At 60.2% G+C, this 53,081-nt stretch carries 61 protein-coding genes and 1 other RNA gene (1 of these 62 cut by a window edge); 22 read left to right on the plus strand and 40 right to left on the minus strand.

Features of this window, described 5'->3' with window-relative positions; genetic code table 11:
* Positions 1-82: 82 nt before the first annotated feature.
* Positions 83-3,976 (minus strand): phosphoribosylformylglycinamidine synthase, encoded by a 3,894-nt coding sequence (purL, locus tag ACJ8HN_RS19265; protein WP_170310567.1) that lies wholly within the window; start codon positions 3,974-3,976, stop codon positions 83-85.
* Between the two features lie 274 nt (positions 3,977-4,250).
* Here purL and mltF point away from each other — a divergent pair, with 274 nt between their 5' ends.
* Positions 4,251-5,711: a membrane-bound lytic murein transglycosylase MltF gene (mltF, locus tag ACJ8HN_RS19270; RefSeq protein WP_004941352.1), complete on the plus strand. Its 1,461-nt coding sequence runs from the start codon at positions 4,251-4,253 to the stop codon at positions 5,709-5,711.
* On the opposite strand, the gene tadA is transcribed toward mltF, so the two are convergent.
* Positions 5,712-6,218 (minus strand): tRNA adenosine(34) deaminase TadA, encoded by a 507-nt coding sequence (gene tadA, locus ACJ8HN_RS19275; RefSeq protein ID WP_039568559.1) that lies wholly within the window; start codon positions 6,216-6,218, stop codon positions 5,712-5,714.
* A 117-nt stretch (positions 6,219-6,335) separates the two neighbouring features.
* Between tadA and ACJ8HN_RS19280 the strand changes: the two genes are divergently transcribed.
* On the plus strand, positions 6,336-7,400 hold the full coding sequence (locus tag ACJ8HN_RS19280; protein WP_442523824.1) for a DUF2157 domain-containing protein: 1,065 nt from the start codon (positions 6,336-6,338) through the stop codon (positions 7,398-7,400).
* A gap of 35 nt (positions 7,401-7,435) precedes the next feature.
* Here ACJ8HN_RS19280 and yfhb read toward each other — a convergent pair whose 3' ends face one another.
* The 3 genes from yfhb to murQ are packed head-to-tail and all read right to left on the minus strand — an operon-like array spanning position 7,436 to position 10,375.
* Positions 7,436-8,092 (minus strand): phosphatidylglycerophosphatase C, encoded by a 657-nt coding sequence (gene yfhb, locus ACJ8HN_RS19285; protein ID WP_049234852.1) that lies wholly within the window; start codon positions 8,090-8,092, stop codon positions 7,436-7,438.
* A 3-nt stretch (positions 8,093-8,095) separates the two neighbouring features.
* The gene (locus ACJ8HN_RS19290) at positions 8,096-9,463 is read right to left on the minus strand and encodes a PTS transporter subunit EIIC (protein WP_442523825.1); all 1,368 of its coding nucleotides are present in this window, start codon (positions 9,461-9,463) and stop codon (positions 8,096-8,098) included.
* Positions 9,464-9,481: 18 nt separating this feature from the next.
* On the minus strand, positions 9,482-10,375 hold the full coding sequence (gene murQ, locus ACJ8HN_RS19295; protein ID WP_033648937.1) for an N-acetylmuramic acid 6-phosphate etherase: 894 nt from the start codon (positions 10,373-10,375) through the stop codon (positions 9,482-9,484).
* 167 nt (positions 10,376-10,542) lie between these two features.
* Between murQ and ACJ8HN_RS19300 the strand changes: the two genes are divergently transcribed.
* From ACJ8HN_RS19300 to ACJ8HN_RS19310, 3 genes are all read left to right on the plus strand, one after another.
* Entirely contained in the window at positions 10,543-11,391 is an 849-nt protein-coding gene (locus tag ACJ8HN_RS19300; RefSeq protein ID WP_033648938.1) for a MurR/RpiR family transcriptional regulator, read from the plus strand.
* A 155-nt stretch (positions 11,392-11,546) separates the two neighbouring features.
* Positions 11,547-11,753 (plus strand): hypothetical protein, encoded by a 207-nt coding sequence (locus ACJ8HN_RS19305; RefSeq protein ID WP_133160407.1) that lies wholly within the window; start codon positions 11,547-11,549, stop codon positions 11,751-11,753.
* Between the two features lie 422 nt (positions 11,754-12,175).
* Positions 12,176-12,970: a DUF3800 domain-containing protein gene (locus ACJ8HN_RS19310; RefSeq protein ID WP_049242203.1), complete on the plus strand. Its 795-nt coding sequence runs from the start codon at positions 12,176-12,178 to the stop codon at positions 12,968-12,970.
* Positions 12,971-13,304: 334 nt separating this feature from the next.
* On the opposite strand, the gene ACJ8HN_RS19315 is transcribed toward ACJ8HN_RS19310, so the two are convergent.
* The 3 genes from ACJ8HN_RS19315 to ACJ8HN_RS19325 all read right to left on the minus strand — a co-directional run bounded on the left by ACJ8HN_RS19315 (position 13,305) and on the right by ACJ8HN_RS19325 (position 14,205).
* Positions 13,305-13,634 (minus strand): type II toxin-antitoxin system RelE/ParE family toxin, encoded by a 330-nt coding sequence (locus ACJ8HN_RS19315; RefSeq protein ID WP_060439387.1) that lies wholly within the window; start codon positions 13,632-13,634, stop codon positions 13,305-13,307.
* Positions 13,603-13,839, minus strand: a complete 237-nt coding sequence (locus ACJ8HN_RS19320) for a ParD-like family protein (protein WP_072271223.1) — start codon at positions 13,837-13,839, stop codon at positions 13,603-13,605. Before ACJ8HN_RS19320 ends, ACJ8HN_RS19315 begins: the two co-directional genes overlap by 32 nt.
* A 222-nt stretch (positions 13,840-14,061) precedes the next feature.
* The gene (locus ACJ8HN_RS19325; protein ID WP_154640987.1) at positions 14,062-14,205 is read right to left on the minus strand and encodes a hypothetical protein; all 144 of its coding nucleotides are present in this window, start codon (positions 14,203-14,205) and stop codon (positions 14,062-14,064) included.
* Positions 14,206-14,419: 214 nt separating this feature from the next.
* On the opposite strand from ACJ8HN_RS19325, the gene ACJ8HN_RS19330 reads away from it, so the two are divergent.
* Positions 14,420-14,680, plus strand: a complete 261-nt coding sequence (locus ACJ8HN_RS19330) for a YfhL family 4Fe-4S dicluster ferredoxin (RefSeq protein ID WP_442523826.1) — start codon at positions 14,420-14,422, stop codon at positions 14,678-14,680.
* Positions 14,681-14,725: 45 nt separating this feature from the next.
* On the opposite strand, the gene acpS is transcribed toward ACJ8HN_RS19330, so the two are convergent.
* The 7 genes from acpS to lepA form a co-directional block, all read right to left on the minus strand.
* Entirely contained in the window at positions 14,726-15,106 is a 381-nt protein-coding gene (acpS, locus tag ACJ8HN_RS19335) for a holo-ACP synthase (protein WP_004929169.1), read from the minus strand.
* Positions 15,106-15,837: a pyridoxine 5'-phosphate synthase gene (pdxJ, locus tag ACJ8HN_RS19340; protein WP_025303943.1), complete on the minus strand. Its 732-nt coding sequence runs from the start codon at positions 15,835-15,837 to the stop codon at positions 15,106-15,108. The genes acpS and pdxJ overlap by 1 nt, the downstream gene beginning before the upstream one ends.
* Before the next feature lie 71 nt (positions 15,838-15,908).
* A complete protein-coding gene (recO, locus tag ACJ8HN_RS19345) occupies positions 15,909-16,640 on the minus strand; it encodes a DNA repair protein RecO (RefSeq protein ID WP_004929165.1) in 732 nt (243 codons plus the stop codon).
* Positions 16,641-16,646: 6 nt separating this feature from the next.
* A complete protein-coding gene (gene era, locus ACJ8HN_RS19350; RefSeq protein ID WP_004929162.1) occupies positions 16,647-17,555 on the minus strand; it encodes a GTPase Era in 909 nt (302 codons plus the stop codon).
* Positions 17,552-18,232: a ribonuclease III gene (gene rnc, locus ACJ8HN_RS19355; protein WP_004929158.1), complete on the minus strand. Its 681-nt coding sequence runs from the start codon at positions 18,230-18,232 to the stop codon at positions 17,552-17,554. The genes era and rnc overlap by 4 nt, the downstream gene beginning before the upstream one ends.
* 236 nt (positions 18,233-18,468) lie before the next feature.
* On the minus strand, positions 18,469-19,446 hold the full coding sequence (gene lepB / locus ACJ8HN_RS19360; RefSeq protein WP_033635624.1) for a signal peptidase I: 978 nt from the start codon (positions 19,444-19,446) through the stop codon (positions 18,469-18,471).
* 32 nt (positions 19,447-19,478) lie between these two features.
* On the minus strand, positions 19,479-21,278 hold the full coding sequence (gene lepA / locus ACJ8HN_RS19365) for a translation elongation factor 4 (protein WP_033635625.1): 1,800 nt from the start codon (positions 21,276-21,278) through the stop codon (positions 19,479-19,481).
* Positions 21,279-21,796: 518 nt separating this feature from the next.
* On the opposite strand from lepA, the gene ACJ8HN_RS19370 reads away from it, so the two are divergent.
* Positions 21,797-22,633 carry a hypothetical protein gene (locus tag ACJ8HN_RS19370; protein WP_442523827.1) on the plus strand — a complete coding sequence of 279 codons (837 nt, stop codon included), beginning with the start codon at positions 21,797-21,799 and terminating at the stop codon, positions 22,631-22,633.
* Here the strand turns inward: ACJ8HN_RS19370 and rseC are convergent.
* The 4 genes from rseC to rpoE are packed head-to-tail and all read right to left on the minus strand — an operon-like array spanning position 22,630 to position 25,321.
* Entirely contained in the window at positions 22,630-23,106 is a 477-nt protein-coding gene (rseC, locus tag ACJ8HN_RS19375; protein ID WP_033635627.1) for a SoxR-reducing system protein RseC, read from the minus strand. The two genes, ACJ8HN_RS19370 and rseC, sit on opposite strands and share 4 nt — an antisense overlap.
* On the minus strand, positions 23,103-24,062 hold the full coding sequence (rseB, locus tag ACJ8HN_RS19380) for a sigma-E factor regulatory protein RseB (protein WP_033635628.1): 960 nt from the start codon (positions 24,060-24,062) through the stop codon (positions 23,103-23,105). The genes rseC and rseB overlap by 4 nt, the downstream gene beginning before the upstream one ends.
* Positions 24,062-24,715, minus strand: a complete 654-nt coding sequence (gene rseA, locus ACJ8HN_RS19385; RefSeq protein ID WP_016929795.1) for an anti-sigma-E factor RseA — start codon at positions 24,713-24,715, stop codon at positions 24,062-24,064. Before rseA ends, rseB begins: the two co-directional genes overlap by 1 nt.
* 30 nt (positions 24,716-24,745) lie before the next feature.
* On the minus strand, positions 24,746-25,321 hold the full coding sequence (gene rpoE / locus ACJ8HN_RS19390; RefSeq protein WP_004929136.1) for an RNA polymerase sigma factor RpoE: 576 nt from the start codon (positions 25,319-25,321) through the stop codon (positions 24,746-24,748).
* A gap of 214 nt (positions 25,322-25,535) precedes the next feature.
* Between rpoE and nadB the strand changes: the two genes are divergently transcribed.
* Positions 25,536-27,137 (plus strand): L-aspartate oxidase, encoded by a 1,602-nt coding sequence (gene nadB / locus ACJ8HN_RS19395; RefSeq protein WP_170310565.1) that lies wholly within the window; start codon positions 25,536-25,538, stop codon positions 27,135-27,137.
* A gap of 38 nt (positions 27,138-27,175) precedes the next feature.
* Here nadB and trmN read toward each other — a convergent pair whose 3' ends face one another.
* Positions 27,176-27,955 carry a tRNA(1)(Val) (adenine(37)-N(6))-methyltransferase TrmN gene (gene trmN / locus ACJ8HN_RS19400; protein WP_033635632.1) on the minus strand — a complete coding sequence of 260 codons (780 nt, stop codon included), beginning with the start codon at positions 27,953-27,955 and terminating at the stop codon, positions 27,176-27,178.
* 99 nt (positions 27,956-28,054) lie between these two features.
* Between trmN and srmB the strand changes: the two genes are divergently transcribed.
* A complete protein-coding gene (gene srmB / locus ACJ8HN_RS19405) occupies positions 28,055-29,377 on the plus strand; it encodes an ATP-dependent RNA helicase SrmB (RefSeq protein ID WP_103773043.1) in 1,323 nt (440 codons plus the stop codon).
* A 52-nt stretch (positions 29,378-29,429) separates the two neighbouring features.
* On the opposite strand, the gene ACJ8HN_RS19410 is transcribed toward srmB, so the two are convergent.
* The 3 genes from ACJ8HN_RS19410 to grcA form a co-directional block, all read right to left on the minus strand.
* On the minus strand, positions 29,430-30,185 hold the full coding sequence (locus ACJ8HN_RS19410) for an ankyrin repeat domain-containing protein (protein ID WP_308332030.1): 756 nt from the start codon (positions 30,183-30,185) through the stop codon (positions 29,430-29,432).
* On the minus strand, positions 30,178-31,140 hold the full coding sequence (locus ACJ8HN_RS19415; protein WP_033648946.1) for a DUF2974 domain-containing protein: 963 nt from the start codon (positions 31,138-31,140) through the stop codon (positions 30,178-30,180). Before ACJ8HN_RS19415 ends, ACJ8HN_RS19410 begins: the two co-directional genes overlap by 8 nt.
* Positions 31,141-31,323: 183 nt before the next feature.
* The gene (grcA, locus tag ACJ8HN_RS19420) at positions 31,324-31,707 is read right to left on the minus strand and encodes an autonomous glycyl radical cofactor GrcA (RefSeq protein ID WP_004929114.1); all 384 of its coding nucleotides are present in this window, start codon (positions 31,705-31,707) and stop codon (positions 31,324-31,326) included.
* A 346-nt stretch (positions 31,708-32,053) separates the two neighbouring features.
* Between grcA and ung the strand changes: the two genes are divergently transcribed.
* Positions 32,054-32,737, plus strand: coding sequence for a uracil-DNA glycosylase (gene ung / locus ACJ8HN_RS19425; protein ID WP_033635636.1), 684 nt, complete (start codon positions 32,054-32,056; stop codon positions 32,735-32,737).
* A 56-nt stretch (positions 32,738-32,793) separates the two neighbouring features.
* On the opposite strand, the gene grpE is transcribed toward ung, so the two are convergent.
* A complete protein-coding gene (grpE, locus tag ACJ8HN_RS19430) occupies positions 32,794-33,378 on the minus strand; it encodes a nucleotide exchange factor GrpE (protein ID WP_025159545.1) in 585 nt (194 codons plus the stop codon).
* A gap of 125 nt (positions 33,379-33,503) precedes the next feature.
* Here grpE and nadK point away from each other — a divergent pair, with 125 nt between their 5' ends.
* The 3 genes from nadK to bamE all read left to right on the plus strand — a co-directional run bounded on the left by nadK (position 33,504) and on the right by bamE (position 36,709).
* Positions 33,504-34,382: an NAD(+) kinase gene (nadK, locus tag ACJ8HN_RS19435; RefSeq protein WP_019452304.1), complete on the plus strand. Its 879-nt coding sequence runs from the start codon at positions 33,504-33,506 to the stop codon at positions 34,380-34,382.
* A gap of 86 nt (positions 34,383-34,468) precedes the next feature.
* The gene (gene recN / locus ACJ8HN_RS19440; RefSeq protein WP_038870807.1) at positions 34,469-36,130 is read left to right on the plus strand and encodes a DNA repair protein RecN; all 1,662 of its coding nucleotides are present in this window, start codon (positions 34,469-34,471) and stop codon (positions 36,128-36,130) included.
* A 240-nt stretch (positions 36,131-36,370) separates the two neighbouring features.
* The gene (gene bamE / locus ACJ8HN_RS19445; protein WP_004929101.1) at positions 36,371-36,709 is read left to right on the plus strand and encodes an outer membrane protein assembly factor BamE; all 339 of its coding nucleotides are present in this window, start codon (positions 36,371-36,373) and stop codon (positions 36,707-36,709) included.
* Positions 36,710-36,823: 114 nt separating this feature from the next.
* Here bamE and ACJ8HN_RS19450 read toward each other — a convergent pair whose 3' ends face one another.
* A complete protein-coding gene (locus ACJ8HN_RS19450) occupies positions 36,824-37,108 on the minus strand; it encodes an RnfH family protein (protein ID WP_004929098.1) in 285 nt (94 codons plus the stop codon).
* Positions 37,101-37,535, minus strand: coding sequence for a type II toxin-antitoxin system RatA family toxin (locus ACJ8HN_RS19455; RefSeq protein WP_033648948.1), 435 nt, complete (start codon positions 37,533-37,535; stop codon positions 37,101-37,103). Before ACJ8HN_RS19455 ends, ACJ8HN_RS19450 begins: the two co-directional genes overlap by 8 nt.
* A 161-nt stretch (positions 37,536-37,696) precedes the next feature.
* Between ACJ8HN_RS19455 and smpB the strand changes: the two genes are divergently transcribed.
* Positions 37,697-38,179 carry an SsrA-binding protein SmpB gene (gene smpB, locus ACJ8HN_RS19460; RefSeq protein ID WP_033654311.1) on the plus strand — a complete coding sequence of 161 codons (483 nt, stop codon included), beginning with the start codon at positions 37,697-37,699 and terminating at the stop codon, positions 38,177-38,179.
* 49 nt (positions 38,180-38,228) lie between these two features.
* Positions 38,229-38,592: a transfer-messenger RNA gene (gene ssrA / locus ACJ8HN_RS19465) on the plus strand.
* A gap of 134 nt (positions 38,593-38,726) precedes the next feature.
* On the opposite strand, the gene ACJ8HN_RS19470 is transcribed toward ssrA, so the two are convergent.
* Genes ACJ8HN_RS19470 through ACJ8HN_RS19480 form a run of 3 tightly spaced genes read right to left on the minus strand, consistent with a single transcriptional unit; the run spans position 38,727 to position 40,909 of the window.
* Positions 38,727-39,863, minus strand: a complete 1,137-nt coding sequence (locus ACJ8HN_RS19470) for an HlyD family secretion protein (protein ID WP_041036389.1) — start codon at positions 39,861-39,863, stop codon at positions 38,727-38,729.
* A gap of 9 nt (positions 39,864-39,872) precedes the next feature.
* Positions 39,873-40,217, minus strand: coding sequence for a DUF3302 domain-containing protein (locus ACJ8HN_RS19475; protein ID WP_442523828.1), 345 nt, complete (start codon positions 40,215-40,217; stop codon positions 39,873-39,875).
* A gap of 38 nt (positions 40,218-40,255) precedes the next feature.
* Positions 40,256-40,909, minus strand: coding sequence for a DUF3313 domain-containing protein (locus ACJ8HN_RS19480; protein ID WP_442523829.1), 654 nt, complete (start codon positions 40,907-40,909; stop codon positions 40,256-40,258).
* Positions 40,910-41,044: 135 nt separating this feature from the next.
* On the opposite strand from ACJ8HN_RS19480, the gene ACJ8HN_RS19485 reads away from it, so the two are divergent.
* A complete protein-coding gene (locus tag ACJ8HN_RS19485; RefSeq protein WP_442523830.1) occupies positions 41,045-41,980 on the plus strand; it encodes a LysR family transcriptional regulator in 936 nt (311 codons plus the stop codon).
* Positions 41,981-42,035: 55 nt separating this feature from the next.
* Here the strand turns inward: ACJ8HN_RS19485 and ACJ8HN_RS19490 are convergent, their stop codons facing one another.
* From ACJ8HN_RS19490 to ACJ8HN_RS19500, 3 genes are all read right to left on the minus strand, one after another.
* On the minus strand, positions 42,036-43,697 hold the full coding sequence (locus tag ACJ8HN_RS19490) for a DUF2534 family protein (RefSeq protein ID WP_442523831.1): 1,662 nt from the start codon (positions 43,695-43,697) through the stop codon (positions 42,036-42,038).
* A 71-nt stretch (positions 43,698-43,768) separates the two neighbouring features.
* Complete coding sequence (locus ACJ8HN_RS19495) at positions 43,769-44,185, minus strand: DUF2946 domain-containing protein (RefSeq protein WP_442523832.1); 417 nt, start codon at positions 44,183-44,185, stop codon at positions 43,769-43,771.
* 112 nt (positions 44,186-44,297) lie between these two features.
* The gene (locus ACJ8HN_RS19500) at positions 44,298-44,750 is read right to left on the minus strand and encodes a GNAT family N-acetyltransferase (RefSeq protein WP_442523833.1); all 453 of its coding nucleotides are present in this window, start codon (positions 44,748-44,750) and stop codon (positions 44,298-44,300) included.
* A gap of 98 nt (positions 44,751-44,848) precedes the next feature.
* On the opposite strand from ACJ8HN_RS19500, the gene ACJ8HN_RS19505 reads away from it, so the two are divergent.
* Positions 44,849-45,583, plus strand: coding sequence for a class I SAM-dependent methyltransferase (locus ACJ8HN_RS19505; protein WP_442523834.1), 735 nt, complete (start codon positions 44,849-44,851; stop codon positions 45,581-45,583).
* Positions 45,584-45,645: 62 nt separating this feature from the next.
* Here ACJ8HN_RS19505 and ACJ8HN_RS19510 read toward each other — a convergent pair whose 3' ends face one another.
* Positions 45,646-46,143, minus strand: a complete 498-nt coding sequence (locus ACJ8HN_RS19510) for a GNAT family N-acetyltransferase (RefSeq protein WP_442523835.1) — start codon at positions 46,141-46,143, stop codon at positions 45,646-45,648.
* Between the two features lie 85 nt (positions 46,144-46,228).
* Here ACJ8HN_RS19510 and ACJ8HN_RS19515 point away from each other — a divergent pair, with 85 nt between their 5' ends.
* Positions 46,229-47,155: a LysR substrate-binding domain-containing protein gene (locus ACJ8HN_RS19515; RefSeq protein ID WP_442523836.1), complete on the plus strand. Its 927-nt coding sequence runs from the start codon at positions 46,229-46,231 to the stop codon at positions 47,153-47,155.
* Here the strand turns inward: ACJ8HN_RS19515 and ACJ8HN_RS19520 are convergent.
* Positions 47,150-47,665 (minus strand): DUF1543 domain-containing protein, encoded by a 516-nt coding sequence (locus tag ACJ8HN_RS19520; RefSeq protein ID WP_033649790.1) that lies wholly within the window; start codon positions 47,663-47,665, stop codon positions 47,150-47,152. The genes ACJ8HN_RS19515 and ACJ8HN_RS19520 overlap by 6 nt on opposite strands.
* A gap of 120 nt (positions 47,666-47,785) precedes the next feature.
* On the opposite strand from ACJ8HN_RS19520, the gene ACJ8HN_RS19525 reads away from it, so the two are divergent.
* Positions 47,786-47,968: a YodC family protein gene (locus ACJ8HN_RS19525; RefSeq protein ID WP_025303973.1), complete on the plus strand. Its 183-nt coding sequence runs from the start codon at positions 47,786-47,788 to the stop codon at positions 47,966-47,968.
* Between the two features lie 32 nt (positions 47,969-48,000).
* Here ACJ8HN_RS19525 and ACJ8HN_RS19530 read toward each other — a convergent pair whose 3' ends face one another.
* Complete coding sequence (locus ACJ8HN_RS19530) at positions 48,001-48,279, minus strand: GNAT family N-acetyltransferase (RefSeq protein WP_025303974.1); 279 nt, start codon at positions 48,277-48,279, stop codon at positions 48,001-48,003.
* Position 48,280: 1 nt separating this feature from the next.
* The gene (locus ACJ8HN_RS19535) at positions 48,281-48,511 is read right to left on the minus strand and encodes a (4Fe-4S)-binding protein (protein ID WP_025303975.1); all 231 of its coding nucleotides are present in this window, start codon (positions 48,509-48,511) and stop codon (positions 48,281-48,283) included.
* 192 nt (positions 48,512-48,703) lie between these two features.
* Between ACJ8HN_RS19535 and ACJ8HN_RS19540 the strand changes: the two genes are divergently transcribed.
* Entirely contained in the window at positions 48,704-49,117 is a 414-nt protein-coding gene (locus ACJ8HN_RS19540; RefSeq protein WP_016929826.1) for a DoxX family protein, read from the plus strand.
* Positions 49,118-49,167: 50 nt separating this feature from the next.
* Here ACJ8HN_RS19540 and smrA read toward each other — a convergent pair whose 3' ends face one another.
* Complete coding sequence (gene smrA, locus ACJ8HN_RS19545; RefSeq protein WP_038872783.1) at positions 49,168-49,740, minus strand: DNA endonuclease SmrA; 573 nt, start codon at positions 49,738-49,740, stop codon at positions 49,168-49,170.
* A 184-nt stretch (positions 49,741-49,924) separates the two neighbouring features.
* On the opposite strand from smrA, the gene ACJ8HN_RS19550 reads away from it, so the two are divergent.
* Together ACJ8HN_RS19550 and ACJ8HN_RS19555 are read left to right on the plus strand one after the other, a co-directional pair.
* The gene (locus ACJ8HN_RS19550) at positions 49,925-50,260 is read left to right on the plus strand and encodes an MbeD/MobD family mobilization/exclusion protein (protein WP_004928976.1); all 336 of its coding nucleotides are present in this window, start codon (positions 49,925-49,927) and stop codon (positions 50,258-50,260) included.
* Between the two features lie 67 nt (positions 50,261-50,327).
* Complete coding sequence (locus ACJ8HN_RS19555) at positions 50,328-50,774, plus strand: DUF1198 family protein (RefSeq protein WP_025303978.1); 447 nt, start codon at positions 50,328-50,330, stop codon at positions 50,772-50,774.
* 26 nt (positions 50,775-50,800) lie between these two features.
* Here the strand turns inward: ACJ8HN_RS19555 and ACJ8HN_RS19560 are convergent, their stop codons facing one another.
* From ACJ8HN_RS19560 to ACJ8HN_RS19570, 3 genes are all read right to left on the minus strand, one after another.
* Complete coding sequence (locus ACJ8HN_RS19560) at positions 50,801-51,139, minus strand: DUF2002 family protein (RefSeq protein ID WP_038872785.1); 339 nt, start codon at positions 51,137-51,139, stop codon at positions 50,801-50,803.
* 102 nt (positions 51,140-51,241) lie between these two features.
* Positions 51,242-52,414: an MFS transporter gene (locus ACJ8HN_RS19565; RefSeq protein WP_442523837.1), complete on the minus strand. Its 1,173-nt coding sequence runs from the start codon at positions 52,412-52,414 to the stop codon at positions 51,242-51,244.
* A 90-nt stretch (positions 52,415-52,504) separates the two neighbouring features.
* Positions 52,505-53,081, minus strand: partial view of a LysR family transcriptional regulator gene (locus ACJ8HN_RS19570; protein WP_049200821.1) — the 3' portion only. 329 nt of this gene lie beyond the right edge of the window; only the last 577 of its 906 coding nucleotides appear in the window; its start codon lies off the right edge, out of view; it ends in the stop codon at positions 52,505-52,507.

Below are 53,081 nucleotides of genomic sequence, written 5' to 3' on the forward strand. Positions count from 1 at the left end.
GCAGACACTGCCGCCAGACGGCGAACGCCGGCCATAAAAAAGGGCGCAATTGCTTGCACCCTCTGCACGGCGGTGGCCGTTTTTAGCCCAGCTGCTTACGGGCGTTGCGGAACATGCGCATCCACGGGCTGTCCTCGCCCCACTCTTCCGGGTGCCAGGAGTTGCTGACGGTGCGGAACACGCGTTCCGGGTGCGGCATCATCACCGTGGCGCGCCCGTTGGCGCTGGTCACGGCGGTAATGCCGTTCGGCGAACCGTTCGGGTTAGCCGGGTAAGTTTCCGTCACCTGACCGGCGTTGTTGACGAAACGCAGCGCCACCAGGCCGTGGCTTTCCAGCGCGGCCAGATGCGCCGCATCGCGCACTTCAACATGCCCCTCGCCGTGGGAAACGGCGATCGGCATACGCGAACCGGTCATGCCCTGCAGGAACAGCGACGGGCTGGCCGCCACTTCCACCAGGCTGAAACGCGCCTCGAAGCGATCCGACAGGTTGCGTACAAAGCGCGGCCAGTGTTCGGCGCCCGGGATCAGCTCGCGCAGGTTGGACATCATCTGGCAGCCGTTGCACACGCCCAGCGCCAGCGTCTGCGGACGGTGGAAGAACGCTTCGAACTCGTCGCGCACCCGCTCGTTGAACAGGATGGACTTCGCCCAGCCTTCGCCGGCGCCCAGTACGTCGCCGTAAGAGAAGCCACCGCAGGCCACCAGCGTGTGGAAGTCCTGCAGATCGCGGCGCCCCGCCAGCAGATCGCTCATGTGCACGTCCACCGCGTCAAAGCCGGCGCGGTGGAACGCCGCCGCCATTTCAACGTGGGAGTTCACCCCCTGCTCACGCAGCACCGCCACTTTCGGGCGAGCGCCCTTGGCGATATACGGCGCGGCGATGTCTTCCTGCGGTGCGAAGGTCAGCTTCACATTCAGGCCGGGATCTTGTTCATCCTGCTTGGCCTGATGTTCCTGATCGGCGCACGCCGGGTTGTCGCGCAGGCGCTGCATCTGCCAGGTGGTTTCCGCCCACCAGGTGCGCAGTGTATTGCGGCTTTCGCTGTACAGCGCCTTGCCGTGTTGGGTGATGACGAAACGATCGCCGGCCTGCACGCTGCCGATGTGATGCACATTGTCGGTCAGACCGTGCTGAGCGAACGCCTGCTTCACGTCATCGAGACGTTCGGCGCTCACCTGGATCACCGCGCCCAGCTCTTCGTTGAACAGCACCGCCAGCGCATCATCGCCGAGGCCGTCAAGGTTGACGTCCACGCCGCAGTGACCGGCGAAGGCCATCTCCGCCAGCGTCACCAGCAGGCCGCCGTCGGCGCGGTCGTGGTAAGCCAACAGCGCTTGATCGGCCACCAACTGCTGCATGGCGTTGAAGAAGCCCGCCAACTGTGCGACGTTGCGCACGTCGGCCGGCTTGTCGCCCAGTTGGCGATAAACCTGCGCCAGCGCGGTGGCACCCAGCGCGTTATGGCCGTTGCCCAGGTCGATCAACAGCAGCGCGCTGTCGCCCTTATCGGTGCGCAGCTGCGGCGTCACGGTGTGGCGCACGTCCTCCACGCGGGCGAAGGCGGTGATGACCAGCGACAGCGGCGAGGTCATTTCACGCTGTTCGTTGCCTTCCTGCCAGCGGGTCTTCATCGACATGGAGTCTTTACCCACCGGGATAGTGATGCCCAGCGCCGGGCACAGTTCTTCGCCCACCGCTTTCACCGCTTCGTACAGGCCGGCGTCTTCGCCCGGGTGGCCGGCGGCGGCCATCCAGTTGGCGGACAGCTTCACGCGCTTCAGGCTACCGATCTCTGTGGCGGCCAGGTTGGTCAGCGCTTCCCCGACCGCCAGGCGGCCGGAGGCGGCGAAGTCCAGCAGCGCCACCGGTGCGCGTTCACCGAGCGACATCGCTTCGCCGTAATAGCTGTCCAGGCTGGCGGTGGTGACCGCGCAGTCGGCCACCGGGATCTGCCACGGGCCGACCATTTGGTCGCGCGCCACCATGCCGGTAACGGTGCGGTCGCCGATGGTGATCAGGAAGGTTTTCTCCGCCACGGCCGGCAAATGCAGCACGCGTTTCACCGCGTCGGCCAGCGTGATGTTCTCGCGCTGCACCGCCTCGCCGCTCGCCTGCAGGCGGGTGACGTCGCGGGTCATTTTCGGCGTCTTGCCAAGCAGTACGTCCAGCGGCATGTCGATCGGCTGGTTGTCGAAGTGGCGGTCGTTGAGCGTCAGGTGCTGTTCTTCGGTCGCTTCGCCGATCACCGCGTAAGGCGCGCGCTCGCGGCGGCAGATCTCGTCGAACTGCGCCATCTGCGCCGGGGCGATCGCCATCACGTAACGTTCCTGCGATTCGTTGCACCACACTTCCAGCGGGCTCATGCCCGGCTCGTCGTTGAGGATATCGCGCAGCTCGAAGCGGCCGCCGCGGCCGCCGTCGCTCACCAGCTCCGGCATGGCGTTGGACAGGCCGCCGGCGCCGACGTCATGGATAAACAGGATCGGGTTCTGGTCGCCCAGCTGCCAGCAGCGGTCGATCACTTCCTGACAGCGGCGCTCCATTTCCGGGTTGTCGCGCTGCACCGAAGCGAAGTCCAGATCGGCGTCGGACTGGCCGGACGCCATCGACGAGGCCGCGCCGCCGCCCAGGCCGATATTCATCGCAGGGCCGCCCAACACCACCAGCTTGGCGCCGACGGTGATTTCCCCTTTCTGCACGTGATCGGCACGGATGTTGCCGATGCCGCCCGCCAGCATGATCGGTTTGTGGTAGCCGCGCAGCTCAACGCCGTTGTGGCTGTTGACGCGCTCTTCATAGGTACGGAAGTAGCCCAGCAGCGCCGGACGACCGAATTCGTTGTTGAACGCCGCGCCGCCCAGCGGGCCTTCGGTCATGATATCCAGCGCGGTGACGATGCGTTCCGGCTTGCCGAAATCCTGTTCCCACGGCTGTTCAAAGCCGGGAATACGCAGGTTGGACACCGAGAAGCCCACCAGGCCGGCCTTCGGCTTGGCGCCGCGGCCGGTAGCCCCCTCGTCGCGGATCTCGCCGCCGGAGCCGGTCGCGGCGCCCGGCCACGGCGAGATCGCCGTCGGGTGGTTGTGGGTTTCCACCTTCATCAGGATGTGCGCGTCTTCCTGATGGTAATCGTAGGTGCCGGTCTCCGGCGCGGCGAAGAAGCGGCCGACCTGCGAGCCTTCCATCACGGCGGCGTTGTCTTTATACGCCGACAGCACATAGTCCGGCGTCTGCTCATAGGTGTTCTTGATCATTTTGAACAGCGATTTAGGCTGCTGTTCGCCGTCGATGATCCAGTCGGCGTTGAAAATCTTGTGGCGGCAGTGCTCGGAGTTGGCCTGCGCGAACATATAAAGTTCGATATCCGTCGGGTTGCGCCCCAAACCGGTAAAGGCATTCAGCAGGTAGTCGATCTCGTCCTGCGCCAGCGCCAGGCCGAGCCGGACGTTGGCCTGCTCCAGCGCGGCGCGCCCTGCGCCCAGCACGTCGACCGACTGATACGGCGCCGGCTGATGGTGCGCGAACAGCTGTTCGGCCTGTTGCAGTTCGCTGAAGACGGTTTCCATCATGCGATCGTGCAGCAGCGCGGCGAGCTGCCGCCACTGGGTTTCCGTCAGCTCGGGCGCCTTGACGTAGAACGCCAGGCCGCGCTCCAGGCGCACGACCTGCTGCAGACCGCAGTTGTGGGCGATGTCGGTGGCTTTGGAAGACCAGGGAGAAATGGTGCCCGGACGCGGCGTAACCAGCAGCAACCGGCCTTCGGGGGCGTGTTCGGCGAGAGAAGGACCGTACTTGAGCAGCCGCTGAAGCTTGGCGTGTTCTTCGGCACTGAGCGGTGCGCTAACATCGGCAAAGTGGACGTACTCGGCGTAGATATCACTGACGGGCAGGTGAGCGTCCTGGCAGCGGGACAGCAGTTTGGTAATGCGAAAAGCCGATAAAGCGGGCGAACCACGCAGAATTTCCATAATCAAAGTTCTCTCGTCTTCGAAGCGACGGATAAGACGCTTCATTGGGCGCAACAGGGGAAAACGCGCGTCATTATAGAGAATCCTCGCCGCCGACGAAACCGTTTGCGTAGGGATAATTGATAAAAGCGTGCCGCACCGTCGAATTGTCATAACGTGTCAATAAAGTTGCACACTGGCGTTTTGTTGCGCAAAATGCCCCCGCACTGGTGATTTAACCATGAGAAAAGTCGCGGTTATCGTCGCCGGCGTACCTGTGCCACCACTGGATAACTATTTGAAACGTCTTAAAATAAACTACATCCTCATCGGCGTTGTCACCCTGCTTCTGGCTCTCGCGCTGTGGCCCAATATCACCTGGCGCAGCGGCCAGGGTGGGCAACTCCAGGAGATCATTTCCCGCGGCGAGTTGCGTATCAGCACGCTGAACTCCCCGCTGACCTATTTCAACACCAAGCAAGGGCCGGGTGGGCTCGACTACGAACTGGCGAAGCGCTTCGCCAACTACCTCGGGGTGAAGCTGGTGGTGATCCCCCATCAGAACATCAATGACCTGTTCGACGATCTGGACGACGACGACGCCGACCTGCTGGCGGCGGGTCTGATCTACAACCAGGAGCGCCTCAGCCGCGCGCGCACCGGCCCGGCCTACTACTCCGTTTCTCAACAGCTGGTGTACCGGCTGGGCACCCCGCGGCCGAAAAGTTTCGCCGACATTAAAGGCAAGCTGGCGGTCGCTTCCGGTTCCGCGCACGTCAGCACCCTCAAGCAGCTCAAACAGGATAAATACCCGGATCTCGCCTGGGAGTCCTCCAGCGATCTCACCTCCAAAGAGCTGCTGGAGCGAGTGGCCGACGGCAAGCTGGACTACACCCTCGGCGATTCGGTGACCATCGCGCTGCTGCAGCGCATCCATCCGCAGCTGGCGGTGGCGTTCGACGTCACCGACGAAGAGCCGGTCACCTGGTATCTGAAACGCGACGGCGACGACAGCCTGTACGCGGCGATGCTGGACTTCTACAGCCAGATGGTGGACGACGGCACCCTGGCGCGGCTCGAAGAGAAATACCTCGGCCACGTCGGCAGCTTCGACTATGTGGACACCAAAACCTTCCTGTCGGCCATCGACTCGGTGCTGCCCAACTTCCGCCCGCTGTTCGAGAAGCACGCCAACGAGATCGACTGGAAGCTGCTGGCGGCCATCGCCTATCAGGAATCGCACTGGAATCCGCAGGCCACCTCACCCACCGGCGTGCGCGGCCTGATGATGCTGACCCGCGCCACCGCCGACGGCCTCGGGGTCAACGACCGCCTCGATCCGGAAGAGAGCATTCAGGGCGGCGCCCTTTACCTGCAGCGGCTGATGGCCAAGGTGCCGGACAGCGTGCCGGAAGACGAGCGCATCTGGTTCTCGCTGGCGGCCTACAACATGGGCTGGGGCCACATGCTGGACGCTCGCAAGCTGACCAAGACGCAAAAAGGCAATCCGGACAGCTGGGTCGACGTCAAACAGCGCCTGCCGATGCTCAGCCAGAAGCGCTACTACCCGCAGCTGACCTACGGCTATGCGCGCGGGCGTGAAGCCTACAACTATGTAGAAAACATCCGCCGCTACCAGGTCAGCCTGGTGGGCTATCTGCAGGAAAAAGAGAGAAAGGCGGCGCAAGCGGCCGCCGAGCAGGAGGCGTTGGGGAAAGGCTACCCGACGGTGATGCCGGAACTGGCGCTCAACTACTGATTATTCCGGCTTATCCGCCGCCCGCTGCGCCAGCCTGAGCGCTTTTTTCTGTTCACGGCGCAGGCGGAAGAAATTGCTCAGGGTGGCGGCGCACTCCTCCGCCAGCACGCCCGAGACGATCTCCACCTGATGGTTCATGCCCGGATGGCGCAGAATGTCCACCAGTGAACCGGCCGCGCCGGTTTTCTCGTCGGCGGCACCATACACCAGCCGGCGGATACGGCTGTGCACCATCGCGCCGGCGCACATCACGCAGGGCTCCAGCGTGACGTACAGCGTGGCATTCAGCAAACGGTAGTTTTGCAGCACCACGCCGCCCTGGCGCAGCGCCATGATCTCGGCGTGTGCGGTAGGATCGTGTCGGCCGATCGGGCGGTTCCAGCCCTCGCCGATGACCTGATTGTCCAGCACCAGCAGCGCACCCACCGGCACCTCGCCCTCTTCCTGCGCGCGCAGGGCCAGCTGCAATGCCTGACGCATCCAGTACTCATCGTTATATTCAGTCATCGCATAATTCCTCGTGCGCTTTTGCGGCGGGCATTATACACACTAGCCCTCCTTTGTCGTAGCCGCCCGCCAATGGCTATACTGGCCGAATCAGCGTGTGATTCAGGGACAAGAAGCATGAAACTCAGTAAAAAGAACGCCGTCGTGGTGCGCAAGGCGCTGGACGGCTGGGTTGGGGAAGGCGCCTTGACGCCCGCACAACGGCAGCAGCTGCTGCAGCATGTGGCCGTGCAGCCTTTCGACTGGCGGCGGCTGGCGCGCTATGCGTTTCTCGCCGCGCTGGCCTCGCTGCTGATCGCCGTCACCAGCCTGTTCGCCGACAGCGAACTGCTTGCATGGCTCAGCGGACTGTTCCGCTTCGACGCGCCGGTACGCATGGCGATCGCCGGCGTACTGGCAGCTCTGGCCTACGTCTGGGCGCTGCGTCGCCGCCGGCGCCACCCGGAAAAACGCTACGGCAATGAGGCGGCTCTGTTTGTCGCCGTGTTGCTTACCGCCTGCGCCTTATGGCAGCTGGGGGTCTGGCTGGATAACGGCAGCGGCCGGGTTTCCGTGCTGCTGCTGTTCGCCGCGCTGCTGTACGGCGCGATCGGCTGGTTCAGCCGCTCCGGGTTGGTGTGGTGGTTCGCCCTGCTGTCGCTCGGCAACGCCTTCGGCGCCGAGACCGGCTACCTGTCCGGCTGGGGCGCCTACTGGCTCGGCATGAGCTACCCGATTCGTTTTATCGCCTTTGGCGCGGTGCTGATCGCCGCCGCGCTGCTGCTGCGGCCGCTGTTGGCGCAACGCGGCCTGCAGCGGGTGTCGCTGGCGATGGGCCTGCTGTATCTGTTTATCGCCCTGTGGCTGCTGTCTATCTTCGGCAACTACGGCGACCTCGACAGCTGGTACCGCGCGCGCCAGATCGAGCTGTTCCACTGGAGCCTGCTGTTCGGGCTGGCCGCCCTCGCCGCCATTTGGCTGGGATTGAAGCATGACGACGCCATGCTGCGCGGCTTCGGGCTAACCTTCCTCGGCATTAACCTGTATACCCGCCTGTTCGAGTTTTTCTGGGACAGCATGCCGAAGACGATTTTTTTCGCGCTGCTCGGCCTGAGCCTGTGGGCGTTGGGGCATTATGCGGAGAAAATTTGGCAGTTGGGGCGCAAGCCGCACGACGTGACCGACGACCGATCGCGGTACTGATAAAAACAGCAAGGGCGGAATCCTCCGCCCTTGGCTTATTCCAGCTGCTGCAGCTCGCCCTGCTTGCTTACCCGCCAGCGGTGCTCGCAAAAGAACAGCAGCGGATTATCCTGCTTGCTGTCGCTGTAACCGCTGTACAGCTTTAGCGGCGCGCCGAGCCGCTGCTCCAGCTGCACCACTTTTTGCGTCCCCAGGCAGCGCAGGGTCAAGACCCAGCCGCCGCAGCGGCGCGTGATGCGGCTGCCGATCAACCGCACGCGCGGCAGAAACGCCGAATCGCGATACACCTGCTCCACCAGCCGTTCCGGCGAGCCGGTGATCAGCCACACTTCGGCATCGTGCTCGTCCAGATACTGCCGCAGCCGCATTTGCACCACCGGAAACGCGGTCACCTTCTGGCGGAAGGCCTCGATAAACTGCCGCTCCAGCGCCTTGAGCTTCGCTTCGGAGCGCCCGAAAGTAATCGCCCACAGCAGCAGGCTCATCGGCCAACGCGCGGCGCGCCCCAGCAGCAGCAGCGCCAGGCCGATCGGCGGCAGCACCGGTATCACCAGCAGCAGGTTCAGCGGCAAACGGCGCAGCAGAAAGCGCAAGAAACTGCCGAACATATCCTCCTGATGCAGGGTGCCGTCCAGATCGAAAAAGACCACGCGGCGCCCCTCTGCGGCCGGTTGTTGCTGCTTGTCGCTCAAACGCTACTCCTCGGGATCGTTGAACCCCATCATCCAGGTGAAGAGAAAACCGGCGATAATCGTAATCAGCATCCCCGCCAGATACAACATCACCTTACCTGAGACGATGGTCAACGCCAAAGGCAGCCCCGAAATGCCGAAGGTGATGACCGTCGCCACCTTCCAGTAGCTGATCAGCGCGCCGCCGACCGCCCCGCCGAGGCAGGCGCCGATAAACGGCCGCCCCAGCGGCAACGTCACCCCGAAGATCAGCGGCTCGCCGATGCCGAGAATGCCGACAGGCAACGCCCCTTTGATCACCTTCTTCAGCCGCGCGTTGCGGGTCTTCAACAGCACCGCCAGCGCCGCCCCCACCTGCCCGACGCCAGCCATCGCCAGGATCGGCAGCAGCGGGTTGGAACCGTGCGCCTGCACCAGCTCGACGTGGATCGGCACCAGCCCCTGATGCAGGCCGGAGAGCACCAGCGGCAGGAACAGCCCCGAGAGCAGCGCCCCCACCAGCAGCCCGCCCTTGTCGATCGCCAGATTGGCGCCGTGGGCGATGGCGTCGGAGATAATGCCGCCGATCGGCTGCAGAATCAGGATCGCCAGCGAGGCGGTGACCAGCGTGGTCAGCAATGGGTTAAGGATCAGCTCGACCGATTCCGGCAGCAGCGTGCGCAGGCGTTTCTCCACCCAGCACATCAACGCCACCACCAGCAGCACGGCGATCACCCCGCCGCGCCCCGGCTGCAGCGCCTCGCCGAACAAGGTGATCTGCGCCAGCGCCGGGCTGGAGAGAATGCCGGCCATCACGCCGCCCATCGCCTGAGAGCCGCCGAACACCCGTGCGGCGTTAACCCCGACCAAAATGTTCATGATGGCGAACACCGCGCTACCGAAGATCGCCAACAGCCCCAGCATGTTCGGGTAGTCCACCGCCAGCTGGCCAGCGATGTCAGGCCGTTTCAGCAGGTTGATGATGCCGGTGATCAGGCCCGAGGCGATAAACGCCGGGATCAGCGGAATAAAGACATCGGCCAGTTTTTTCAGCGCGCCGCTCATCGGCGCAGCGTATTTTTGCTTGGCCTGCGCCTTGGTGCGGGCCGCGTCACCGACGGCGACGGCAGGCTGCGTGCTACCACTCAGCAATGCGCGCATGGCGTCCACCACCTTGGCGGCGGCGCCTGGGCCGACGATAAACTGATGCTGCTCACCCTGTTTGATATAGCCTTTCACGCCGGGCAGCTGCTTGAGGGCGGCCAAGTCCAGACGCTGCTCGTCGCTGACCTCGACGCGCACCCGCGTCATGCAGTTCTCCAGTTTGAGGATATTGCCCTCGCCCCCCACGCCCGCCAGGATCTGTGTCGCCAATGCCGTTGTCTTGTCCATCGCCGCCCCCACCGTGAATTAACGCGCCAGCGCCGCGCGCAGGTAACCGTCGTGCCGCTGCAGCCGCTGCTGCGCCTCTTCGGCGCTGACGCCGGCCAGAATCATCAGGATCGCCGGCTTGACCTCGAAGCCAGTCTGCGCCAGCGCCGCCTCCGCCTGAGCGCGTTCGGCGCCGGTGGCCTCCACCACGATGCGGCAGGCGCGATCCACCAGTTTGACGTTGGTGGCCTTCACGTCCACCATCAGGTTCTGATAGACCTTGCCCAACTTGACCATCGCGCCGGTCGACAGCATGTTGAGCACCAGCTTCTGCGCGGTGCCGGATTTCAGGCGCGTCGAACCGGTCAGCGCCTCCGGCCCCACCACCGGTGAAATCGCCACCTGCGCTTCGTGCGCGATCGGCGAATCCGGGTTGCAGGAGATGGCCGCCGTCGGGCAGCCCAGCCCGCGCGCATAGCGCAGTGCGCCGATCACATAAGGCGTGCGCCCCGAGGCCGCCAACCCCACCACCATATCGACGGCGGTCAGATTCAGCGCCCGGAGATCGGCTTCGCCCAGGGCTTCGTCGTCTTCCGCACCCTCCACCGCCTTGAGCAGCGCGCCCGGCCCGCCGGCGATCAAGCCCACCACCACGCCATGCGGCACGCCGAAGGTCGGCGGGCACTCGGAGGCATCCAGCACGCCCAGGCGGCCGCTGGTGCCGGCGCCCAAATAAATCAGCCGCCCACCGGCCTTCAACGCCGCCGCGGCCAAATCGACCGCCTGCGCGATCGCCGGCAGCACCTTTTCGATCGCCTCCGGCACCTTGCGGTCTTCCTGGTTAAAGCAGCGGACCATCTCCAGCGTCGACATCTCATCCAGCCCCATGGTGGCCGGGTTGCGGGTTTCCGATACCAGTGCGCCTAAGTTCATCTGTTCACCTTTGAATTTTTAATTCACAAATTTAAATCAATATTTGAATATTTTATTCAACAAAGCGAGCGCTATTTGCTATTTTAACGACGAGCTCACAAAAATTTTCACCGCGCGTTTTCGCCGCCTGCATGGCAAAATGGCCGCTGGTTTCCAGGGAAAGATCAATGAGTACCCTTCTGCGCATACGCCAAATGTATCCGACACTGGCGCAAAACGACCGCAAGCTGGCGGACTTTTTGCTGAACAACGCCGAGCAGGCGCGCCATCTCAGCTCGCAAAAGCTGGCCGAGCTGGCCGGCATCAGCCAGTCGAGCGTGGTGAAGTTCGCCCAAAAGCTGGGCTATAAGGGCTTTCCGGCGCTGAAACTGGCGCTGAGCGAGACGCTGGCCCAGCCGCAGGCCGAGCCGGTAGTGACCGTTCACAACCACATCCTCAGCAGCGACACGCTGAAAATCGTCGGTGAAAAACTGCTGGCGGAAAAGCAGGCGGCGCTGCGCGCGACGCTGGACATCAACAGCGAAGAGCGGCTGCATCAGGCGCTGGACATGCTGCGCCAGGCGCGCCGGGTGATGCTAATCGGCATCGGCGCCTCCGGGCTGGTGGCCAAGGATTTCTCCTTCAAACTGCTGAAAATCGGCGTGATGGCAGTGGCCGAACCGGACATGCACGTCCAGCTGGCGGCGGTTCAGGCGCTGGACAAACGCGATCTGCTGCTGGCTATCTCTTTCAGCGGCGAACGGCGTGAAATCAATCTGGCGGCGGAAGAGGCGCGCCAGGCCGGCGCCAGGGTATTGGCGCTGACCAGCTTTTCTCCCAACGGCCTGCAGCAGCGCGCGGATCACTGCCTCTATACCATCGCCGAAGAGCCCCACACCCGCAGCGCGGCCATCTCTTCCAGCACGGCCCAGTACGCCCTCACCGACCTGCTGTTTATGGCGCTGATCCAGCACGATCTCGATCATGCCCGCGATCGCATCAAACACAGCGAACAGTTAATGAAAAAGCTGGTTTAACCGGTATAATCGCCGCTGCGAAAAATACCCCTGTTAATAATGAGAGATACGCTATGGCCCTGCTAATCACATCCCATGAGTAACACAAGTAGCGTGTAATTTCTCTTCGTAATCTTTATTCTTGATAACATAACAAAAATATATCAGAGGTTGTAATGACCAAAAATGAAACAAAAGAGAGATGCAGAGAGCTCTATCTAGCTTGGGAAGGTCGTCAAGAAAAAGGGCCTGCAAAGGGATTACTGTTCCAAGCGCATATACGTAAACAGAATGATTTTTCCTCTTATACTTATGGTGTTGCCAGCATGCATCAGGTCGTGCAAGGTTGGGTAGATGAATGGGAACAATTATACGGTCAGTAGAATGCACTTGACTTAGGGTTGCCACCTTCTAAAAATGCTCCCCTACCGATGCTCAAGCAGGCTGAACAAAACGAGGTAGCAAATTTTAGATAGGGTAAGCGTTCACATTTTCAATAGCTGCGGTTTGCTCTTCAACGCCAGGCGCTGACATTTTCAAGAGAAGATCAATCCAGCGGCCCCTCCGGGATACCTATTAACCCCCCTAAGAACTGATATCTGCTCCAACCACCAGTCCAGCAATAGTGATACTGCCAATCATGTAAGTCTCTGCGGCGGTACTGGTTACCGGTTCGGACATGAGTTATCTCCTGTGTTAGCTCAGCCGATGCCGGGCGTTAGAACTGAACCACATTCCTTGAGCATTCTCAGAATATTAATAATGTGGTTAAATACCGTACTTTTACCTTTTAAAGAGTTGAGGCATGCCTGCTAACGATAACCCTGGGAAACTGATCTGGCACGTTGCATGTGACGAATCAGGCATTGATGGTCAGCGTTTTTATGGATTCGGTAGCCTTTGGATGAAATACCAAAGGAGGGGTGATTTTGCTCGTATAATCCGTGAACTCAGAGAGAAACATGGTTATTTCGAAGAAATTAAATGGACAAAAACCAACTCTAAAAAATTTGCAAATTTCCACATCGAGTTGATTGAAACCTTCTTTAAGCATAAATGGCTAGCTTTCCACTGCATCATTGTTGAAAAGTCCATCGTGGATAAAAGCTATCACGGCGGTGATTATGATCTTGCAATGAGAAAGCACTTTACAAAGCTCATGACTACCAAAATCGGGAATGTTATTCGTGCTCACCCTGAGCGTGATTGCGTTTTCCGAGTCGAGGTAGACCCCCTTCCGTCCAGATATAAGAAGGCGGACGAGGCATTTCATGTTATTGCTAATAATATGATATGCAAATCATTCGGAATTAAAGACATTATTTCATCTGTCGTAACGAAAGACTCGAAATCTTCTGAGCACATTCAGATATCAGACTTTTTCTTAGGGGCTGTAATGAGCGCTTTTCAGGGAAAAATCGAATCTGAAGTCAAAAAGAACTTGGCGAGTAACGTTGCAAAACACCTGGGATGGGACTCTCTTAAGCACGACACATGGCCTTCAGAGAGAAAATTCAATATCTGGTTCTTCTATGATAAGACGAAGGGGCCACGCGATATTGAAACAAAGCCAACAGAACTACTATATCCATTGTCTTGAAGCAAGGAGCCGACCTCTCAGCCGGCGCGGTTGGAGTCCCAGTCGATGCGACGAAGTTACCAACTTGGCGGTTTACTTTTGGGAGCCGCCTCTTCATTCCCAAAACCGAATGTGCTCACGATAGCTAAATAAACCTCGTATTGCAATCCATTGGTTTAAATGACCTCTGTATCATCCTTCAAACAACAGTTCTTAGCGCAACCAAAGGGATGCAATGACCTTTGACATGAGCACCTGGCGGACGAGGTGTTATCTCACCCTCTCCGCCGCCCACTTCACAAACATTAATCTGGAAATAAAAAAGCCCCGGAGGTTATCCGAGGCTTTGAAGTCATCACCCGATTAGCTTCAAATCAGCTTTTCGGTGGGTCTTTTGGTCTTGGTAGAAGTTTTCATGAGACCCCACACTAAGTAGGTAGAGCTCCAATTTATCTTCCACCCAACTGTAACCCAGAAGGGTTAAGCGATTGTTAAGCTGAAATTTGTGGACACGAAGGAATGATAAATCTCCCTTCTTTAATTCACCAATCTCAGGATTTGCAATTATCGCATCGACTTCATCTTCAACGATTTCTTGCAACGCTTCAGGCAGTTTATCAAGAGCTTTCTCAAAGCGGCGGCTCTGATAAACATCAACCTCGTTTTCTTGCTGTTCTTCTGACATAGCGAGTTACCTTGTTGTTCTTGATTTCACTTTGTGCAAGCAAGGCTTCGCTGATGAAACTGAATGGCAAATCAGGGTTATCTTCGGCTATACGGCCGATTCTAGCCCAGTGCTCAATCTGCTTCGGTATGCTCCTGCTGGAGGCGTCAGCGTAAACCTTAACATCGCTTACAAAGTCATCGTCTAAGCGGATGCTGGTTGCCATTTTATATCCTCGGGTTCGGGTTTTCGGATTTTCGGATTTCGGATTTCGGATTTCGGATTTCGGATTTCGGATTTCGGATTTCGGATTTCGGATTTCGGATTTCGATTTTTCGGGTTTTCGGGTTTTCGGGTTTTCGGGTTTTCGGGTTTTCGGGTTTTCGGGTTTTCGGGTTTTCGGGTTTTCGGGTTTTCGTCCTGAGGACCGCTGAAGATAATGCGACATTTAGTCGCAAAAAGCAACCTTATACAGCAAAAATAACCAGAATTCGCATTTCTCCTCGGCATCACCAGTAGTAATCAGCATCGCTCCAGCCAAGAACTCATCATTTTTGGGGATATACTGCATCTGTGTTACAGTGCGCGGCATTGATATTTCCTTGTATCAGAGGCCACCAACACTAAGCTCACACATGAGGTTAAATCTGGGGGCTAAAAAAGCATGTGTTGCCATTCTGTGTTGCTGAACATGGGTTTTCAATGCTTCAAATACTGTATAAATACACACATAGTGCGGAATCGTGCGCAATAACCAAAGCCTATAAATGCATGATTTAAATAGATTAAACTCGTAAGTGATTGATATGGCATTATTAATAACAAAGCGGTGCATCAACTGCGATATGTGCGAGCCGGAATGCCCGAACCAGGCGATTTCGATGGGCGATGAGATTTATCAGATCGATACCGATCGCTGCACCGAGTGCATCGGCCATTATGATACGCCGACCTGCCAGCAGGTTTGCCCGATCGACAACACCATCATCACCGATCCGCAGCATCGCGAGACCAACGAACAGCTGTGGGACAAGTTCGTGGTGCTGTACCACGCCGATCGCATTTAATTTGCCGCAGGACTGACAAGGGCGCCACAGGCGCCCTTGCTATTTTCAGCTTTCGACGATCACCGTCGCGCAGGCGTAGCGCCGTTCGTCGGCCAGCGAAACGTGGATCGCGGTGACCCCCATCTCCCCGGCCAGCTCGGCGGCGCGGCCGTGCAAACGAATATTCGGCTTGCCCAGCGCATCGTTGAACACTTCGAACTGATTGAACGCCAGGCCGTTGCGAATGCCGGTGCCGAACGCCTTGGCGGCGGCCTCTTTCACCGCGAAACGTTTGGCCAGAAAGCGAATCGGCTGCTGGTGCTGCTGATACAGCGCCCACTCGGCGTCACTCAGCACGCGGCGCGCCAGGCGATCGCCGCTGCGCTCCACCACCGCTTCGATACGCGCCATCTCAACGATGTCGGTTCCCAGCCCGAGCACCGCCATTACCGGCGCGCTTCCCGCATCAGCACTTTCATGTCGGCAACCGCGGCCGGCAGCCCGCTCATCACCGCCTGGCCGATAATCGCATGGCCGATGTTCAGCTCGTGCATCTCCGGCAGCGCGGCGATCGGCTGCACGTTGTGGTAGGTCAGGCCGTGGCCGGCGTTGACCTTCAGCCCTTTCTCGGCCGCGTAGGCGGCGGCTACCGCGATGCGGCGCAGCTCGGCCTGTACCGCCAACTCGCCCTGCGCTTCGGCGTAGGCGCCGGTGTGGATTTCGATATAGGGTGCGCCCACCGCCACCGCCGCGTCGATCTGGCGATGATCGGGATCGATGAACAGCGAGACCAGAATGCCCGCCTGCGCCAGGCGCTCGACCGCCACGCTCATTTTGTCCAGCTGGCCGGCGACGTCCAGGCCGCCTTCGGTGGTCACTTCTTCGCGCTTCTCCGGCACCAGGCAGCAGAAATGCGGCTTCAGCTCAATGGCGATGTCCAGCATCTCGTCGGTCACCGCCATCTCCAGATTCATGCGCGTCTGGATGGTCTGGCGCAGCAGGCGCACGTCGCGGTCGGTGATGTGGCGGCGGTCTTCGCGCAGATGCACGGTAATGCCGTCGGCTCCCGCCTGTTCGGCAATGAATGCCGCCTGAACCGGATCCGGGTATTGGGTTCCGCGCGCGTTACGTAACGTGGCGATGTGATCGATATTGACGCCCAGCAGCAAATCAGCCATGACAACCTCTAAATACGATTTTCAGTGCCAGCAGTTTACACGCGGGCGCAAGGCGGCAAAAGGGGAAAAGGTCAGGCGTCGTCGACCGGCGTATTCGGCTGTTTGCGCACGAACTGGCGGAACAGTTCGCGGCTCTTCAACGGCTTGCCGCCTAGATAGGGTTTCAGCGCCATACGGGTGAAACGCTTGGCGGCGCGCAGCGTCTCGGCATCGGGAAACTGCCGCTCCGCCAGCGCGCGCAGTTCGCGCCCGGTGAAGCTGTAGTGATCCACCACCAGGCTGGCGATAAAGCCTTTCTCTTCGCGGTAGCGGTAGGTCATGGCGTCATCCACCGGCAGGCCGCTGCCGGCGCAGTGCAGGAAATCGAGGCCGTAACCCAGGTGGTGCAGCAAGGCCAGCTCGAACTGGCGCAGCGCCTGCTCCGGCGAGCTGTCTTCCGCCGCCAGCGCCTGCAGGCATTGCAGATAGTCGAAGAACAGCACCGAGTAGTTGGTTTCCTGCTCGAGCACGCGCGCCAGCAGTTCGTTCACGTACAGGCCGCTGTACAGCATCATACCGCTGAGGGGTAAACCGAGGGAGACCGCTTCGGCGTTGCGCAGCGTTTTCACTTCGCCGCGGCCGCCCCAGCGCACTAACAGGGGGGTAAAGGGCTGCAGACAGCCCTTCAGATTAGAGCGGCGGCTGCGCGCGCCTTTCGCCAGCAAGCGCACCCGCCCATGACCTTCGGTAAACAGATCCAGCATCAGACTGGTTTCACTGTACGGCCGCCCATGCAGGACGAAAGCGCGCTCCCAGCCGTCCACGGATCGTTACTTCAGATCGTCAACATAGCCCAGGCTGCGCAGCGCACGTTCGTCGTCCGCCCAACCGGATTTCACTTTCACCCACAGCTCGAGATGCACTTTGGCGTCGAACATCTGTTCCATGTCCTGGCGCGCTTCGATGCCGATGGTTTTGATCTTGGCGCCCTTGTTGCCGATGACCATTTTCTTCTGGCCTTCGCGCTCGACCAGGATCAGGCCGTGCACATCGTAGCCGCCGCGATCGTTGGCCACGAACTGTTCGATTTCTACCGTCACCGAGTACGGCAGCTCTTCGCCCAGGAAACGCATCAGCTTCTCGCGGATGATCTCGGAGGCCATAAAGCGCTGTGAGCGATCGGTGATGTAGTCTTCAGGGAAGTGGTGTTCCGCTTCCGGCAGCAGCTTGCGCACGATGCCGGCGATGGTGTCGACGTTCATGCCTTTTTCGGCGGAGATAGGCACCACGTCGAGGAAGTTCATCTGCTGGCTGAGGAACGCGATGTGCGGCAACAGCTTGGATTTGTCGGTGACGTTATCGACCTTGTTGATCGCCAGCAATACCGGGCAGCGCAGGCTGCGCAGCTTGTTGACCACCATTTCGTCGTCGGCGGTCCAGTTGGTGCCTTCGACCACGAAGATCACCAGTTCGACGTCGCCGATCGAGCTGCTGGCCGCGCGGTTCATCAAGCGGTTGATGGCGCGTTTTTCTTCGATGTGCAGCCCTGGGGTGTCGACGTAGATCGCCTGATAGGCGCCATCGGTGTCGATGCCCATGATGCGGTGACGGGTCGTCTGCGGCTTACGCGACGTAATGGAAACCTTCTGCCCCAGCAGTTGGTTCAGCAACGTCGATTTGCCCACGTTCGGGCGGCCGACGATGGCGATAAACCCGCAGTGTTGTTTTACTTCGCTCATTCAAGCTCCAGCTTTTTCAGCGCTTGTTCCGCTGCCGCCTGCTCGGCTTTACGGCGGCTCGAGCCGGTGCCCACCACGGGCTCGCTCAAACCACTCACCTGGCAGTGGATGGTAAACTCTTGGTCGTGCGCTTCACCGCGAACCTGCACCACCAAATAAGAAGGCAACGGCAGATGACGCCCCTGCAAAAATTCCTGCAAACGGGTTTTCGGGTCTTTCTGCTTATCACCGGGGCTGATTTCGTCCAACCGGCTGCGATACCAGTCCAAAATCAGGCGCTCGACGGTCTGGATGTCGCTGTCCAGGAACACGCCGCCGATCAATGCCTCCACCGTATCCGCCAGGATTGACTCGCGGCGGAACCCACCACTTTTCAATTCGCCCGGCCCAAGCCGCAGACATTCGCCCAGGTCAAACTCGCGCGCCATCTCCGCCAGCGTGTTGCCGCGCACCAGCGTAGCGCGCATGCGGCTCATATCGCCCTCGTCTACGCGAGGAAAGCGGTGATAGAGCGCATTGGCGATGACAAAGCTCAGAATCGAGTCACCCAGAAACTCAAGACGTTCATTGTGTTTACTGCTGGCGCTGCGGTGAGTCAAAGCCTGCAGTAAAAGCTCCTGCTGTTGAAAAGTGTAGCCCAGCTTCCGCTGCAGCCTGTTTATTACGATGGGGTTCATGAGTTACCAATAGATCAAGAATGCGTCAAAAACTTGCAGCATACGGAACAGGCCTGCTTCGCCGAAAGCCGATCCAAAGCTGTTTCGTTTGCAGTGGCTCCCAGCAGGGGCCAACTTTTTATCGCTCGAGAAAGTATTCTACAACGAGTGGAAACATAATGCTGTGTTTTATATCCCCTTAATCTTTCACGCCGCAGTAGGCTGCGGCGTGAAATTAACAGGGAATCAGTCAGCGATTAATGAATGCCGCCGATCCGGCTGAAACGCACGCCGGTAGGCCACTCACCTTCCTGCTTTTCAAAGCTCATCCAGATGGCCGTGGCTTTACCCACCAGATTCTTCTCCGGCACAAAGCCCCAGTAACGGCTGTCCGCGCTGTTGTCGCGGTTGTCGCCCATCATGAAGTAGTGCCCGGCCGGCACCACCCACTCCGCCAGCGGTTTGCCCGGCTGTTGGTAGTAAGCGCCCACCCGATCCTGCGCGTCCGGCACGGTCAGGATGCGATGCGTGACGTTGCCGAGGCTTTCCTGGCGCTCGCGCATGCGAATGCCGCCCGGCGGCACGTTATCGCTCAGCGGGATCTGGTAGAAGCCGTTGCTGGCCTCGCCCATGCCGCTGCGGCTGAACAGCTGCACGAAGTCGCTCGGCTGCGCGTCGGCGTAGGTCACCGCCAGCGCGGTATCGCAGGACTGCCCACTGTTGCAGGACGGCTGCACGGTAACGCGCTTATTCACCGGATCGTAAGTAATACGGTCGCCCGGCAGGCCGATCACGCGCTTGATATAATCCAGTTTCGGATCCAGCGGATATTTAAATACCGCAATATCGCCGCGCTTCGGATGGCCGGTTTCAATGAGCGTGGTCTGGGTAATCGGATCTTTAATGCCGTAGGCATATTTCTCCACCAGAATGAAATCGCCAATCAACAGCGTCGGCATCATTGAGCCGGACGGGATCTGGAACGGTTCGTAAATAAACGAACGCACCACAAAGACCAACAGCAGCACCGGGAACACCGATGCGCCGGTCTCCACCCAGCCTGGCTGCTTCGCCACTTTCGCCAGCGTTTTATCGTCTACGGCGCCCGCGGTCTGTGCGTTGACCGCCGCGATCTTCGCGCGGCGGGCCGGCGCCCATTTGAAGCGCTCGAAGCACCAGATGATCCCGGTGACCAGGGTGGCCAACGCCAGGATCAGGGCAAACATATTCGCCATGCAAACTCCCTCGTTTCGCGAACTCGTCGCGGTTACTTGCCGTCTTTACCGACGTGCAGAATGGCCAGGAACGCTTCCTGCGGCAGTTCGACGTTGCCGACCTGCTTCATGCGTTTCTTACCGTCTTTCTGTTTCTGCAGCAGCTTTTTCTTACGGCTGACGTCACCGCCGTAGCATTTCGCCAGCACGTTTTTACGCAGCTGCTTCACGGTGGAACGCGCGATGATGTGTGTGCCGATCGCCGCCTGAATCGCGATGTCGAACTGCTGACGCGGGATCAGATCTTTCATCTTCTCCACCAACTCACGGCCGCGATACTGCGAGTTGTCGCGGTGAGTGATCAGGGCCAGCGCATCCACGCGCTCGTTGTTGATCAGCACGTCCACGCGCACCATGTCGGAAGCCTGGAAGCGCTTGAAGTTGTAATCCAGCGACGCATAACCGCGCGACGTGGACTTCAGGCGGTCGAAGAAGTCGAGCACCACTTCCGCCATCGGGATTTCATAGGTCAACGCCACCTGGTTGCCGTGGTAGACCATGTTGGTCTGCACGCCGCGCTTCTCGACACACAGGGTGATGACGTTACCCAGGTATTCCTGCGGCATCAGCATGTGACATTCGGCGATCGGCTCGCGCAGTTCCTGGATGTTGTTCAACGGCGGCAGCTTGGACGGGCTGTCGACGTAGATCACTTCTTTGCCGGTGGTTTCCACTTCGTAGACGACCGTCGGCGCGGTGGTGATCAGATCCAGATCGTATTCACGCTCCAGACGCTCCTGAATGATCTCCATGTGCAGCAGGCCGAGGAAGCCGCAGCGGAAGCCGAAGCCCAGCGCGGTGGAGCTTTCCGGCTCGTAGAACAGGGAGGCGTCGTTGAGGCTCAGCTTGCCCAGCGCATCGCGGAAGGACTCATAATCGTCGGAGCTGATCGGGAACAGACCGGCGTACACCTGCGGCTTCACTTTCTTGAAGCCCGGCAGCGCTTTATCCGCCGGCTGACGCGCCTGCGTCAGGGTATCGCCCACCGGCGCGCCGAGGATGTCTTTGATCGCACAGACCAGCCAGCCCACTTCGCCGCAGTTCAGCACGTCGCGATCGACCTGCTTCGGCGTGAAGATGCCCAGGCGGTCGGCGTTGTACACCTGGCCGGTGCTCATGACCTTGATCTTGTCGCCCTTGCGCAGCGTGCCGTTCTTGACGCGCACCAGAGACACGACGCCCAGGTAGTTATCGAACCAGGAGTCGATGATCAGCGCCTGCAGCGGCGCATCAGGATCGCCCTGCGGAGGCGGGATGTCGCGCACCAGGCGCTCCAGCACCTCGGGCACGCCGACGCCGGTTTTGGCCGAGCAGCGCACCGCATCGGTGGCGTCGATGCCGACGATGTCTTCAATTTCCTGCGCGGCGCGATCCGGATCGGCGGCCGGCAGGTCGATTTTGTTCAGCACCGGCACCACTTCCAGATCCATTTCGATCGCGGTGTAGCAGTTGGCCAGCGTCTGGGCTTCGACGCCCTGACCGGCGTCCACCACCAGCAGCGCGCCTTCGCAGGCCGCCAGCGAGCGGGAAACTTCATAGGAGAAGTCAACGTGGCCGGGGGTGTCGATAAAGTTGAGTTGATAGGTCTGCCCATCCAGCGCCTTATAATCCAGCGTCACGCTCTGCGCTTTGATGGTGATGCCGCGCTCGCGTTCCAGATCCATGGAATCGAGCACCTGCGCGGCCATTTCACGGTCAGACAAGCCGCCGCAGATTTGGATAATGCGGTCAGACAGCGTCGACTTACCGTGGTCAATATGGGCAATAATGGAGAAATTTCGTATATGCTTCATTATAAAAGTTTTTCTGCCTTGGTATTTCTGAATTACTCGCCTATAGAAACCCGCATGGACCTAAAGCGACAGTGAATGGGTTAGGCCGTCTTGCACCTGAATCGCTGCATTCTACATGCCACACCACTGAAAACCTAGCGATCGGTGCAGTGAAGGCATTCTATTATGCGCCGCTAAATGTTACAGGGCGCCCCGGCGGGTGAAAACAGATGTTAACGCGGACGATACGGCCTGAACCCAAGGCTTGCAGGTGCTCCGTGGCCGTCAAACTCCGGCGCTAATACATAACCGGCCGCAGCGCAATAAACCCTCTCCGAAATTATAAGAAAAGAATATTTGGATCAACCTCTTAGAATTCTATTTCGCCCCTCTGCCTTTAGGAAAAACCCCATATACGCCACCACCGCCCCTCGGATAGAAAGGGCATGAACTCCGCGACAAAACATTATTCCGGGCACTACATCGGCAGCCCACCGGGGTTCAGCAGCATATCTGCGTACGTTGATTGGAAGGTGCATATGATCGATAAAGGGCAAATGCTGAGCCGGCACGATTTTTCGAAGGTCAACTGGGGCATTCTGGCGGCGGCGGCGCTGCTGTTTAGCGTGGGAGCCGCGCTGTTGGTGCTGCCGCTGCTGAGCAGCATTGATGAGAGCGAAGTCATCACGCTGTTGCAGGCCGGCGCGGGCACGGTTTTACTCGGCTGTACGCTGCTGGCGCTGCGGCATTATCTGCGTCCGACGCTGACCTATCGCCTGTACGAGCACGGCGTGCGGGTCTTTGACGCCCACCATCACAAAGAGCGCTTCATCCCGTTTGAGAAGATCGGCGATATCTATCGCTTTCGCGGCGGCCAGGCTTTTGGCGGGCTGTTTGACGTCACGGCGTTCCGCGCCGGCGCGGATCAGCCCTGGTGTACGGTTTTCAGCAATGTCGCCCATTCGTGGCGGCTGGCGGACGTGATCGTCGACCAACAGCTGCAGCAGCGCGGGCCGCTGGCGTTGAATGCGCTCTATCAGGGGGAGACGGTGTCGTTTCACACCGTTGAGGGCGATGCGCGCTGGCTGTGGCAACTGCTGCTCGGCAAGCGGCAAGGCACGCCGACCGAAACGCTGCGGCTGAGCGCCACCCTGCTGACCACTGAGCGGGGCAACGTACCGATCGAGCAGATCCGCGCGGTGGAAAATCATCCGCAGCGCGGCATCCGCTTGCTCGACGGCCAGGGAAATGTGCTGTTCGCGATTAACTACGATTCGCTGCTCAGCGCCGATCTGTTCATCGCGCTGCTGGAGCATATGATCCACAACCGCATCCCCGCCTATCACAACCCGGCGATGACGCGGCCGTCGGTTTAAATCAGCGGGGAATTTTCCGCCTGCATGCGCATCGCGGTAGGCGGCAACCCAATCTGCAGCACCACCGGCTGGTAATCGGCCTGCTCACCCAGACGCCGGGCCAACCGGCGCGCCAGCATAAAGGCCGCCGCGCCGCCCAGTACGGCGCCGACGGCCGCCGAGGCGTCGCTGCCGAAACAATATTGCAGCAACGTGCCGCCCAGCATCATGCCCAGCAGCGGCGTCAGGTAAACCAGCATGGCGGAGCGCAGCAGGCTGCCTTCCGCAATGCCGACTTCGACGCGCTGCCCCGGTTCGAGCGGCTGATCGATATGCACCTGCAGCTGATGCTCGGTTTCCGGCACCAGCTCGTTCAGCGCACGCGCGCCGCAGCCGGAACGCGCGGTGCAGCTGCCGCAGCCGGCCTTGGGTTCACAGCGCAGCAGCGCTACGCCCTGTTGCCACGAAACCACCGTGGCCCACTCCTTCATCATTGCGGCGATACCTTGAAAGAAATGCTGTCGGCGATGCGCTTGGCCGTAGCCGGCGGCAATTCGCCCACGATAGTGATTTCGTTGCCCGCGCGCACTTCGGTCTGAATGGTGCGGCGCCCCTGACGGTAGTATTGCTGCCCGGCTCCGCTGCCCGCCGGGCTGACGTTGACCGAGAAGCTGAACAGGCCGTCGCTGTAGAGCCGGGATTCAACCGGCACGGCGACGTTCGGCAATTTGCGGCGATTGCGCGCCACCTCGTCCACCCCGGCCGGCAGCCAGCCGGTGCTCCAGCTGAGCTTGACGTTTTCCACCGCCGGCAGCGACAGCAGCGGCGGCAGGTTGGCTTTGAGCAGCCCCTGCATCGCGCCCTGCACGTCGGCGCCGACCGCGAAGGAGATCACCCGATATTGCTCCAGCGTTTCGCCGTCGCGGTCGAGCAGATCCACCCGCAGCGGCAGCTTGGTGTCCTCGTCCATCCAGACGATATAGCTGTAGCGGGAACCGTCGCGCGCCACCACGCGCAGCACTTCACACGGCCGATCGGCGATGCGGGTGCTGCCCACGGAGATAAAGTCGTAGTACTTGGCCAAGCGGGTGAAATCGGCATAGACGATCGCCGGCAGCGCATCGACGATGTGATCGCCGGTGAGCGTGAACGGCTCCAGGCCGGGCTCGAAGTAGCTGATCCCGCCGCCGCGCTGCAACACTTCGCGGCGCGGGCCGTCCATATGCAGCAGCTGGCCGAGCGGCACGTTGCCGATCACCGCATGGCGATAGCGCAACGACTCGATTCCCTGCTTGCTGATGCTGATGTAGGCGAGCTCGTAATTGAGAGAACGGCTGGCGCTGCTCATCTGTTGCAATAACGCCCCGGACGCAGTTGGCTGCGCCGGGGCGATGCTGGAATAGAGCAGGCTGCCCGTCAATAAACAAACGGAGAACCAGATTTGCTTCATTACTGCTGTTGCATTCCTAAAGACTGAGTTCCGGGAACCTGAATGGCGGCCTGTTGCGGGTTGCCTTGCTCAAGCTGCAGCTGATCCGAATGCAGGCGACGTTGCAGTTCATAGTCCTGCAGCATGGCGTTGATACGCTTGCGCTGTTCCTGCACCTGCTGCTGTTGGCCGCTGCCGGTGGAGAAACTGTCGGCCGGGACGCCCAGGCTGACCGGCGAGGCCTGCCCCATGATCGGCAGCGTGGTGAAGGCCGGCGATTCGGACGCATTCGATGGCGCAGAAGGCTGGTTGTACTGCTGCACGCCGACGATCACCGCCAGCGACACGCAGGCCGCCATACCGATTTGCGTAATCTGGCTCGCCCAGGGACGCACTTTGTCCCAGAACGGCATTTTCTGCCAGGTGTGAGGCTGCGGCTGAGATTCCTGAACGGCGGAAGGCACCAGCCGGGCGGGTTCTTTCTCAAGTGCAGCGGCTACGCGATCGGCGATGTCGAGATGCATCACTTGCCCGACATCACCTCGCAGTGTGTCACGTATCAGGTGATAGCTCTGCCAGCTTTGTTGAAGCGTTCGATCTTGCGACAGAGAACTCAACAGCTCGCTGTCGAACGATTCACCATCCATCAGAGCGGAAAGCTTTTCTTTCTGCATGCCTAAGTACCCTTCCTGTGCCCGCCATTGCTAACGCTGGATCAGCGGTTGAACTTTATTATCGATAGCTTCCCGGGCGCGGAAAATACGCGAACGTACGGTTCCGACCGGGCAATCCATGATGGCGGCTATCTCTTCGTAGCTTAGACCATCCAACTCCCGCAGGGTAATCGCCATGCGAAGATCCTCGGGGAGCGACTCAATGGTACGGAAAACTATCTGTCTCAGCTCTTCTGACAACATTAAGTTCTCAGGGTTCGAAATTTCTTTCAGTGCGCCCGCACTTTCGTAATTTTCCGCATCGTTGGCGTCCACATCACTGGATGGCGGACGGCGCCCCTGAGCAACCAGATAATTCTTTGCCGTGTTCACGGCGATTCGATACAACCAGGTATAAAAAGCGCTGTCGCCACGGAACGATTCCAGTGCGCGATAGGCCTTGATAAACGACTCCTGCACCACATCGGGCACATCGCCCTGCGGCACATAGCGGGAAACGAGACTCGCCACCTTATGCTGATAGCGCACTACCAGTAGGTTAAACGATTTCTGATCGCCCTTTTGGACCCGCTCGACCAGAACTTGATCCGTTAACTGCTCGCTCATCCGAGGTAAACTCTCCCCAAATCCGTCTCCACGCGTAAAATTGTACTGCCAGCCATACATTATTTTCCTGAGCAAGCACTCGCTTGGAGTTCATATAGAACACGAAGTTCCATATCGCCATTGTTTTTTCTGTTGATGTCACCCTATCCGTGGCTTTTGCCCGGACAGTTAGGCTAACATGAAATTCACTCTTCTTCTGCACACATCATACGTTATGCAACCATCATCTGAACATGTAAGCGATGTACTGATCGTCGGCAGCGGCGCTGCGGGCCTGTCACTGGCGCTGCGCCTGGCGCAGCATTGCAAGGTTACCGTTCTCAGCAAGGGGCCGCTCAGCGAGGGGGCCACCTTTTACGCCCAGGGCGGGATCGCCGCGGTGTTCGATGAGACGGACAGCATTGCCTCACACGTTGATGACACTTTGATTGCCGGCGCCGGCCTGTGCGACAAAGAGGCCGTCGAATTCATCGCCGGCAACGCGCGCCACTGCGTGCAGTGGCTGATCGATCAGGGCGTGCTGTTCGATACCGAGGTCAACGCGCAGGGCGAAGAGCATTATCACCTCACGCGCGAAGGCGGCCACAGCCATCGCCGCATCCTGCACGCCGCGGACGCGACCGGTAAGGAAGTAGAGACCACGCTGGTGGGGAAAGCAAGCGCTCACCCCAATATTTGCGTGATGGAGCGCCGCAACGCGGTTGACCTTATCACCTCGAACAAAATCGGCCTGCCGGGCACCCGCCGAGTGGTGGGCGCGTACGTCTGGAACCGCGAGTTGGAGCGGGTGGAAACCTACCGCGCCAAAACGGTGGTGCTGGCGACCGGCGGCGCGGCCAAGGTATACCAATACACCACCAACCCGGACATCTCCTCCGGCGACGGCATCGCCATGGCCTGGCGCGCCGGCTGCCGGGTCGCCAACCTGGAGTTCAACCAGTTCCACCCGACCTGCCTGTTCCATCCGCAGGCGCGCAACTTCCTGCTAACCGAAGCGCTGCGCGGCGAAGGGGCTTACCTGAAGCGCCCGGACGGCAGCCGCTTTATGCCGGATTTCGACCCGCGCGGCGAACTGGCCCCACGCGATATCGTCGCCCGCGCCATCGACCATGAAATGAAGCGCCTGGGCGCCGACTGCATGTACCTGGACATCAGCCACAAGCCGGCGGAGTTCATCACCCAGCACTTCCCGATGATCCACGAGAAGCTGCTGACGCTGGGCTTCGATCTGACCCGGCAGCCGATCCCGATCGTCCCGGCGGCTCACTACACCTGCGGCGGCGTGATGGTCGATCAGCACGGCCGCACCGATCTCGACGGGCTGTACGCCATCGGCGAGGTCAGCTATACCGGCCTGCACGGCGCCAACCGCATGGCGTCGAATTCGCTGCTGGAGTGCCTGGTGTACGGTTGGTCGGCGGCGGAAGACATTCTGCAGCGCCTGCCGTTCATTCAGCAGGCCAAACAACTGCCGCACTGGGATGAAAGCCGGGTGGACGATGCGGACGAACGGGTGGTGATTCAGCATAACTGGCACGAGCTGCGGCTGTTCATGTGGGATTACGTCGGCATCGTGCGCACCACCAAGCGGCTGGAGCGCGCCCTGCGCCGCATCAACACCCTGCAGGCGGAAATCGACGAGTACTACGCTCACTTCCGCATCTCCAACAACCTGCTGGAGCTGCGCAATCTGGTGCAGGTGGCAGAGCTTATCGTGCGCAGCGCCATGGCGCGCAAAGAGAGCCGCGGCCTGCACTACACGCTGGACTACCCGGATTTACTGCCGGAAGCGCTGCCGACCATATTGCAGCCTTAAACGCTGCGACAGGGCGCCTAATCGGTGCCCTTTTCTTTTCAGTAGAACAGGTAGAAGTCAGCGATCAACCGGCGGAAATCGTCGGTGTAGCTGCCGTCGGCCTGCTTGATCGCCAGCGCCTGCGCCTGCAGCGGCGTTTCCCGCCGCGTCAGCGCCAGCAGCACCCGGTGCAGCGGCGTATCGGCCCGATCGCTGACGTTCACTTTCGCCGCCGTGTGCCAGCCGCTTTGCTGCGCCAGGCGTTCGAATTCGGCGCCGATATCGTGCGGCAGCACCACGCAGAACGTCCCCTGTTCCGTCAGCAGCTGCGCCGCACAGGCCAACAGCGCCTCGTGCGTCAGGGTTTCGGTGTAGCGCGCGTTGTGGCGCGCCTGGTCGCGGCAGGCCACCGCCGGCTCGAAATACGGCGGATTGCTGACGATCAGATCATACTCAGCGGCATGCCGCTGCGCATAATGGTGAATATCCTGCGCATGCACGCGGATGCGCTGCGGCCACGGCGATGCCGCCGCGTTTTCGCGCGCCTGGCCGGCGGCGGCTTCGTCCAGCTCCACCGCGTCAATGGTCACTTCGTCGCCGCTGCGCTGCGCCAGCATCAGCGCGATCAGCCCGCTGCCGCTGCCGATGTCCAGCACCCGGCGCGCCTGCCCCAGCGGCGCCCAGGCGCCGAGCAGCACCCCGTCGGTGCCCACTTTCATGGCGCAACGATCGTGGGCGACAAAGAATTGTTTAAAGGTAAAACCCCCGCGGCGCGGGGTAAAATCGGCTTTCGATCGCTTGCTCACACTCACCACCTGGCTATAAAACTGGCGTAGCATAAGGCAATCTGATCGGCGGGAAAAGAGCGGCTTTCCGCTTAAATAGGTGAAGATCGCGGCCAACCCGTCTATAATCGGCGCCCCAAGTAGAGGTAGACCATGACAGCAACCACTTTTTCCGAACTCGAACTCGATGATCGCCTGATCGACGCGCTGCGCGACAAAGGCTACGATCGCCCCACCGCCATTCAGGCCGCTGCGATCCCGCCGGCGATGGACGGGCGCGACGTCTTAGGTTCGGCTCCGACCGGCACCGGCAAAACCGCCGCCTTCCTGCTGCCCGTTTTGCAGCACCTGCTGGACTTCCCGCGCAAGAAATCCGGCCCGCCGCGCGTGCTGATCCTGACGCCAACGCGTGAACTGGCGATGCAGGTCGCCGATCAGGCGCGTGAATTGGCTGCTCATACCTCGTTGGATATCGCCACCATCACCGGCGGCGTCGCTTACATGAACCACGCGGAAGTGTTCAGCGAAAATCAGGACGTGGTGGTCGCCACCACCGGCCGTTTGCTGCAATACATTAAAGAAGAGAACTTCGACTGCCGCGCGGTGGAAACCCTGATCCTCGACGAAGCCGACCGCATGCTCGACATGGGCTTCGCGCAGGACATCGAAACCATCTCCGCCGAAACCCGCTGGCGCAACCAGACGCTGCTGTTCTCCGCCACGCTGGAAGGCGAAGCAATTCGCGAATTCGCCGAGCGCATCCTGAAAGAGCCGGTGGAAGTGGAAGCCGATCCGTCGCGCCGCGAACGCAAAAAGATCCTGCAGTGGTACTACCGCGCCGATGACGTGCAGCACAAAACCGCGCTGCTGATCCACCTGCTGAAGCAGCAGGACGTGCAGAAATCGGTGATCTTCGTGCGCAAACGCGAACGCGTGCACGAGCTGGCCACCTGGCTGCGCGAAGCGGGCATCAACACCTGCTATCTCGAAGGCGAAATGGTGCAGGCCAAACGCAACGAAGCGGTCAAACGCATGATGGATGGCCGGGTTAACGTGCTGGTCGCCACCGACGTTGCCGCGCGCGGTCTGGATATCCTCGATATCACCCACGTGTTCAACTTCGACATGCCGCGCACGGCGGACACCTACCTGCACCGCATCGGCCGTACCGGCCGCGCCGGGCGCAAAGGCACCGCCATTTCGCTGGTGGAAGCGCACGACCATCTGCTGCTGGGCAAAGTGGGCCGTTACCTGAACGAGCCGCTGAAAGCGCGCGTGATCGACGAACTGCGGCCAAAAACCAAGGTGCCGAACGAGAAGAGCAACGGCAAGCCGTCGAAGAAAGTGCTGGCCAAACGCGCGGAAGATAAAGCGAAGAACAAAGAAAAGGCCAAGGTGAAAGTGCGCCATCGCGACGCCAAAAACGTCGGCAAACGCCGTCAGGCGAAGGCCAAACCGGCCGGCGACGCGGAATAACCATCGCTGCCTAAGAAAAAACCGCCTTTACAGGCGGTTTTTTTATGGGCGTTTACGGCTGCGCGTAGTGCGTGGCCAGGCGGTGCCCCTGCAGCCATTTATCCAGTTCGCGGAACTGCGCCTTCAGCTCGTCATTCTGCAAATGCGCCGGCGTTTGCGAGAAATAAAACTGGAACGCAAAGCCCTGCTGGTTGCGCGCCCGGGCATCGGCCCCGGCCTGCAGCAGCAGCAGCGCCAGGTGCGGTGCGTTAATCTTCGCCGCCAGATGCAGCGGGGTATCCCCCAGCCGATCGCTCAAGGTGGTGTCCGCCCCGGCCGCCAGCAACAGCCGCAGCTGCTCTTCGCGCCCGGCCAGCACCGCCGCCGCGAGCGGCGTGGCGCCGGTAACGGCATTGCGCACGTTCACCGGTGCCCCTTCGGTCAGCAGCAACCGCAGGTACTGCGCGTCTTGCAACATCGCCGCGGTGTGCAGCGCGCTGTTGCCGTCCAGCCCCGCCGCCGCCGGGTCGGCGCCGAGATCCAGCAACGCCTGCACGCTATCCGGCTGCTGCGAAAGCACCGCCCACTGCAACAGCGTGACCTGCCGATCGCCCCGCTCGCGCAAACGATCCTGCGTGGCCTGCGCACGGATGCCCTGCGTATCGCCGCGCGCCACCGCCTGAGCCAGCGCCAGATTGCTGTGGCCGTCAAACGGCGAAATCTCCTGCCCCATCTGTTGCTCCTTAGCCATCATCAGTAAACCGGTCACCGCGACCAGCGCCAGTAAGGCTATCGCCAGCGCCCACCGCAAGCGACGCCCTTCAGGCATTGGCCTTCGCCTCCCACGGCTTTTGTTCCGCCATCGAGCTTATCACCTTGTCGATGCCGTGCGCCGTCAGGCTGCGATCCAGATGCTTGCTCGGCCGCCAGTCATCGATGCCGGTCAGGGTATCGTTGTTGGCCAGGGTGATGTTGTGGCCGATGGCGTCCGGGATCAGCGAGGTCGATTCCTGGGTGCTGGTCAGCATGTCATATTGCTCGCTGTAGCGGCGAATGCTGCCGGCTTCGGCATCTTTCTTCGCCGCCGCCGGATCGATACCCAGGCGATTCAGGGTGTAATCCGAGACCCCGGCCGCGTTGAAGGTGACCGCGACGGTGCCGGTCGCCAGCGCCGCCGTGGCCGCCAGACCGCCGCCGAGCGAATGGCCGGCGATCACCAGCGCATCGCCGAAGGCCGCCTTGGCGCTTTTGGCGGCGGCAACCGCCTGATTGTACTGCACATCATCATAGCCCGTCGCCTGCCGCACGTTGCTCAGCCAATCGCGCCAGTCGTTGGTGCCGGCGAACGCCAGCACATACTGCTTGTCGTTGCTGTAAATCCCGGCCTGGAAACCGCTGCCCGCGTCATGCAGGCTGGCGGGATCGATGCCAAAACCGAGCAGCGCGCTGTCGCTCAGGCGGTTGAACCCGGCGGCACCCTGGCCATTGAGTGAATAAACGTCCTTGGCCAACAGCGCCAATGCATAATCCCCCTCCTGCGATTGCTGCCCCCGCGTCACGCCCGGCGCTGCTGCTGCCGTCGGCGCCGCCGCTGAGATATCGCCGACCAGCGTATTCAACAGATTCTGCGCATTGAGCGTGTTCTGAGAGGGAGAGGCCACCGGCGCCGGATTTGCCGGCGTTGCCGCGGGCAGCGCCGCCGTCGCCGTCTCGGCAGCGGCGCGAGGTGTAGGGATCGCGGCCACCGGGGATACTGCAGAGGTAAAACTTAAAGGCATACTCATGCCGACTCCTTGTCGATAGACTTTTTATTGAGCACCTGAATAGGTGCTGATTTAGCTATCGGCAGGTCGGATGAGTTCTGTATTAGAAATGCTTATCTTTGTGCAGAATGTGATCCGCGTTCGATTTTCGGCCGTCAAACGCAGAAAAGGGAGCCGAAGCTCCCTGATTGACTGCGCCGCAAATTACAGGCTTTCGGTAAAGGTGCGGGCGATAACGTCGCGCTGCTGTTCCGGCGTCAGGGAGTTGAAGCGCACCGCATAGCCGGACACGCGGATGGTCAGCTGCGGGTATTTTTCCGGGTGCTTGACCGCGTCTTCCAGGGTTTCGCGACGCAGCACGTTGACGTTCAGGTGCTGGCCGCCTTCCACGCGCACGGTCGGCTGCATTTCCAGCGGCACTTCACGGTATTCGATCTGGCCCAGATCGCTCACCGCGACAACCTGATCTTCCGCGTAGTTGGCCTTGGCGCACACGCAGCGAGCTTCCGCTTTTTCATCGTCCAGCAGCCAGAAAGAATTCACCAGCGCCTGGTCGTTCGCTTTGGTAATTTGAATACCGGTAATCATTATGTTGCCTCCGTACAAGGGCGTAAAAATTCACGTCGTGAGAAAACCCAATTCTGGTTTCGGCCATTTGGTAAAACCATTGTTGTCTTGTTGTTCTGTATACCAGCCTGACCAAGCCAGTTCCTTGATTAAAGTCAATTTTTACCGGGTAGGCACAAGGCGTGAAGGGGCAAATTTATGTTTTATATCAATTTTCCCACTGCGGCAAAAACCAATTATTTTTGTAAATTTTCAAAATTAATTGCATAAGACGCAGCGGCAAGAAATGAAAAGCGGGTTTCGCTGCGCGAGCCGACACGGTAAGCTATAGCCCATGAATTGCTAAAGAAAACAAAGGAGAGCGTTTATGGCCACCTCCCTCACCTGGCATGACGTGATCGGCAAAGAGAAAGAGCAGCCCTATTTTGTTGAAACGCTCGCCTTTGTTGCCGCTGAACGCCAGGCCGGTAAGACCATTTATCCACCGCAGAAGGACGTGTTCAACGCTTTCCGCTATACCGAACTGGCGGACGTCAAAGTCGTCATCCTCGGCCAGGATCCCTACCACGGCCCCAATCAGGCGCACGGCCTCTCTTTCTCGGTGCGCCCCGGCGTGCCGGCGCCGCCGTCGCTGGTGAACATGTATAAAGAGCTGGCGACTGATATTCCCGGTTTCGAACGCCCGGATCACGGCTACCTGCAAAGCTGGGCCGAACAGGGGGTGCTGCTGCTCAACACCGTGCTGACGGTGGAAGGCGGCCGCGCGCACTCGCACGCCAACCTGGGCTGGGAAACCTTTACCGATAAAGTGATCGCCGCCCTGAACGAGAACCGCGAAGGCGTGGTGTTCCTGCTGTGGGGCTCGCACGCGCAGAAGAAAGGCAACTTTATCGACCGCAACCGCCACCATGTGCTGAAGGCACCGCACCCGTCGCCGCTCTCCGCCCACCGCGGCTTCCTCGGCTGCCGCCACTTCTCGCAGGCCAATCAGCTGCTGGAGCAACAAGGGCTCACGCCGATCGACTGGATGCCGCGCCTGCCGCAGGCGTAGTCCAGAGACAAAAAAGGCACCCTCGGGTGCCTTTCTTTATGCCGTTGCCGGGGCGATTACGCCTTGGCTTTGGAGACCGCAACCATCGCCGGACGCAGCAGGCGGCCGTTCAGCGTATAGCCTTTCTGCATCACCATCATCACGTGGTTCGGCTGATGATCGGCGGATTCCATCATGCTCATCGCCTGATGCACTTCCGGGTTGAACGGCACGTTGACGTCGCCGACGATTTCGATACCGTATTTGCGCACCACGTCCAGCAGCGATTTCAGCGTCAGCTCGATGCCTTCGATCATCGCGGCCAGTTCCGGATTGTTTTTATCCGCCAGATCCAGCGCGCGCTCCAGGTTGTCGATCACCGGCAGCAGATCGCCGGAGAATTTCTCCAGGGCGAACTTGTGCGCTTTCTCGACGTCCAGTTCGGCGCGGCGGCGGATGTTCTCCGCTTCGGCTTTGGCGCGCAGCAGGCTGTCGCGCTCGTGCTGCTGAGCTTCCGCCAGTTGGGCTTCCAGTTCGGCGATACGCGCATCGCGCAGATCGACGCCTTCCGCCGCTTCCGGCAGCGTATCCTCGTGGTGAGCGTGTTGTTCCATTTCTTCCGAGACTTGCTCGTTTGGCGTCTTCTGTTCTTTACTACTCATGAATATCTCCGCGTTTTAGCATTAATCTCGCAACTTGGCTTATTATGGGGATCAAAACCGGGGTTTCAAGTCAACCGGTCACAATGTGGGGCATAAACGGCTCCCGGTGAGGAAAATCACAACAAATGAATAAAAAATTCGCCTGTATTGGCATTGTTGGCCACCCGCGTCACCCTTCAGCGCTGGCAACCCACGAGATGCTGTTCCACTGGCTGGTCGCCCGCGGCTATTCGGTGATGGTCGAACGCCAGATCGCCCATGATTTAGGGCTGAAAGACGCCGTGACCGGCAGCCTGGCGGATATCGGCCAGCGCGCCGACCTGGCGGTGGTGGTCGGCGGCGACGGCAACATGCTCGGCGCCGCGCGCGTGCTGGCGCGCTACGACATCAAGGTGATCGGGGTCAACCGCGGCAACCTCGGCTTCCTCACCGATCTCGATCCCGACAACGCCCTGCAGCAGCTGGCGGACGTGCTGGAAGGCGAGTACATCGACGAACAGCGTTTCCTGCTGGAAACCATCGTGCATAAAGAGCACCAGCAGTGCCGCATCAGCACCGCCATCAACGAAGTAGTGCTACACCCCGGCAAAGTGGCGCACATGATCGAATTCGAGGTGTACATCGACGATCGCTTCGCCTTCTCGCAGCGTTCCGACGGCCTGATCATCGCCACGCCGACCGGCTCCACCGCCTACTCGCTCTCCGCCGGCGGACCGATCCTCACCCCGTCGCTGGAGGCGATCGCGCTGGTGCCGATGTTCCCGCATACCCTCTCCGCCCGGCCGCTGGTGATCAACGGCGACAGCACCATCCGCCTGAAGTTTTCGCAGATCGGCAGCGATCTGGAGATCAGCTGCGACAGCCAGATCGCGCTGCCGATCCAGGAAGGCGAAGAAGTGCTGATCCGCCGCAGCGATTTCCACCTGAACCTGATTCACCCGAAGGACTATAGCTATTTCAACACGTTAAGCACCAAGCTGGGCTGGTCGAAAAAATTGTTCTAAAATCTGTGCCGGCCACTTTACTGTATATAAAACCAGTTTATACTGTATGAAACTACAGTTATGTGTTTATACACAGGAAGGTTCCCATGCTGGCGCAATTAACCATCAGCAACTTTGCTATCGTTCGTGAGTTGGAAATCGATTTTCAACCGGGTATGACGGCGATCACCGGTGAAACCGGCGCCGGCAAATCCATCGCCATCGATGCGCTGGGGCTGTGCCTCGGCAACCGCGCCGACGGCAACGTGGTGCGCCTGGGAGCCGCCCGCGCCGACATCTGCGCCCGCTTCTCGCTGGCGGACACCCCGTCCGCGCGCGAATGGCTGGAACAGAACCAGCTGGACGACAGCAACGAATGCCTGCTGCGCCGGGTGATCAATGCCGACGGCCGTTCGCGCGGCTTTATCAACGGCACCGCCGTGCCGCTGTCGCAGCTGCGCGAACTGGGGCAACGCCTGATCCAAATCCACGGCCAACACGCCCATCAGCTGCTGCTCAAGCCGGAGCACCAAAAAGCGCTGCTCGACGCCTACGCCGACGAACCCGCCCTGCTGGCGGCGATGAGCCAGGCCTACCAACGCTGGCACCAGAGCTGCCGCGAGCTGGCGCACCATCAGCAGCAGTCCATCGAGCGCGAAGCGCGCAAGCAGCTGCTGCAATACCAATTGAAAGAGCTGAACGAATTCGCGCCGCAGGCCGGCGAGTTCGAACAGACCGACGCCGAGTACAAGCGCCTGGCCAACAGCGGCCAGCTGCTGACCCTCAGCCAGCAGACGCTGCAGCTGCTCGCCGACAGCGACGAGAACAACATGCTCAGCCAGCTCTACAGCGCCAAGCACCTGCTGCTCGAGCTGGCCGGGCTGGACGACAAACTCAGCGGCCTGCTGGACATGCTGGAAGAGGCCTCTATCCAGATCAGCGAAGCCAGCGACGAGCTGCGCCACTACGCCGATCGCATGGATCTCGATCCCAACCGCCTGCACGAGCTGGAACAGCGCCTGTCGCGCCAAATCAGCCTGGCGCGCAAACACCAGGTTGCGCCGGAAGAGCTGCCGCAGCTGCATCAGCAGTTGCTGGATGAACAGCAGCTGCTGTCGCAGCAGGAAAGCGACCATGAGCACCTGAACGAGGCGGTCACCCTGCATCACCAACAGGCGCTGGCGCTGGCGGAACAGCTGCATCAGAAACGCCTGCATTACGCCGCCGAGCTGACCACGCTCATCACCGACAGTATGCAGGCGCTCTCCATGCCGCACGGCAAGTTCAACATCGACGTGCGTTTCGAGCCGCAGCATCTGAGCGCCGAAGGGGCCAGCCGCACCGAGTTCTGCGTCTCCACCAACCCGGGGCAGCCGCTGCAGCCACTGGCGAAGGTCGCCTCCGGCGGTGAGCTGTCACGCATCGCGCTGGCGATTCAGGTGATCACCGCCCGCAAGATGGAAACCCCGGCGCTGATCTTCGATGAGGTGGACGTGGGTATCAGCGGCCCGACCGCCGCCATCGTCGGCCGCCTGCTGCGCCAGCTCGGCGAATCCACCCAGGTGATGTGCGTGACCCACCTGCCGCAGGTGGCCGGATGCGGGCATCAACACCTGTTCGTCAGCAAGCAGACCGACGGCACGGTCACCGAAACCCAGATGGCGCCGCTGGATAAACGCGCCCGGCTGCAGGAGCTGGCGCGCCTGCTCGGCGGCAGTGAAGTCACCCGCAATACGTTGGCGAACGCCAAAGAACTGCTGGCGGCATAAAAAAGCTCAACTTTTTCACTTTCCTGCGGTCTGACAGTGACGCTGTTAACCCGAAAGATATCTAAAGTGCGGCGCGGCGGCGATCCTAAGCCTCCTCAACGGCCTGAAACAGGCCAAGCGCTTGAGGTGCTGAAAGAAAGCCAACGCGTCGCAACTTGAAAGATGAAGGGTATAAAGGTTTCCAACTGCCGCAAGGTCTATTATCATCGGCATCCTATGCCCTAAAGGAATGTGATTACTATGCGCTGTAAAACGCTGACTGCCGCCGCTGTAGTTCTTGTGATGCTGACTGCAGGCTGTTCTACTTTTGAAAAGGTGGTTTATCGTCCTGACATCAACCAGGGGAACTACCTGACGTCGACCGACGTGGCGAAAATTCAGAAAGGGATGACCCAGCAACAGGTCGCTTACACATTGGGCACCCCAATGCTGCAAGACCCGTTCGGGACTCAGACGTGGTTCTATGTGTTCCGCCAGCAGCCTGGCCATGAAGACATCACCCAGCAGACGCTGACGCTGACCTTCGACAGCGCAGGCGTGTTGACCGATATCCAGAACAAACCGGCGCTGACCAAGTAATCGGCGCCGCTCTTCCGGCCCATGAGGGGGCATGCTGTTCCTCATGACAGTCGCAGGCTGCAACGCGGAAGAGAAAATCAGTTTCAGATAAAAAAATAAGGCGCTTATAGCGCCTTATTTTTTTGCCTTTTCTGCCCGTTGCCGGCGCAGCTCTTTCGGATCGGCTATCAGCGGCCGGTAGATCTCCACCCGGTCGCCGTCGTTCAGCGTATCGCCCAGCTTGGCCGGGCGGCTGTAGATGCCGATTTTGTTGCTCTTGAGATCGATATCCTGGCGCAGCTCCAGCAGGCCCGAAGCCTGGATCGCTTGCTCGACGCTGCTGCCCTCGGCCAGCTTCACCTTGCGCAGGTACTGGCGCTCCGGCAAGGCGTACACCACCTCGACCTGGATGTCAGACACTGTAGACCTCTTTCGCCCGCTGGGTGAATGCCTGCACCATGTTGCCCGCCAGCTCCTTGAACACTTTGCCGAACGCCAGCTCAATCAGTTTGTTGGTGAACTCGAAGTCCAGGTGCAGCTCCACCTTGCAGGCCTCTTCGCTCAGCGGCGTGAACTGCCAACCGCCCATCAGCTTGCGGAACGGGCCATCGACCAGCTGCATATTGATGCTCTGGTTATCCAGCAGCGTATTGCGCGTGGTGAAGGTCTTGCTGATACCGGCCTTGGCGACGTCCACCGCGGCGGTCATTTCGTTGGAGGTAGCGTTAAGCACCCGGCTGCCGGTGCAACCTGGCAGAAAATCGGGATAAGAGTGAACATCGTTAACCAACTGATACATCTGCTCGGCGCTGAACGGCACTAATGCAGACCGACTGATCTGGGGCATATCATTTCCTGTGAGACATAAAACGTACAGATAATACCATTTATCTGGCGGCAAACAAAAAATCTGCTAAGGGATGAGGGCGCCAAAAATGCGAAAAATTGCGCAGGTGCTGAACGGGAAAGGATTTCTTTCGCTGAAGCATCCAGTATAATGAACGCACTATGACAAAGAAAAAAGCACACAAACCCGGTTCCGCCACCATTGCTCAAAACAAGCGCGCGCGTTTCGAATACTTCATTGAAGAAGAGTTCGAGGCGGGCCTGTCGCTGCAAGGGTGGGAAGTTAAATCGCTGCGTGCAGGCAAAGCCAACCTCAGCGACAGCTACGTGACGTTCCGTGACGGTGAAGCCTATCTGTTTGGCGCCACCATCACCCCGCTCAACGTGGCTTCGTCGCATGTGGTGTGCGATCCGACGCGTACCCGTAAACTGCTGCTGAAACGACGCGAGCTGGATACCCTGCTCGGCCGCGTCAACCGCGATGGCTACACCGTGGTGGCCTTGTCCCTGTATTGGAAAAATGCCTGGAGCAAGATCAAGATCGGCGTAGCCAAAGGCAAGAAAGAGCACGACAAACGCGATGACATCAAAGATCGCGAATGGCAGACGGCGAAAGCCCGTATCATGAAGCACGCCAATCGTTAAGCCGCTGGCTTATCGAAGTAGACTTCTGGTATACTGCACAAAGTTACTTGGGGCTGATTCTGGATTCGACGGGATTTGCGAAGCCCTAGGAGCATGCCGAGGGGCGGTTGGCCTCGTAAAAAGCCGCAAAAAAATAGTCGCAAACGACGAAAACTACGCTTTAGCAGCTTAATACCCTGCTTAGAGCCCTCTCTCCCTAGCCTCCGCTCTTAGGACGGGGATCAAGAGAGGTCAAACCCAAAAGAGATCGCGTGGATGTCCTGCCTGGGGCTGAAGCGTTAAACTCAATCAGGCTAGTCTGTCAGTAGCGTGTCCATCCGCAGCTGGCCGGCGAATGTAAAGATTGGACTAAGCATGTAGTGCCGACGGTGTAGTAATTTCGGACGCGGGTTCAACTCCCGCCAGCTCCACCAAATACGTCGCCAGTGAACCAGATAGACCCGGCGATAATAGCGAAAAAGCCCACAACTTCGGTTGCGGGCTTTTTTGTGTTTGGCGTATTCCGAAGGCTCGCCCCACGGCCCGGGCTGTTCCGGGCCAATGCAGGCTAGTGATCCAGATAAAGATAATGCAGCCAGCTGGTCATGCGCAGCAGCACTTTGCGCATCACGGAGACGTGCTCGAAGTGCCCGGTATAGACCGCCGCCTGAGCGCTCACGCCGTCGGGCAAGTGAGCCAGATCCGGGTTGGCCGCCAGGTCAATCATCACGTACACCCCTTCCCGGCCCGGCGTGGCGCTCAGGCCCTGCAGTGCGCCGCTGGCCTGGTAGCTGCCGTCCGGTATCGCCGGCAACACCCGGCTTACGGTGCCGCCGTAAACCTGTCCCGGCAAGCCGTTGAACACCACCTCGGCCTGGTCCCCCTGCGCCAAGCGCAGGATGGCGTTCTGGCGGAACACCGCCACCACCTGGCGCTTTTGCTGCGGGATAAAGATCATCACCGGTTTGAACGGCAGGCGAACCGCCGCCGTGCCCGGCCGCGCCAGCACCTGCGTGACATACCCGTCGCTCGGCGCACGCACCACCGTTTGTTCCAGGTTGTAACGCGCCTCGGCAATTTGCGATTTCAGGCTGGCTATCGTGGCGTCTTCGCCGTCATAGCGCCCGGACAACCGCGCCTGTTCCTGTTGGAACTGAGCTTTCGCCGCCTGCAGCGCCGCGGATTGCGCCTGGTACTGCTGCTGCGCATGGCTGACGTCCTGCTCCGAGAACGGGTTGACCGGCATCGCCGCCCCTTTCGCATAGCGCTGGTAGTCCTTACGGGCACGCTCGTACTCCGCGTTCGCCCGCTGCACGTTGGCGGCGGACTCGCTGAGCGCCGCCCGGCGCGTTCTGATCTCCGCCTCGGCCCCGGCCAGATCTGCCTCCAGCCTGGTGAGCCGCGCACGGTAGCGGCTGTCGTCAAGACGGAACAGCACCTCGCCTTTGCGCAGCAGCACGTTGGTTTTCTCCGTCACCTCAACGATCATGCCCGAGACCTGCGGCACCATCGGCACCGACACGGCGATCTTCTGCGCCCGATCGCTGTACGGATGGTTGTAGTTCATCGTCAGAATCAACGCGCCGACGATAACGATCCCGCCAAGCACGGCGGTCGGCACGGTCCATTTGTTGACCGGAATGCGAAACAGTTTAAATACGCCGTAGCTCAGCGCCACGTAGCTGAGAATAATGAGCAAATCCATAGGCTACGCTCAACTTACCGTGGGGCCGAGAACCGCCGTCGGCTTTTCCTGCAGGCGTTGCAATTCGGCTTCGAGCAGCGCGATGCGCGCCTGCAGATCCGTTGAAGGTTCTGCCTTCTCACTCATGCCCCAGCCGCGTTCCGGCCGATAGAGCGTTGCCCAGATCCACAGCAGCGGCCAAATAGCGTGCAGCGTAAACAGGCTGACCCAACCGGCAACGTGAATCGCATCTTGATGGGGGTGCCGGCGTTTTTTGGCCAGCAAATAGGGAATGTCATGAATAATAATGACGCCGTAAAATAAAATCAGGAATACCGCGATCAGTACGCCTAAAGCGAAATAGTTAAGAAACATGTAAAGTCCTGGCTGAGAATAACGAAAATAAACGAGGTTTATAGCGTGTTATATTGTCTGATATCGTTGGCGATGGTATCGATGGCATTCTTCACGTCGGTGACTTTAAGCTGCGCTTTCTCGTTATTGAGATTTTCCCCTGAAGCCTTGCGCACCACTTTAATGACCGGCTGATTAGTCGCCGCATCGATAAACTCGCCTTCCATATAGACCGCGCTCTCCATGGTGCGGTGCCCGGTCACGCTTTGCGTCGCGGCAATCAGCAGGGTGATCGGCAAGACTTCATAGATCTGCAGCCCTTTCTTCTGAGTGTCGATCGCCGTGATGGCGCCGCGGAAAATCAGCGTATGCTCGCGCGGCATGTCCACCAGCGTAAAGTGGGTGCCCATCGCCTGCTTAAACTGCTGGTTGGTATAGTTCAGAATATTGTCGAGTGAACGCTGGCTCACCATCTCGCTCGGCTTCGGCCGCGGGAAATAGATCATCGGTTGATAAACCAAATATTGATAACGGGAAAAATCGACGTTCTTATCCTTCCAATATAAAACGTCTTTGCCGGACGCGCATTGACCTTTATTGATATCGTTATAATTGGTCAGAAAGGTCGAGTATTTTTCTTTTTCGGTCACGGCGGAAGAGCACGCGGCCAGTAATAACAGCGCAGGCAAAATAACCGCTCTTGTCACTTTCATTGACGGGTTTCTCTTTATTTTGGTGAATAGCAAATAATCAAATCGAATGATACCCACCCGTCCGCGATAAGTCATATGACAATGCCGCCAAAGGTGTATATCATTTTTGATATACAAACTCACAAGAGCCGGCCAGTGAAAGAGAAAGACTTCCGCATTGAAGAACTCAGGATTGTCCGCGTCATTGCCGAAACGGCGAGCGTCAGCAAAGCGGCGCAGCTGTTGGACATGCCGCAGTCTAACGTGTCGCGCACCCTCACCGCGCTGGAACGGCGGCTTGGGTTGGAACTGTTCCTGCGCGGCCCGCGTACCCTGGCGCTGACTGAATTCGGCGAACAATTCTTGCGGCGCGCCTCACAGTTGCTGGACGAACACAGCGATCTGCTCGATATGTCCGGCACCTATAAACGCAGCCTGAACGGCATGGTCACGCTCGGCGCGCCGATAGGCATCCACGCTTTCCTGGCCCGTTATTTACTGCCGCCGCTGCTGCACGCTGCACCGGCGCTGACTGTCGATCTGGTGACCCGCAATCCCGATGAACGCGAGAAAAAGTACGGCGCAGTGTTCGACAGCGACTGCGATTTGCTGATCAGCTTTTTTCAGCCGCAAAACGAAAGCCTGATCGCCAGGCCCTTCACCCGTTTTCGCGTCGGGCTGTTCGCCGCACCGGATTACATCGCCCGCTCGCCGCTGACAGCGCTGGATGAACTGCCGCAGCATCGCTGCATTACCTTGCGCATGCTGGGCGGCATTCGCAATACCTGGAGCGGCTACAGTGCGCAGGGGGAGTTGGTGCAGGTCGAGATCAACGGCGCCAGCGTTTGCGATAACATTCTGCCGGCGATCGAGCTGGCCAAACAGGGCCTGGGCATCGTCTACGCCCCGTACTATTCCGTCGCCGCCGAGCTGGATGCCGGCACACTGCTGCCCTGCCTGGCGCGCGAGCGCGGCATCGATATGCAAGCCTACCTGATTTACCGCCGGCGCGGCGTGTTGCCGCACCGCGTGCAGGTGACGATGGACAGCATCATGGAGAGCGTTAAGCTGCACGCCCACCGGCTGATGTAACCAAGAAAAACCCCGCCGCAGCGGGGTTGAATGCTTTGCGTCGGCGCAAAATGCCTCACCGCCCCTCTTTCTCCCCCAGGAAGAAATACCACAGCGGAATGGAAAGCAGCAGGGTGAACACCAGCGTATACAGCAGCACCATCAGGCTCTGCATGATCACCATCTGGGCGCTCCAGGCGCCGATCGGCAGCTGGAATTGCTCGACGGTGCCGCCGAGGATCGCTCGGCCCATCACGCAGCCGACCGCCACCGCCACCGTCGCCACCGCCGCGCGGAACTTGCGCACCTCGGCACGGCGGGCGGCCGCTTCCGGCATTTCGTCCCGGTGGCCTTGCCGTTGGCCGCGCCAGCGCCACACGTCCACCAGCAGCAACGCCGCGAGGCTCACGCCCATCACCGGCAGGCAATAACCCAGCGCCGCTGCCACCAGCAGCGTGCCGGCACGCGCCGGCAGGGAAAGCGCCAGCCAGGCGGCAACCAGCGTATGCACCGGATGCTGCGCCCCCGCCGCCGGGCGGCGACTCCACCACATGCGGTAACCCAGCGCAATCATCAAGCACAGCCCAAGGCCGAACGCCGCCAGCAGCAGCTGATTCGGCAAGCCGAACAGAATGCCCATGTGGGCGTCGATGCCCCAGCGGGTCAGCTTGGCGATCAGCGGGAAAGTGTCGAACCGCAGCTGGTCGACGACGGCGAAGCTTTGCGGCGCGATGGCAACCGCGTCCACCTGCGTCGGCCAGCTGCGATCCACTTCGGTCACCGTCCAGGCTTTGCCCTCGCCTTTCGGCTGGCGCAGCTCGACCTTGGCGGCGTCTATTCCAGCGGCGCGCGCGGCGTACAGCGCCCGATCCCAGTCGCCGTTCAGCGCATTGCTCTGCGCGGCTGGGGCCATCTTCATGCCCGCCATCATCCCGCGGTGCTCGGCGTGCGGATCGGCCGGCGTCTGCGGCGTATCGGCCTGCAGGCTGGTGTTGACCTGCGGCGTCAGCCAGCCCAGGTTGGCCCGCAGCGCGTCGATGTTGCCGCCGGCCCACTGCGACCAGGTCAGCCCGGTAGCCGAGAAGAACAGCAGCCCGGCCAGCAGCGCCACACCCAGCGTGATATGCCAATGGCGGCTGGCGGCGAAGCCCCCTTTCGCCCTTTTCAGCTTGCGCTTCGGCCGCGTCGCCAGCCACAGCGCCACGCCGCCCAGCGCGGCCACCCACAGCCAGGAGGCCGCCAGCTCGCTGTAGTTGCGCCCCAGATCGCCAAGCAGCAGGCTGCTGTGCAACTTGTCCAGCCAGGTGCGCAGCGGCAGCACGCCGGAGGTGCCGTACACCGTCATATCGCCCTTGATCGCCAGGGTATAAGGATCGACAAACAGCGCGCGCGACTCAGAAGCGCCCAGATCGGCGCCCGCGAACTGTACGCGCGTGGTGTCCATTGCGCCGGGTGCCGGGCGCACGGCGTAAATGCGCGCCTCGTCACCCATCGCGCGGCGGGCGGCGGCGATCTGGTCGGCCAGCGATCTCGCCTGCCCGTGCGGTTCGGTGAAAAGCGCATCGCGATACAGCGCCTCTTCAAGCTGCGGCGTCAACACATACAGCGTGCCGGTCAATGCAGCGACCAGAATAAAAGGAGCGACCAGCAGGCCGATATAAAAATGCAGCCGTCTGATCAGGTTCAGCATCGCGCCACGCGGCGATGCGGCAGGTGGAGTTTTGGTTATTGAAGACATGGCCTTTCTCGTTTTTCAAACTGTGCGCGCAGGCAAACCATCCGCAGCGATACGGACGGCGTTACCCATGATCAAGCAATAGGGAAAAACGGTTGGCCGGGCGGCCCGCGCGGGCTCGGCCGCAGAACAAGGCGCCGAATGGGTGGAGAAACGATGCGCGGGGCGCTAGGCAGGCGCGCGATGCGCGCCATCAGCCACAGCAGCGGGACGAATGTCCACAGCAGCAGCGGCACGTGGATCAGCAGCTCGCAATAGCCGCAGAAAATCATTTCCGCAGGATCCATGCCGTGGTGGCCGACATGCTCGGCGGCGGGCATCGCCATCGCGTGCATGTCATGCGGCATAGCGGCGTCCGTTTGCATCATGCCGCCCATCATCGGGTGGTGCATCAGCGATTTCGACACCACCGGCGCCACAAACAGCAACAGCACCGCCATAATGGCGATGCAGGCGGTAAAGCGTTGCTGTAGCTGGCGTGGCACTCTCATCGCAGCGGCGAATTAACCCGGTCGGTGGCGAACAAGCGGCCAGTGTAACCCGCGATGCGCGATGAGGTGAAAGAAAAGTCAGGTTTGTCTTACGCGCCCCCGGCGGCGGCGATCACAGCACCCGCGAATAGACCCGCGAGGCTTCGCCCCAGGGGTGATAGCCGAGCCCGTTATAAACGAAGCCGCTGCGCTCGTAGTAGCCCTCCAGATCGGTGCACAGGTGCAGCTGCGGGAAGCCCAACCGGCGGCTTTCCGCCGCCACATGCTCAATCAGTTTGGCGCCGTAGCCCCGGCCGCGCTGCGTTTCCTCTACGTAGAGCGCACACAGCCAGGGATACAGCTCGCCACGGCTGATAAAGTCGTTGGTGATGAGCCCCGCGCAGCCGAGGATCCGGTCATTTTCCATCAGCAGGTACCACTGCGGCAGCGGGTTGGCGGCGCCGAGGCTGCGGTTGATGGCGTCTTCATACATCATCAGCGTCTCTGCCGTGGCCCAGTGCCGCTGAAAATACGCAATGGCGCGCGGCGCCAGCTCGGGCACTTGCCGCACCGAAATCATGTCCATCGTCATTCCCGTTATCCATGTTGTCAGCGTAGAATTATGCAGCAATATGCACGGTATGGCAGCGGCATTCCGCCGCCGTCATTCACTAAGGAGTCATCATGACGCAAAACATCTATGACAATCAGGCCTTTTTCGACGGCTATGCGCAGCTCAGCCGCTCGCAGCACGGCCTGGACGGCGCGCCGGAATGGCCCGCCATCCGCCGCATCCTGCCGGATTTGCAGGACAAAAGCGTGGTCGATCTCGGCTGCGGCTACGGCTGGTTCTGCCGCAGCGCGCGCGAACAGGGCGCAGCCAGCGTGCTGGGGCTGGACGTCTCGGAAAAAATGCTGGCCAAAGCGCGGGAGATGACCGCCGACGCGGGCATCGCGTATCGTCGGCAGGATTTGGCGCAGCTTCAGCTGCCGCCGGAAAGTTACGATCTGGTCTACAGCTCGCTGACGCTGCACTACCTCGAGAACCTGGCCGCGCTGTTCGCCACGGTTTACGCCGCGCTGAAACCCGGCGGGCAGTTCATCTTCACCGCCGAGCACCCGATCTACACCGCCCCGGCGCAGCAGGGCTGGCTGACCGACGGCAACGGACAGAAATCCTGGCCGGTGAACGGCTACCAACGAGAAGGCCAGCGCGTTTCCAACTGGCTGGCGGAAGGCGTCATCAAGCAGCACCGCACGCTCGGCGGCTATATCAACCCGCTGGCGCAGCAAGGGTTTATCATCCGGCATTTGAACGAATGGGGCCCCAGCGCGCAGCAAATTGCCGCTAATCCGGCGCTGGACGAAGAGCAGGAACGCCCGATGATCTTCATTCTCGCCGCCCGCAAACCCGCCTGATTGATCCGCAGTAAACCGTTCACACCACCACAGTTGGGGAGGCCGCCTCCCCCCAACGGCTATTATGCCGGCAGCGCCACCCCGTGCGCCGCGAAGTGCGTCAGCGCCTCGCCTTCCATACGATAGCGCACCCACTCGCCCTGCGGCTGCGCGCCGATGCTGAGGTAGAAATCGATGGCCGGTTGGTTCCAGTCCAGCACGCTCCACTCCAGGCGGCCGCACTGCCGCTCGCACGCCAGCTGGGCGATGTGCCGCAGCAGCTTTTTACCGGCGCCCGCGCCGCGATGCTTCGGCGCCACGTACAGGTCTTCCAGATAGATGCCGTTTTTACCCAGCCAGGTGGAGTAACTCATAAAGAACACCGCATAACCCGCCGGCTCGCCGTTCACCGTACAAATCAGCGCTTCGGAACAGGCGCCCGGCCCAAACAGGCTGCGTTCGATATCTTCCACGCTGGCCAGCACCTGCTCGCGCGCCTTTTCGTACACCGCCAGCTCGATAATCATATCCAGAATCAGTTTGGCGTCGCTTTTTTGCGTCGGGTAAATCTCAATGGTCATGGCAAATCCTGAGTGTGTTGATGACTGTGCTTGCCAGCATATCGCGCCTCAAATACTGTATGAACTGCATTTTCATCAACAGGTAATGAATATCATGCATTTGGATTTGAAGCGCCTCGATCTCAACCTGCTGCTGGTGTTCGAAGCGGTGTATCGGCTGCGATCGGTGACGCGCGCCGCAGCGGAGCTGGCTCTCAGCGCATCGGCGCTGAGCCACGCGCTGATCCGGCTGCGCAAGGCGCTGGCGGACGAGCTGTTTTACCGGGTCGGCAACGACATGCACCCGACCGTGTATGCCGACAGCCTGGCCCCGACCGTCAGCGAAAGTCTGGCGCTGCTGGCCAAAGGGCTGCATCCGCGCCCGCGCTTCGTTCCCGCCGAAAGCCGGGAGAGCTTCACCTTCGCCATTACCGATTACACCGCCTTCGCGGTATTTCCCGCGCTGATGGCGCAGATGCAGCGCCTGGCGCCGGGGCTGTCGTTCCAGCTGCGCTATTCCGAGCGCAAAGTGGCGCTGAACGATCTGCTGGCGGGGCGCATCGACTTCGCGCTGGGCTTTACCGAAACCGACGGCGAAAGCTACCCGGAGATCGACGAAGTGAGCTGGCTGGAGGATGAGTATGTGGCGATTTGTTCACCCGCCTTCAGCGTCAAATACGGCGAACTGACGCTGGAAAACTACCTGCGGGCGCGCCATCTGGTGGTGACGCCGTGGAACGAACAGCGCGGCGTCATTGACTATCAGCTCGATAAGCTGGGGCTGCAGCGCGATATCGCCATCCGCACGCCTTCGCTGCTGGGAGCGCCGTTCATCGTCGCCGACAGCGAACTGGTGATGAGCATCCCGCGCTACGCCGCGCAAAAATTGCGGCAGGCGGCGGCGCTGGCTATCCATCCCCTGCCGTTTCCGGTGCCGCCGTATCAGATCAAAATCTACCTGCACCGCAAAAACGGCCGGCCGGAGGCCTGCCGCTGGTTGCGGCAACAGCTGCAGGCGCTGGCGGCGCTATAACGCGGGTTCGCCGATCGGCAGATACCCCTGCCACAGCGGCCGGGCCGGTTTGCCGTGCGGGTTGGCCCGCAGATGCACGTGGTAGCCCTGCAGCGCCTGCAGCAGCAGGCAGTCGTCCACCTCAGCCAGGTCATCCTTGTGCTGCTGCGCGCTGTCCGTCAACAGCACCCGTTTGGCTTTGTCCTTCGCCTCGTCGGCAGAGCGCGCCACAAACAGGCCGAACTGGTGCAATTCCGCCAGCTCATCGCTGCGGTAGCCGCCCACGTTGACGAAAAACAGCTTCTCTTCACCGGCGAACGGCGCAGGCTCCAGGCTCACGTCGTAACCGTCCGCCCAGTCGATGCGCGCATAGCCGTCGACATGCACCTTGCGCTTATCGCCGAACCACTTTTCACGCAGCAGCGGATACGCCTCTTCCGGCCGATCCGCCGCCGCGAACTGCACGTCGTGCAGCTCAATATTGGCGCCCGGCGCCGTACCGCCCACATAAAACATCAATAATCCCGGCATGTTAGTCTGCTCTCCTTGGTGATAATCGCTATATAAAATAATACATAGCGAAACATCTGCCAACGGCGGCGCCATTCTGTGTTATCAATAGGTGAGGTTTAATCTGTTGTGGAGGAACGCATGGCATTCAATATCGGTGATTTTGTTCAACGCACCACCGGCGGCCCAAAGATGACCGTGGTGGCGATCGACGGCGAAACCCTGGTTTGCAGCTGGAATGAACTGGGCAAAGAGCAGCGCACGGAGGTGCAGGCCAGCGACGTGGCGCTGTACCACGAAGACGGCGATTTCGGCGTCTGCTGAACGCTCGGGGCGCGCCGCGCCCCGTTATCGCGTCAGGCGCGAATGTCCTGATAGGCCGGCGTGGTATCGAACTCGTGTTTGGCGAACGGGCACAGCGGAATGATTTTACGCTGCTCCGCGCGCATTTTCTCCACCACCAGCGCCACCAGCTTTTTACCGACGCCCTGCCCCTTCAATGACTCATCCACCCAGGTGTGATCGATAATGGTCAGCTTGTCGCCGCTCGGCACGAAAGAGATCTCGGCGATCAGCTTGCCTTGTTCATCATTGATATAAAAACGCTTCTCGTCTGCCAGTATTTTATGATCCATATTATTTCTCCCTATATTTCAGTGCGCCGCTGGGGCAGGTGTCGATAACGCGTTTCACCTCGGCCGGCTCGGCATTGTCCGGCATAATCCACGGGCGGCGGTTAAGGGTAAAAATAGCCGCGTTGCCACGCACACAGTTGGCGGAATGGCGGCATATCGCGCTGTTAAAATAAACGTCAATCTTGTCGCCGGAATAACGGCGGTAACCGGCGGCGGTCAATTCCTCGTCCATTTTGGCCTCACATTGCCTGTTTTATTGTTTTTGCTCCAGGCTCAAGTATAGGCAATGCCGCCGGCTTCACCACGCGTCCCGCTCACCGAAAAAAGTGGCGCAACCGCCCGTCGCCGCTAGAAAAAAACGTAAATTGTTCTAATCTTTATTCAGTAAGACAACATCATTCCGACAGTGGCTAAGGAGTTCGAAATGGGTGATAGCTCAAAAGACGGCGTAATTCTGCTGTCCCGCATATTACTGATGGTTCTGTTTATCATTTTCGGCTGGATGAAACTGGTCAACTTCGGTGCGACCGTCACGGCGATGGAAGGCTACGGCACGCCGATGCCTTATTTGGCGGCGATCGTTGCCGTGGTGGTGGAGTTTATTTTCGGCATCGCGCTTATTCTCGGCCTGTTTACTCGCCCTATCGCGGTCATTTTCGCTCTGTATGTTTTGGGCACCGCGTTTATCGGCCATCCGTTCTGGAAAATGACCGGCATGGAAATGATGGGCAACGAAATCAACTTCTTTAAAAACATCAGCATCATTGGCGGCTTGCTGTTGCTGGCGGTAACCGGCGCCGGCCGTTATTCGCTGGACTATAAAATATTTAATAAATAATTCATCGATGGCCGGCGATATTCGCCGGCCATTTTATTTCGGCTATTCCTTCAACGGCTGCGCTTGGCGTGGCGCTCAAAGTTTTCCGCCTTGGCCTGCGCCGATTTACGCAGCGTGACATAGCAGGCGCCCTCGCCGCCGTCGCGCGGTAAGGCGCGGCAAAACGCCTGCACCTGTTCAAACTGCGCCAGCCATTTGGCGACGTAACTGCGCACGATATTCGGATGGCTTTCGTTCTGCCGCCCGCGGCCGTGCACGATCAGCAGCGAACGCAAATTTTGTGCCTCCGCCTGCACGATGAAGCGAAACAGCGCCTGCCGGCTGGCTTCGACCGACTGACGCAGCAGGTTCAGCGACGCCTGCGGCGGGTAACGGCCGTTGCGCAGCTTGTCCAGCACGCCCTGTTGAATGCCTTCCCCTTTGAACTCCAGCGGCTGTTCGCAGGGGATCACCTCGAGAAAGTCGGTGCTGAGGAAGTTTTCCTGCATCAGCCGCTGCGCTTCGCGCCGCGCGCTTTTGTCCACCGCCTCCTGCGGCTTGAGGTACAGCGTCTGCCGTCCGCTCGCCAGCGGCACCACGTCCGCCATCGCCTGTTCAAAAAAGTCTTTTTCCTGCTCGCTCATCTTCCACCTCTCTTGAACGGCAGCCTTTACGGCCGGGAATGGGGTCGATTGTAAGACGCCTTGCCACGGTTGCAAGCCGGGAATTGTCAGCGGCATTTGTCTCATTTGTCGTCAACGGGTGAGCTTGCGAACAGTTTTCGCTATACTGCTAAGCCATCATTGAGTGCCGCAAAGGATCGAGCCCATGACAATGCGCGAGCTGGAAATCCAGTTTCAAAATGCGATGAATGAGTTGCAGAGCAGCTTCGAACGGCAACACCGCGAATGGCAGCAGAGCTACCAGGCGCTGCAGCAACTGCTGGAAGAAGCCAAACAGCGCGAAGCCGCGCTGCGGGCGCAGAATGAACAACTGGCGCGCAAGCTGAGCACCGCCAGCTCGGTGCCGGAACAGCATGCGCTGGTGAAGCAGATCAAAATGCTCGGCGCCCATCTGGACGCGCTGGCCAAAGACGCGGCCACCTTCAATCACCACCTGCGCCAACAGAGCGCGGTCGGTAATTTCAGCGGCGAACAGCATTGATAGCGGGCGCTGTCGCACAGCGCCTCCCGCCCCTCTTCTGGCGTATTGAGAGTGTAATAAAGCCTAAATGACCTGGATCATCCTCGCCGCCCTGATCGTCGTATTCATTATCGGTTACCGCATCCTGACGTCCGACACCCGCAAAGCCATCGATTCGCTGGCCCATCTGCTGAGGGTCAAACCAATGCTGATCGAATCGATGATCCAGGAAATGGGCGGCCGCCAAAGCCAGACCTTTATCCGCATGCTGAACAACGGCTACACCGAAGAGATGCACCAGGCGGCTTATCTGCTGTTCATCTACCTGACGTTCATCAAACAGGCGGACGACGAACAGATTGCCCTGTGGCGCGACGTGCTGCTGCGCGCCGGGCTGTCGCCGGAGCTGCACGCCGAGCACACCGAAGCGGCGCTGTTTTACTTCGCCGAGCTGGATATCGATGCGTTTGAACTGGCGCAGTTCCGCCGCGCCTACAACGAGCGTTTCAACCGCGAAGCGTTGGCCCACGGCTGATCGCGTCCCCCAAGGCGGGGGACCGATTACAGGAACATGCTGAAGAGGTAGCGCGACAGCGCTTCGCGCGAGCTGAAGCCGTGTGCGATGCCGTAACGCAGGTTCGGGGCGTCGCCGCTTAAATCCAGGGGAAACTCCAGATACTGCTCGCTGGTGCGCACCGGGGAGGTTGGCGTGGCGAAATGCACGCTTCTCTCTTTCAACGCCGGGTGGATCACCAACGCGGTTCTGCCCATCCGCGCTTCGCGGTTCACATACACGTAGTGCGCACCCTTGCGGTAGCCATAGGCCTGATCGGTGACATAATCACGCTCAAAGCCGGTATTCTCCAACACTTTAGCCACTTCATCCGGCCGTAAATACATCGATTCCTCCTCTCATTCTGGACCGCTGAGCGACCTTACCGTAATCATTCACCGAAACAATGATTTTCTGGGGAGGAATCCGGGTTTCGGACTATTCCTGAATCAGCGCCGGCTGCGCTGCAGCAGGCGCAGAGTGAGCAACACACCGAGCGCCACCAGCAGCGCCGCCGCCAGATAGATCGACGGCACGCCCGCTTGCCCAATCAGCAGCCCGGCCAGCGGGCCGGTGATGCCCAGCGCCAGGTCGAGGAACGCCGAATAGGTGCCGAGCGCCGTGCCCTGATTCTGCGGCGGCACCTGTTTCACCGCCTCGACGCCCAGCGCCGGGAACACCAGCGAGAAACCGGCACCGGCCAGCAACGCGCCGGTTTGCACCATCCAGGGCTCACCGGCCTGCCAGATCAACAGCAGCCCGACGATCTCGACCAGAAACGACGCCAGCGTCACCTTCAGACCGCCGTGGCGGTTGATGACGTTGCTGAAGATCAGGCGGATGCCGACGAAGGCGCAGCTGAACAGCGTCAGCGAAAACGCCGCGCCGCTCCAACCTTTGTCGGCGTAGTAAAGGGTAATGAACGTGGCGATCACGCCGAAGCCGACGGTGCCCATCGCCAGCCCGAGACCATAGGCCCAAATGCGACCGAACACCGCGCGAAAGGCGATGCGTTGCCCGGCGGCGATCGAGACGTCCGGCTTGCCGCTCGCCAACAGCAGCGCCACCGCGACCGCCAGCACGATCAGCGCCGCCACCCCGGCCAATCCCCACTGCTGATTCAGGTACACGCCGAGCGGCGCCCCGGCCGCCATCGCCCCGTAGGTGGCAACGCCGTTCCAGGAAATCACCCGCGCCGTGTGCATCGCTCCGACCCGGCCGATGCCCCACAGCGTGGAACCGGTGCTGGCGAAGCTTTCGCCGACGCCGAGAAACACCCTCCCCACGCACAGCAACAGCAGGCTGAGCCACGGGTAATCGTCAACGCCGAACGCCAGCGCGTAAAACAGGCCGCTGGCACCGCAGCACGCCAGGCCAAACAGCACCACCTTCTTCGGCCCCAGCTGATCGGCATAGCGCCCGGCGTGCGGGCGGCTGAACAGCGTGGCGAAGTACTGCGCGCTGATGATAAGGCCCGCCAGCACCGAGTTGTAGCCCAGATGCTCATGCACAAATCCCGGCAGCACCGCCAGCGGCAGGCCGATGGTCAGGTAGCAGACGAAGGTGAACATCACCACGGACAGAATGCGTCGGTTCAGTTGGAGGTTATTTTCTGCGGTCATCGAAGGTGGCTCGCATCGGACGGGGTAGACAGAGATTGCCAGCATACCCCGATGGGATCTGATGATAAATGAGAGAGTTATAACGAATTATTATTTCGCTAACGATTTTGCCGCCACCCGCGCGCGCAGAAAATCGATAAACGCCCGCACCTTTTCCGGCACGTGACGGGTGTTCGGGTAGAGCGCATAGATGCTCTGCTCGGGGAAACGGTGATCCGGCAGCAACCGTTGCAGCCGGCCGGCGTCGATTTCGGGCTGCGCCAGCCACGCCGGCAGCAGCGCCACCCCGGCGCCATGCAGGGCGAACGCCAGCAATGCCGCGGCGCTGTCGCCGGTGAGCGTGGCAGCGTCCGCGACCTTGAACAGCACCGCTTCGCGCTGCGGCGTGGCCACCTGCCAGCTGAGCGGTGAACTGAGCCGGCTGTGGGCGATCCACTGCGCCTGCGCCAGATCCGTCAGCGAATGAATCGGTCGGTCGGCCAGGTAACCCGGCGACGCCACCGGAAAAATGGCGAAGCTGTCGATCAGCGCCGCGCGGTGGCTGGAATCCGCCAGCTGGCCCAGGCGGATCGCCACGTCGAAGCGCTCCGAGATCAGATCGGCATGATAAGAAGAAGAGACATGCTGGATGCGCAGCCGCGGATGCTGCCGCGAAAATGCCGCCAGC

The sequence above is a fragment of the Serratia sp. CY29653 genome, from assembly GCF_052169255.1.
Taxonomy (GTDB): domain Bacteria; phylum Pseudomonadota; class Gammaproteobacteria; order Enterobacterales; family Enterobacteriaceae; genus Serratia; species Serratia sarumanii.

Coding starts and splice junctions, on each gene's coding strand:
- tadA (WP_039568559.1), bottom strand. CDS start 6,218: ATGACTGAATATAACGATGAGTACTGGATGCGTCAGGCATTGCAGCTG.
- ACJ8HN_RS19280 (WP_442523824.1), top strand. CDS start 6,336: ATGAAACTCAGTAAAAAGAACGCCGTCGTGGTGCGCAAGGCGCTGGAC.
- ACJ8HN_RS19290 (WP_442523825.1), bottom strand. CDS start 9,463: ATGGACAAGACAACGGCATTGGCGACACAGATCCTGGCGGGCGTGGGG.
- murQ (WP_033648937.1), bottom strand. CDS start 10,375: ATGAACTTAGGCGCACTGGTATCGGAAACCCGCAACCCGGCCACCATG.
- ACJ8HN_RS19300 (WP_033648938.1), top strand. CDS start 10,543: ATGAGTACCCTTCTGCGCATACGCCAAATGTATCCGACACTGGCGCAA.
- ACJ8HN_RS19305 (WP_133160407.1), top strand. CDS start 11,547: ATGACCAAAAATGAAACAAAAGAGAGATGCAGAGAGCTCTATCTAGCT.
- ACJ8HN_RS19310 (WP_049242203.1), top strand. CDS start 12,176: ATGCCTGCTAACGATAACCCTGGGAAACTGATCTGGCACGTTGCATGT.
- ACJ8HN_RS19315 (WP_060439387.1), bottom strand. CDS start 13,634: ATGTCAGAAGAACAGCAAGAAAACGAGGTTGATGTTTATCAGAGCCGC.
- ACJ8HN_RS19320 (WP_072271223.1), bottom strand. CDS start 13,839: ATGGCAACCAGCATCCGCTTAGACGATGACTTTGTAAGCGATGTTAAG.
- ACJ8HN_RS19325 (WP_154640987.1), bottom strand. CDS start 14,205: ATGCCGCGCACTGTAACACAGATGCAGTATATCCCCAAAAATGATGAG.
- ACJ8HN_RS19330 (WP_442523826.1), top strand. CDS start 14,420: ATGGCATTATTAATAACAAAGCGGTGCATCAACTGCGATATGTGCGAG.
- acpS (WP_004929169.1), bottom strand. CDS start 15,106: ATGGCGGTGCTCGGGCTGGGAACCGACATCGTTGAGATGGCGCGTATC.
- pdxJ (WP_025303943.1), bottom strand. CDS start 15,837: ATGGCTGATTTGCTGCTGGGCGTCAATATCGATCACATCGCCACGTTA.
- era (WP_004929162.1), bottom strand. CDS start 17,555: ATGAGCGAAGTAAAACAACACTGCGGGTTTATCGCCATCGTCGGCCGC.
- rnc (WP_004929158.1), bottom strand. CDS start 18,232: ATGAACCCCATCGTAATAAACAGGCTGCAGCGGAAGCTGGGCTACACT.
- lepB (WP_033635624.1), bottom strand. CDS start 19,446: ATGGCGAATATGTTTGCCCTGATCCTGGCGTTGGCCACCCTGGTCACC.
- lepA (WP_033635625.1), bottom strand. CDS start 21,278: ATGAAGCATATACGAAATTTCTCCATTATTGCCCATATTGACCACGGT.
- ACJ8HN_RS19370 (WP_442523827.1), top strand. CDS start 21,797: ATGATCGATAAAGGGCAAATGCTGAGCCGGCACGATTTTTCGAAGGTC.
- rseC (WP_033635627.1), bottom strand. CDS start 23,106: ATGATGAAGGAGTGGGCCACGGTGGTTTCGTGGCAACAGGGCGTAGCG.
- rseB (WP_033635628.1), bottom strand. CDS start 24,062: ATGAAGCAAATCTGGTTCTCCGTTTGTTTATTGACGGGCAGCCTGCTC.
- rseA (WP_016929795.1), bottom strand. CDS start 24,715: ATGCAGAAAGAAAAGCTTTCCGCTCTGATGGATGGTGAATCGTTCGAC.
- rpoE (WP_004929136.1), bottom strand. CDS start 25,321: ATGAGCGAGCAGTTAACGGATCAAGTTCTGGTCGAGCGGGTCCAAAAG.
- nadB (WP_170310565.1), top strand. CDS start 25,536: ATGCAACCATCATCTGAACATGTAAGCGATGTACTGATCGTCGGCAGC.
- trmN (WP_033635632.1), bottom strand. CDS start 27,955: ATGCTACGCCAGTTTTATAGCCAGGTGGTGAGTGTGAGCAAGCGATCG.
- srmB (WP_103773043.1), top strand. CDS start 28,055: ATGACAGCAACCACTTTTTCCGAACTCGAACTCGATGATCGCCTGATC.
- ACJ8HN_RS19410 (WP_308332030.1), bottom strand. CDS start 30,185: ATGCCTGAAGGGCGTCGCTTGCGGTGGGCGCTGGCGATAGCCTTACTG.
- ACJ8HN_RS19415 (WP_033648946.1), bottom strand. CDS start 31,140: ATGAGTATGCCTTTAAGTTTTACCTCTGCAGTATCCCCGGTGGCCGCG.
- grcA (WP_004929114.1), bottom strand. CDS start 31,707: ATGATTACCGGTATTCAAATTACCAAAGCGAACGACCAGGCGCTGGTG.
- ung (WP_033635636.1), top strand. CDS start 32,054: ATGGCCACCTCCCTCACCTGGCATGACGTGATCGGCAAAGAGAAAGAG.
- grpE (WP_025159545.1), bottom strand. CDS start 33,378: ATGAGTAGTAAAGAACAGAAGACGCCAAACGAGCAAGTCTCGGAAGAA.
- nadK (WP_019452304.1), top strand. CDS start 33,504: ATGAATAAAAAATTCGCCTGTATTGGCATTGTTGGCCACCCGCGTCAC.
- recN (WP_038870807.1), top strand. CDS start 34,469: ATGCTGGCGCAATTAACCATCAGCAACTTTGCTATCGTTCGTGAGTTG.
- bamE (WP_004929101.1), top strand. CDS start 36,371: ATGCGCTGTAAAACGCTGACTGCCGCCGCTGTAGTTCTTGTGATGCTG.
- ACJ8HN_RS19455 (WP_033648948.1), bottom strand. CDS start 37,535: ATGCCCCAGATCAGTCGGTCTGCATTAGTGCCGTTCAGCGCCGAGCAG.
- smpB (WP_033654311.1), top strand. CDS start 37,697: ATGACAAAGAAAAAAGCACACAAACCCGGTTCCGCCACCATTGCTCAA.
- ACJ8HN_RS19470 (WP_041036389.1), bottom strand. CDS start 39,863: ATGGATTTGCTCATTATTCTCAGCTACGTGGCGCTGAGCTACGGCGTA.
- ACJ8HN_RS19475 (WP_442523828.1), bottom strand. CDS start 40,217: ATGTTTCTTAACTATTTCGCTTTAGGCGTACTGATCGCGGTATTCCTG.
- ACJ8HN_RS19480 (WP_442523829.1), bottom strand. CDS start 40,909: ATGAAAGTGACAAGAGCGGTTATTTTGCCTGCGCTGTTATTACTGGCC.
- ACJ8HN_RS19490 (WP_442523831.1), bottom strand. CDS start 43,697: ATGTCTTCAATAACCAAAACTCCACCTGCCGCATCGCCGCGTGGCGCG.
- ACJ8HN_RS19495 (WP_442523832.1), bottom strand. CDS start 44,185: ATGAGAGTGCCACGCCAGCTACAGCAACGCTTTACCGCCTGCATCGCC.
- ACJ8HN_RS19500 (WP_442523833.1), bottom strand. CDS start 44,750: ATGGACATGATTTCGGTGCGGCAAGTGCCCGAGCTGGCGCCGCGCGCC.
- ACJ8HN_RS19505 (WP_442523834.1), top strand. CDS start 44,849: ATGACGCAAAACATCTATGACAATCAGGCCTTTTTCGACGGCTATGCG.
- ACJ8HN_RS19510 (WP_442523835.1), bottom strand. CDS start 46,143: ATGACCATTGAGATTTACCCGACGCAAAAAAGCGACGCCAAACTGATT.
- ACJ8HN_RS19515 (WP_442523836.1), top strand. CDS start 46,229: ATGAATATCATGCATTTGGATTTGAAGCGCCTCGATCTCAACCTGCTG.
- ACJ8HN_RS19520 (WP_033649790.1), bottom strand. CDS start 47,665: ATGCCGGGATTATTGATGTTTTATGTGGGCGGTACGGCGCCGGGCGCC.
- ACJ8HN_RS19525 (WP_025303973.1), top strand. CDS start 47,786: ATGGCATTCAATATCGGTGATTTTGTTCAACGCACCACCGGCGGCCCA.
- ACJ8HN_RS19530 (WP_025303974.1), bottom strand. CDS start 48,279: ATGGATCATAAAATACTGGCAGACGAGAAGCGTTTTTATATCAATGAT.
- ACJ8HN_RS19535 (WP_025303975.1), bottom strand. CDS start 48,511: ATGGACGAGGAATTGACCGCCGCCGGTTACCGCCGTTATTCCGGCGAC.
- ACJ8HN_RS19540 (WP_016929826.1), top strand. CDS start 48,704: ATGGGTGATAGCTCAAAAGACGGCGTAATTCTGCTGTCCCGCATATTA.
- smrA (WP_038872783.1), bottom strand. CDS start 49,740: ATGAGCGAGCAGGAAAAAGACTTTTTTGAACAGGCGATGGCGGACGTG.
- ACJ8HN_RS19550 (WP_004928976.1), top strand. CDS start 49,925: ATGACAATGCGCGAGCTGGAAATCCAGTTTCAAAATGCGATGAATGAG.
- ACJ8HN_RS19555 (WP_025303978.1), top strand. CDS start 50,328: ATGACCTGGATCATCCTCGCCGCCCTGATCGTCGTATTCATTATCGGT.
- ACJ8HN_RS19560 (WP_038872785.1), bottom strand. CDS start 51,139: ATGTATTTACGGCCGGATGAAGTGGCTAAAGTGTTGGAGAATACCGGC.
- ACJ8HN_RS19565 (WP_442523837.1), bottom strand. CDS start 52,414: ATGACCGCAGAAAATAACCTCCAACTGAACCGACGCATTCTGTCCGTG.